The following is a 46658-nucleotide window of genomic DNA, read 5'->3' as shown; positions in this document are numbered from 1 at the left end:
AGCCTATTCATTTTTTCCAAAGAAACCTGCTATTAAAGTTGAGCAAATTAAGTCTGATCAATTAGCCTTATTTTAGAATCGAACTGAGGTTATTAATTGCACCATTGTTTAAAATAATATTGCCAATTCGTGCAAAATCTCTGGCATTGCTGTTCAAGCAACAGTATGCTTTCTCATGTCCGTTTTTTCTGTCTAAACTCCATAATGCGGTGTTTGTAGCACCAAGTGGTTTCCAGATTTTTTCGTGTACATATTCAGAAAGAGACTTTCCTGTTGCATTTTCAATGATAATAGCTAAAAGTTGTGTGTTTCCACTTAGGTATTTAAATTCAACTCCAGGTGTTTCAATTAACTTCAGATTTAGGACTAAATCATTAATATTATCGCCATAATATGCTTGAGTAGTCATTGAAAAAGGATTGATATAGCTCTCGTTCCAATTTAAACCGGAACTCATAGTTAATAGATCCTTTATGTAAAGTTTATTGTGAGAATCATCGTTGAATTCAGGAATAAATTCAGAGACTGATTGATTAATATTATTAATGTAACCATCTTGAATTGCAGCTCCAATTAAAAGGGAAACAATACTCTTTGAAGCAGAAAAAGAATTGGATAAAGAATTTTTATCGTATCCATCCCAGTATTCTTCGTAAACTACAGAATCATTTTGAATAATTAAGTAAGCAACGGTTTTGTAGTGTTCCAGTGTATCTCTTTCTTGTTTTAAGAGTTCGGTATTCATATAGTCATGAGCCGTATTCCATGGGATAGAATTGTCACCGGGAATTTCTCTGTTATAAAATATTTTATAGTCTTCAATTCCCGGAAATAGATATATAAGAGCTTTTTTAATATAGTCAGGAGTAGACAGGTAAATAAATACAGCTACCATTAATATCATTAAAACTCTTATATTCTTCATGAGTATCATTTATTAAATAATCACATGCTGAAAACAAATGATTTTATTGTTTATCAGGTTGCCATTCTTTAAAGTTTATCAAATCAGGGAATGCTTCTGGTTTAAAAATAGATTTACCACTTAAGGTTCTCAGGCATTCTTGTATTCCTTCAGAAACGCTTGGGTGTGGATAAAATATTTTTAATACCTCCTGTAGGCTATTGCCTTGATTGATCAGGTGAGCAACAGAAACAATATAAGCAGATGCTTGTGGACCAGCAGCTCTCATTCCTAAAATTTTTGGCTGATCATCATCACTCACAATAATCTTTACAAATCCATTGGTATTTCTCATCGCAATGGCTCTGTTCACTAATTGATTGGAGTAATAAGCAACTTTATGAGGAATGTTTTTTGCTCTGAGTTGTTTCTCATTCATTCCAACAGAAGCCAGTTCTGGTTTAAAAAACATTAAAGTTGACATGTTAGAATAGTCAAGAAGATAAGTAGGAGTTGCAGCTATTTTTTCAGCAGTTAATCTTCCCTGGAACTCAGCAACACTATATAATTGTGTGTGCCCGGTAATGTCTCCTGCTGCATATATATGGCAATGGTTATCTCCATCTTTTAAAACACATTCGTCAGAAATACTTATGGTTCCTCTTTCTGTAGTTTCAATACCTATATTTTCTAAACCTAAATTGTCGGTATTTGGAACTCGACCAATGGCAACTAAAGCCACATCAACCTCAATAACTTTGCTATGTCCTGCATCATAATCGAGAATAACTTCAAGATGGTTAGGGTGTTTTTTTATGGTTCTTAAATGTGCAGTATGGTGAACCATCACTCCATTATCTTCCAGATTTTTAGCAACAAAGTCACTTACATCGTCATCTTCGTACGGAAGAACTCTATTGGCACGATCCAGAAGGTGAACTTCGGTTTGTTTAAAATTGCTGAATATTGTGGCAAATTCACAACCTATAATTCCGGATCCAATAATAAGCATTCGTTCAGGAAATTTTTCCAGGTTAAGAATGTCATCGGAATTGATAATTCTTTCATGATCAATTTCTAATCCTGGTGCTTGTCGAGGTTTGGCTCCTGTTGCAATAATGAAGTGTTTACCCTTGATTTGTTTTTTCTCGTTGTCGTTTTCAACAGAAACAGTATAGGGATCAAGAAATTTAGCCCATCCTCTTTCCAGAGTAAGAGAGCCTTTTTTTGATTTTTCAGATGAGAATGTTTCTATCTGGCTTAACATCTGATATTGTTTCTCTTTTGCTGCATGAACAACTGTTTTTATAACTTTTGAAAAATCAACACTCAGACTACCTGATCTGTATCCTCGGTCTGTTCTTGCTGCAACTGCATAATCCATGGATAATTCATACATGGTTTTAGAGGTCAATGCTCCATTCATTATTCCTGCACCACCCAGGTGTGCTCCTTCAACTATACAGATATTAAGTCCGTAATCTAAAGCTCTCATTGCAGATGAATAACCTGCAGGTCCGGAGCCTATTACGATTAAATCATATTCTTTCATGCGTTCATTTTTTGTTTTTAGGGTCGCAAGGAATTTACAAAACTCATATATTTTCGAATTTGAGCATCTGTTTTATACTCCTTTCGTGTGACTCAATTCTTAAATCTGTTAAGAATTGATTACATAAATTGGCAAAAAAAAACTGCCATACCAGGCAGTTTTAAATGTTATTCTTCTATTGATGCCTTTTCTTTTTTTATTCTTTCTTCAAATTCCTTGAGACCTTTTTCCGCTTTCTCTATCTTTTCCTTTTTTACTTTATATTCTTCGTCGGAAAGGTTCTTCTTTTCTTTAGCTAGCTTTTCCTTGGCTGTTTCGATTTTTTCTTTTGCCTCTTTTGTTTTTTGCTCTCCTTTAGTCAGTGTTTCGATGAGTTCTTTTTTCTTTTCTTCTTTATGCATTTTTGCTTGTTGAGCTCTTTCTTGTCCAAACTCTTTACCCTGAAGTGCTTTGTCTTTTCCGTAAGCATGTCCTTCTTTAGCTTGCTCTTTTGTTTTTTCAGCGAGCTCTTCAATTTTATCTTCTGCTTTTTTTGCTTTTTCCTTTACTTCCTGACTAACTTGCTCGGCAACTTCTTCTGTTTTTTCCTTTCCCTCTTTCCCTTTTTCTTTTCCTTTCTCAAAAGCTTCTTTGGTTTTTTCTTTACCTTTTTGAATAGATTTCTCTATTTTTTCTTTCATCTTACCTTCTCCTTGCTGGGCATAAGTGGTTGCTACGATAAATAATAATGGAAGAAGAAGCGTTGTAGTTTTTTCTAATATCCTGATCATAACCTTATTCTAAATCGTTTAATAAATTGTCTAATTTTTCGGCTGCTGCTTTAAGACTATCAACCTTTTCTTCAATAACTTCAGCTTCTTTTTCAATCTTTTCTATAGCCTGGTTCGAGATTTCTGAGGTTTCGGCAGTTTCTTTTTGTTGGTCTTTTTTGTTTCCGCAACTAAAGGAAAACATGCCTAAGAATAAAATAGGTAAGATTAGTTTTTTCATTTTGTAAGTGTGTTAAGTTGAAATATAATTAGTCTAAATTTATTAAAATTAAAGAAATAAGTGGTGTTTTAAAGGGGGAAATTGGGTTGAGTTAAAAAATCATGGGTTATTTATACATCATCAAATAGAAAAAGAGATCGTGTAAATGAATTCTTTTTCTATTTGATAAGATACATCTTTTAGTTTGTTTTATGAGAATAGTGTGCGATATATTGTTTAAACAACTACAGCACTCACATATTCTTTATCCTCTTTCTGAATGTGTGTGATTAACCAATCTTTCAGGAAGTTTGTGATCTCAAATGACAGAACCATTTTGCCACTATTAAAACGTTCCTCTAAGTCTGTAACTTTATCAATAAAAGCCTGGTGTTTGGCCTTGTGCTCAATTAAGCCATCGTAGTTTGAATTGTGTAGCATATTTTCCTCTGTGGAAAAATGAGTTTGGGTGTAAGATTTCATGTTTTGAATTAACTCAGAAATTAATTCTTTGTTGGATTTCTGTGTAATTTCTTCATAAAATTTATTAATCATCTCAGCTAAAGTTTTATGCTGTTGATCAATGATCTCAATGTGCAAGTCGTAAGACTCTTTCCAATCAATTAATGCCATAATGTTAGTATTTGTTTTGTTTGTTCTGGTATTGTCGTGAAAAAACAAAAAACATCAATAGGAAGTTCATTAAAAATGAATAATTTATATTATTTATAATAAGTCTAAAAATATACATGAGCTTTTATTTGTTAGTAAAAGCGTGTTTTATGGTATTAAAATCTAAGTAATATAGTATTTTTAGTGATAATGTGTTCGTAGAGGTGGCCTCGAATGTGTCTTTGATGTTGTTGTTTATTCCGTATATAGCATAATCCTGGTCGTTAAATATTTCATTTTTCCACGATAGTGAAAGTTCAGAGCCCGGAGCAAAATACCATCTTAAAATAGTGTCGATATTAAATATATTATAGTTTGTATCCTGATTTTCGTTATATGTGTTATCAGAAGATAGGTTGCCGTTGTTTTGTAAGGTGTAAAATGCATTGTATTTAACACCCGACCAGTAGTGTCTGCTTCTAAATGCCAAACTTAATTTATTGTTGAAAGTGTAGTCCATTTCAATCGTGTTTTCAACAACTTCCACATCTCTATTTCCAAATTGAATATTTGAGTCGTCATCAGATTTATTTACATAGCCTTTGTCGTTGTACTCATTATCGATTCTAAAATTATATTGCAAACGAATGTGTTGTCCAAGTCGTGCATTGGTAGTAAATCCTATCCACTCACCAGAATTATTGTTTAGAGGGTAATTAAAGCCTCCAAAGTAAATGTTATAGTTGATGTTTTTTCTGGTGTCGGAACTGTAATAATAATTATAATATAAGTGGTAAGGTTTCAAGTAGAATCTGTTGTCAACTCTGGTTTCATCGTAGTCGTTTTGCTTTGATTTAATACCTATGGTTGAGCTAAAACTACTGTTGTTTTTGAAACGAATGAAAGCCCATGTTTCAACTTCTGTACCTAGTTTATCAGATGGATCCACAATTCTTTCGTATTCTCCGTTAAAGCCAATATACATTTCTCGCATAATCCAAAATGGATCAATTAATGCATATTCAGTCCAGATATTCGATTTCAAAATGTTATTCTTTTGAAGATAACCCATGTCGTTGGGATTGAAATTTTTCGATCTGAATGATTGTTCTATGCCATAAGTCAAACTACCTTTATCCTTCTTTAGCTCCAATTGAGCATAACCTCCATTTTCTTTATTTTGGTAATTTGTTTTTCTATAGCTGATTCCACCTTTTCCACCAATAGAAAACTTTTTATTTTTATCGCGGATTAAAAACTCAGATGCTGTAACGTTTGCTCTGAAAGGATTATTTTCCATTGTGATATTGGTGTTAATAACACTAATATAAGAGTTGTTATTAAGTGTTTTATCAACAACGAACGTGTTGTAGTTTGTAAAAGGCTGAACTTCAATTTTTCTTTTTACTTTAGTGATGGTGTCTAATATTTCTGCTTTTGCCGGTAGCGACATGGCATTTAAAAAGCCAACTCCCAGTCCTTTATCATTTCTACCTGAAATTTTTGTGGCATTGGCTAAGCGGGTACTGCTTGGATTGTAGTCAATGATTTCATTTTCTTTTAGTTGATCTTCTGCTTCATCCGAAAATTTAGGAGTTCCTCCAATTCTACGCGAATAGAATATATCACCACGTTGAAATAGCTCTGTACCTTCATTAAAAAATTGCCTTTTTTCGTTGTAATAGAGTTCGTAGGGAGAAAGGTTTAGTTGTTTATCATCGGATTGAATTTGTCCAAAATCCGGAATGAGCATCATGTCCAGGGTGAAGCTTTCGTTTATACCGTATTTAACATCCATACCTCCTTTATATAATACATCTGTTGAGCCATTTTTAGATGTTTCGAAATAAGTGGCAGCGTATGGTGTGAAAGATAGTCTTACTGGCGGTTTTATATCTTTAATTCCGTTTAATGTTCCTTGTTGGTGGATAAAACCAGATACTTTTCTATCGATGAAATTCCATGAATTGTTAGAATTATATCTTCTGATATTTCGGAACATATTCATACCCCATGTGTGTATGTCTTTTTCCGGAAACCTTAAATTAGAATAGGGAATTCTCATTTCAATGACCCAGCCCCTGTCAGTAATTCTTGTTTTGCTTTGCCATACAGCATCCCAATTGCCATCTTCCTGATCATTACCCGATTTAATGGCTTTCATGTCTGTTTGCACTCCCGCTGGTGTAATAAAGAATCCATAAGCTAACTGACCTTCATTATAGGGATCGAAATAAACTCCAAAATAGTCAGACATTCCGATGTCGTCACGTTTTGATAAGTAATTGAATATGCTGTCTGTTGAATTGTCGTAAAGCATGGCACCCACATAAATGGCATTCTGATCGTAAAAGAAATAAACTTCTGACGGTTGAAACGATGGTTCTCCATTGTTTGGCTGAAGTTGAAAGAAATCTTTTGCAGGTGAGGCAACTTGATATTCTGGTTCATTCAAATAGCCATCGATAGCTAGTGGCTTTGATAATTTTATAGCATCTACTGATTTTTTGTTTTGGGCATAACCAAAAACAGGACCAAATAGAAACAGGAACGTAATTAGGTTGATTTTCATGTAAGGTTTAACTTTTGAGTTCAAAAAGTTTGGGTCTGAAAATTAGTGATTATTGCTGATATAAAACGGTATGATATGTTAAAAATAAATTTGGGGTTTATTATTCAAAAAATTATGGTCAGGTTTGGTAATGATCAATAGATCAATCTGGTTAGAATGAACGGATTGTATTAATCAATGATTTCCTCAATTTTCACTTCCTTTTTGGTGTGATCATCATCATAGTCAAAAACTAAAGATCCGTTTTTGTTAAGTGTAATTGAATTTAAATCATACCATATAATAGCTTTTCCAACTTCCACTCCATTTAAAAAGTTAAGTTTATATCCCTCTGCAGAGGTGTTGATAATTTGCATGTTAGCATTGTTCTGAATACTCATGGCATCAAGAGAAATTTTCTTTCCTTTATAGGTTTCAATCTTTACAATACCTCCTTTATTAACAACAAACTGCATTCGTAAAAGACTTTCATACATATTAGGATTGTTTTTCGGAAAGCTTGGGTTGTTTTTACTAATAAGGTTCCGCACATTTAATCCACTAAAACTAGCTCCGTTTTGTGAGAGTATTTTTATGGCAGCAAACAATGATGCCATGTGTTTATTGTAGGCTTGTGCTTTGTAATCCTTAATATATGATTCAAGTTGTACTTCTGGATTGTAGGTGCTGGAGCTTAGTGTGATTGGAACATCTTTAGTTAAGCCTTCAATTTCGCCTACAATTCCTCTTACTACCACATCATTTTGTGAGTCTACAGTAATTTTTGAATCAAAACGTACTTTATCTGTAGGGAATGAAACCAAATCAACCTTTGTTCCATCAGGTTTGTATTTCCCGTAAAAGGCAAGTTTTTGTCCTTCTGGAGCTTCAAAATCAATGTTTTCATGTAGTATGGTTTGTGCACTGTTTGAAATTCCTAAAATCAAATGAGCCGAATGGTTGCTTTTTCCAACTGTTCTATTGTTAATATCAATTGTTCCTGTGTAATTAATTAAAGCGTATGTATTGCCTTTTTTACCAACGTTAAAAGCCTGGGTAAATCCATAATCGGAACAGTTTACAGGTAAAAACCATTCTATATCTCCTGTGTTTTTAAATGAAGCAAACCACAAATCACGCGTATTATTAGACGCTGTAAAATTCTTATCTCCAATTTGCACCGAATTGTTATACCAGCCTGAAACGATGTATTTCCCATTTTCTGAAATCATTCTGTCGCTGATATAGATATTTCCTACGTTATTCTTTTCCAGACTCTGCGCAATCATTTGCCACATGTTATTCGACTCATTGTTGTTATTGATCTTTATGGCAATAGGAGTGTAATCTTTATATTCAGGCATTACAGAACCAATAGGGGCGTTAATGTAGGTTGGATCGCAGATAGTATAGTTTTTATCTCCAACTAAAAAATTGTATCCTTCTACTGGTTCAGAGAATGATACTGCGGCAGCCATATGACTAAAATAAGTTAATGCAACAACATCCAGTCCAAGCAGGTCATTTACTAACCTTGTAAACAAAACGGTTCTGTCTTCACAATCTGAATATGGATAATAAAATATTTCATCAGGAAAAAACATCTTCTCTTTTCCAAACTGATCTCTGTCGGTTTTGTATTCGAACGAGTGGTGCAGGTAGTTCAATAAATAGGTTACAGCTTCTGTTTCACTCATTCCATTTATTCTGGGTTTAATATAATCGTAAAGTGCATCTTTAACTTTACCTGATATGGCAGCATTTAAATATACCGTATTGCTTGTTTGCGGATAGCTAGCCAGAAATGCCATTGTAGTTTTGTCTAATTCAAGTACTAACGGAGACTTTTCGTTAGGTAGTGTAGTTTTTTTGGTAACAATGTTGTTCGGGTTGTTAAAATTTAAGGCATAAGGAAGGTAAAGATCTATGGTTTTAGTAGCTCCTCCAAAATTATCTTCATAAGTATATAAACTTTTATTCCCTAGTTTGTTGTCAATTAAGTAATAGTTATATCCACTAATGTGGTAATATGGTTTTTCGTATACTTCCTGCATAAAAGGAAGCATAAGACAAACTGTGTTTCCGTTGTATCCGATTTTGGCCTGATAACCAGCCTGATTTAATATAGCCCATTTCCACATTTCCTGATTATTGGATGATGTGAAAAGTTTTTTAGCCGATTTGTCTATAAGTTGATATATTCCCCAGTCATTAAGGTTTGTTTCAGATGCGTAACTAACCAGTGATTCAAGGTAAGATTGATAATAGGTATTTGTGAAATTTGTCCAATAGTTGGCAAAACTTTCTGGTTTAACAGATGCTAACTGAAGTGATTCGGTGCGTGAATCAAATTTAAGAGCAGCATTGCTTCCAAAAAAGTCGATATTTAATTCCTGAATATAGTTTTCAGCATCTTCAGGTAGTTGTATAATCGGCGCAATAGAATATGCCGGAGCTTCAGCTAAAGCTATTTTAGGAACAATAGGTTCCGGTATTGGAGCTGGTTTTTTATTTGGTGAAGCTGTTGTTATAGGTTGAAAAACGGGTTGATCAATTGGTTTGGGTACTTCCACAGGTTTTACCTGACTTTCGCTTTGATCAACTTCTTCAAAGTTACCTTTCAGATAATTTTTAAATGCCTCATTCATACTTTTTAGATGTTCGTCGTATTCTTGTTGCATTTTTTCTAATCTGCCCTGATAGTCGGCATTCATTTTATTCAATCGGGCCTCATATTTTCTATTGAGTTTTTCAAAAGGATCTTTGGTTTTATTTTGAGAAATTGCATTTTGATTAAAGATAAAAGTAAATGCAGCGAAAATGAAGATTAGGTATTTTGTTGTCATAACTTAATTTTTAATTGAGGCCTAAAGGTCATTAATTCTAAAAGTTGATAAAGCGACTTATGCATCATAAAGATATTTCGGAATTTTCATTATGCAAAAGGTTTGTCAGGAATAAATAAAAAAAAACGCGACCAAACATTTTTGATCGCGTTTCTTTATATAATTGGTTTTACTTGAAAAACAATGTTGTTAATCGTGAGGCTCGTTAGGATTATAAGTTTCAACGTGTCGTTCTGTTTTTGCTTTGTTGAACTCGTTGATGGTAATAATAATACCAGTTTCTTCAACATCACCAAATCGGTCATTCACAGCTGTTCCAAATGATCTCATTGAAGGAGAAAGATTCATGTATGCATTAACCAATGGTGGAATAGATTCTCCTAGTTCTCTCACCAAACGATTTAATATTTTATAATCCTCAACAAATGTAGGACCTTTGAATATTTCATTTACTCTTTCCTGAGTCAGACTTATCTTCACCTTAAATTCGTCAAGAGGGTAAAGCAGTTTATCAGGGTCTCCAAAGTACTTGTTCATAAAGCTAAGGATAAGATCTCTTGCTTCCTGATTGAAATGCGTATACATGGTAACTTTACCAAAGAAATACTTCATTTCAGGATGATTCACGATCAACGATCCTAATCCATCCCAAAGATTATCCAGGGCAAATAAACTTTTTGCTCCTTGTTTGCTACTCTGATATTGTGGTTGAACAAATGATCTGCCCAATTCTATCGTATGAGGAAGATATTCATCCAAAAACTTCTTTGAGAAATGAAAAAGTCTGGAAGTGGCTAATTTTACATTACCATCTTTATCTCTTGGGATTGTATTTCCCATGATATAACGGTATCCTCCCAATATTTCTTTTTCAACAGGATCCCAAACAATTAATTGTCTGTATGGTACTTCTGCTAAATCGTAATCATCAATATCTGCTTCTTTTCCGGTTCCACCTCCTGCTTGACGAAATGATTCTTCTCTCAAGCGTCCTACTTCATTCATTAAGTTTGGAGCTTCGTTTCCTTTAAAGTCGTAAATTTTGTTGCCCCCTTTATTCGTGTTGCGAACAAATCTTTCTTTTGTTAACTCTGCTTCCAGTTTAGACTTTTCAACCGGTGCAATAATAGGTTTTATAGAATCCATGTAAATAACTATAGATAAATTGCGCTACAAAATTAAATTAATTTTGGTAAGCTGTAGACTGTTTCTTTTATTTTTTCGGCCCATTCTTTTGCTGAGCCATTTTTTTGAACGGTTTCCCAAGGTATTGGATCTCCGAATGTGAGCTTTACATTCCTGTTTTTAAACTTAAACATTTCATCAACAAGATAAAGCATTTCTAGGTTGGCTTTAATACCAAACAGTTTTCTGAACCTGGAAAGGTTATAGAAAAATTTAGAATTATTGCCACTGATATAAACCGGAACAATATCGCGTTTATGCTTAATTGCTTTTTTTATAAATGCAGGTTTCCAATCCAAATCTTTAATAACGTTTCCTTGTTTTCTGGAAACTAACCCAGCTGGAAAAAACAGCATTTGTGACTCGGACTGAAATGCATTTTCAATTTGAATGGCTGCATTTTTAGCTTGTCCACCATGTTTATTGATAGGAACAAAAATATCGTTAAAACGACCAATTTGCAATAAAATATCATTCACAGGAAATTTTATGTCAGGAAAAACTTTTCCAACTTCAGTCATAAAAATAATTCCATCCAACCCTCCAAGTGGGTGATTGGCAACAAAAAGGTAGCGTCCGTCTTTTGGTATTTTATCCAGCCCCTCAGTTGAACTTGTTACCCCAAAAAGTTTTTTGCATTCTTCCCCGAAATCAACGTTGTAACTATCCGGATGTTTATTCAATATATGATTTAAACTATCCTGATGAATTACTTTTTTAAGGTAGGAAAAAATGAACTTTGGTAATATTTTGTAAAGCCCGGCATTCTTTTCCTTAAAAACTTTTTCAACATCAATTGTAATAGTCTTTTTGTTTTGTTCCTCCATGCGTGTTTTTAATGAATTGTCAAGTTTAGAAAAAAAATACTAAACAGCCTGATTAAATTGACAATAATTTTTGATTTTACTTTTGTACTGCCATCAAAGTATAGCGCCTGATTTTGGAATAAAAACAGAAAAAACTTATTAACAATGTGTAAGAAAGTGGAGTGAAGTGGTTGATTGTGGTTTAAAAAAGTTTTATTTTTACCGAAAATAATCCGCAATCGTAATGGCCACATTTATAGGTGATTTTGTTTGTAAAGCAGATGCTAAAGGACGGATTGTATTGCCTTCTCTTTTTAAAAAGGTGATGAACGCCATGGAAGAGAACCGTTTTGTGGTGAGGAAGGATTTGTTTGATGATTGTTTGATCTTATCTCCATATCCTGATTGGGAAGAGGAAATGAATAAAATAAGGGCCCGGATAAATATGTATAACCGGGCAGAAAATAAATTTTACAGACAATATTTTCGAGGTGCGGCTGAGGTAACTTTTGATGGAAATGGCAGAATGTTGTTGCCTAAAAGGTTGTTAGAGAAGATTAGTTTGCCAAAAGAACTTGTTTTGGTTGGCGTTGATAATAAAATTGAATTGTGGAGTAAGGCTGTTTATGAGGGTGAAGAAATGACAGAAGGAGAATTGGCATTGATGGCTGAAAAGATTTTGGGGAATACTGACTTTAAAGAAAGGGAGGTTGAATAATGGGAGAAGTATATCATGTACCAGTTTTACTGAAAGAATGTATAGATGGTTTAAACCTGAAAGAAAATGGCATTTATGTAGATGTTACTTTTGGAGGTGGAGGCCATACTAAAGAAATATTAAAACACCTTAAGGGTGGCAAAATGATCGTTTTTGATCAGGACGAGGATGCTTATGAAAATCGACCTGATGATGAACGACTTATTTTTGTTCGTCATAACTTTCGTTACTTAAAGCATTTTCTGCGCTATCTGAATATTGATCATGTTGATGGAATATTAGCTGACTTGGGCGTTTCTTCTCATCATTTTGATACTCCGGAACGAGGATTCTCATTTCGTTTTGAAGGAGAGTTGGATATGCGCATGAATAAGCAGTCTGCATTACGTGCAGATGATATCTTGAATGAATATGAAGAAAATGATCTGTTCAGGATATTTAAGAACTATGGAGAAATAAAAAATGCCGGCAAATTAGTGCGAGGAATTTTGTCTTATCGTCAGTCATCTTCATTTAAAATGATTTCTGATTTATTGGAATTAGTTGAGCCTTGTGTTCCATCTCGTGAAAAAAATAAATTTTTGGCTAAGGTATTTCAAGCACTTAGAATTGAAGTGAACCGTGAAATGGAGGCCCTAAAGGAAATGCTAATGCAGACAAAAGATGTATTGGCTCCGGAAGGTCGATTGGTTGTCATTTCGTATCATTCTTTGGAAGACCGTTTGGTAAAGAATTTTATGAAAACTGGCGATTGTGATCAAACGCAGGTAGAGCAGGATTTTTACGGAAAAACGATTGTTCCGTTCAAGTCTGTAACACGTAAGCCAATTCTTCCAACGGCAAAGGAGTTGGAAGAAAATACCCGATCAAGAAGTGCTAAGCTACGAATTGCAGAAAAAGAATAGTTATGGCCGGAAAAAAGAAAGAAAAAGAATTTGTAGGTTCTGGCGATGAATCTTTTCGAAAGATTTCCGCACGAGACTTTCTCTCCGGAAGGATATTTACCAGAGAGGTTGTAGTAAAACAGTTGCCTTTTTTTCTCTTCTTAATTGTACTGGCATTTATTTATATATCAAATCATTTTAAGGTTGAAAAGTTACTGAAAGAAGCTGCTGTTTTAAATAAAGAAATACAGGAACTGAGAATTGAAGCAATTACTACTTCATCGGATCTGATGTATATAAGCAAGCAGTCGGTGATTTTACAAAAAGTAAATGATGCGGGAGTGAGTCTTGAGGAATTAACAGAACCTCCCCGAAGAATAATAGTTAGAAAAGAAAAATAAGCAATATAAAAGGAAGTATTAAAGAAGAATGACAATAAAGAGAGACATAACATGGAGGGTTGGTGTTATTTATCTGGCACTGGTAGTGCTGGCTATTGTTGTTTTTGGAAAGGTGGTATACCTGCAGGTTGTAGAAGGCGAAAAATGGCGTTCTATGGAGCAGGTAATGACTAGTAAAGAGCGCGAAATAGAGGCGAATAGAGGAAATATACTTGCTTGTGATGGAAGGAAATTAGCTTGTTCGGTGCCGAGTTATCGTTTGTATATGGATATGATGGCACATGGACTTACTGATGAAATATTTAATGAAAATATTGATAGCCTAAGTTTGTGTCTGTCATCTTTTTTTAAAGATAAATCAACAAGTGCTTATAAGCGCGATTTGGTTAGTGCCAGACAGAAGCATAAAAGATATTATAGGATTAACAGAAGAAGAATTTCTTTTACAGAACTTAAAAAGGTGAAGGAGTTTCCAATTTTTAGATTAGGAAAAAATACAGGTGGATTCCTGCCTGAAATGTTAGATCAGCGCAAACTTCCATTTGGTATACTGGCATCTCGTACCATTGGGAAATTATACGAGGAGAAAGAAAAAGGTGGTATGGTTGGCTTGGAAAGAGCCTATGACGATGTTCTTAAAGGAAAGAATGGCGTAAGTACTTTTACCCGGATTTCGGGTCACTGGGTGCCGGAGGAAGTAATGCCGCCTCAAAATGGAAATGATATACTTACTTCTATTGATATCGAAATTCAGGATGTTGCAGAGAATTCTTTAAAGCAACAATTGGTAAAGCATAATGCCGATCATGGTTCTGCTATTTTAATGGAAGTTCAAACCGGAGAAATTAAGGCTATTGTAAACTTGTATAGACAAAGTCCCGGGAATTATGTCGAGGACTATTTTAACTATGCCATTGGTGAAGCTACTGAGCCGGGATCAACATTTAAGTTGGTTAGTATGATGGTGGCTTTGGAAGATGGATTGCTGAATCTGGATGATTCAATAGATACAGGAAAAGGCTATTGTAAGTTTTATGATAGAGTGATGAGGGATAGTCATCATGGAGGATTTGGAAAAATTACCTATCGTCAGGTTTTTGAGAAATCGTCCAATGTGGGTGTTTCAAAAATGATTGTAGATCGCTATAAATCTAATCCAAAGAAATACATTGACAGAATTTATTCCATGGGATTAAATCAGAAAAACGGATTAGAGATTAAAGGGGAAGGAGAACCATTTATTAAATATCCGGGATCTGATACCTGGTCAGGAGTTTCTTTGCCTTGGATTTCTATTGGCTATGAATCACAGTTAACTCCTTTGCAGATTCTTACATTTTATAATGCAGTGGCTAATAATGGTAAAATGGTTAAACCTCATTTTGTTAAAGGAGTTTACAGGCATGGAGAGCTTACTGAGTCATTTGAGCCAACAGTTATAAATCCTTCTATTTGCTCATTGTCGACTATTGAAAAAGTCCATGAGTTATTAGTTGGAGTGGTAGAACATGGAACGGCACAGAATCTTAAAAACGACAATTATAAAATTGCGGGTAAAACAGGTACTGCTCAAATAGCAAAAGGTTCCAGTGGTTATAAAGGTGGAAGTGGTGTTGAGTATCAGGCTTCTTTTGCGGGTTATTTTCCTGCCGACAGACCTAAATATTCATGCATTGTTGTGGTAAACGGACCATCAAATAATGTGTATTATGGAAATGTAGTAGCAGGTACTGTTTTTAAAGATATTGCAGATCGGGTATATGCAACGAGCCTTGAAATGATGGATGAACGAGTTGAAAAAGTCCCTGATTCAGGTGTTTTACCCTATTCAAAAGGAGGAACAAAGGAGGATTTACAAACTGTATTTGATCGTTTAAATGTAACTGTAGAAGGTGAAGATGTGAATTCAGATTGGATTTCAACTACAGCTCAGGAATATAAAGTAGAGTTTGCAAGAAAAACCTTTTCGAAAGGTTTAGTGCCAAATGTAAAAGGAATGGGAGCAAAAGATGCAGTTTCATTGCTCGAAAATATGGGTTTAAAAGTGATTGTTTCAGGAAGAGGTAGAGTGGTTGAGCAGTCTGTAACTGCAGGCAGCAGGTTGAAATCAGGAACAAGAATATTTATAAAGTTAGGTTAGCATGGTAAATATAGGTCATATACAAGAGTGGACAAAAGTTAAAGAGCTTAAGGGTAATTCCGAGGTTGCTTTTAACGAGATTGTTTTTGATTCCAGGCAAGCAGTTGAAGGAACTTTGTTTGTGGCAGTCAAAGGTGTTCATGTTGATGGACATAACTATATATCAAAAGCAATTGTTAGCGGATGTAATGCAATTGTTTGTGAGCATTTACCAGAGGAAGAATATGAAAATATTCCATTTATAGTAGTTGAGGATTCAGCTAAAGCCTTAGGCGAAATTGCTTCAGGGTTTTATGGAAATCCATCTGAAGAGTTGGAATTAGTCGGAGTGACAGGAACGAATGGAAAAACCACCATTGCAACCTTGTTGTATGAGCTTTTTAGAGGAATGGGATTTGAATCTGGTTTGTTTAGTACTGTTGCAAATTTTATTGGTGCTGAAAAATTGCCATCCACTCATACAACTCCGGATCCGGTTGCTTTAAATAAAATCATGCGTCAGATGGTTGATGCTGGTTGTCGTTATTGTTTTATGGAGGTGAGTTCGCATGCTATAGATCAGCAGCGTATTGCTGGTTTAAAGTATAAAGGTGGAATTTTTACCAATCTGACTCATGATCATTTAGATTATCATAAAACTTTTGATGCCTATATAAAAGCTAAGAAAAAGTTCTTTGATCACTTATCAAAAAATGCCTTTGCATTAGTAAATACTGATGATAAAAATGGATTGGTGATGGTGCAGAACTGTAAGGCCGATATCAAAACATATTCAGTAAGAAGTATGGCTGATTTTAAAGCTAAAATTATTGAAAGTATGTTTGAAGGAATGCAATTGATGATTAATAACAGTGAGGTATGGACTCCTTTCATTGGTCGGTTCAATGCTCAGAATCTTTTAGCTGTTTATGGAGCTGCTATTTCGTTGGGGCAACCACATGATGAAGTACTGCTTTCTCTAAGTCGATTGCATTCTGTAGATGGGAGATTTCAGACAATACGTTCAGCTAATGGAATTACTGCAGTTGTTGATTATGCGCATACGCCAGATGCATTAAAGAATGTAATAGAAACGATTAATCAGATCCGCCAATTTGGACAAGAGTTGATAACTGTAGTTGGAGCTGGTGGAGACAGAGATAAAACAAAAAGGCCAGAAATGGCTAAAGTTTCAGTATTAGGAAGTACTCGTGTTATTTTAACATCAGACAATCCTCGCTCTGAAAATCCTCAAGCAATTATTGATGATATGATGGAGGGTGTTGAGTTTAAGAACAGGATAAAAGTGGTTTCGATAGCGGATAGAAAAGAAGCTATAAAAACTGCGGTTATGCTTTGTAAAAGGGGTGATATTATCCTGGTAGCAGGAAAAGGACATGAAGACTATCAGGAAATAAATGGTGTAAAACATCACTTTGATGACAGAGAGGTTATTAAAGAGATTTTTGAAATGCTACAATAAAATAAGTTTTAAGGTTAAATAATTATCTAATATTTTAATATCTGTATATAAATGTTGTACTATCTTTTTGAATATCTTGAGAAGTTTGATTTTCCGGGAGCAGGGATGTTTCAATATATTTCTTTTCGTTCGGGAATGGCCGTGATCTTTTCCTTATTGATAGGGACGATTTTTGGAAAGCAAGTGATAAAGAAGCTTCAAAAGAAGCAAATCGGAGAGGTTGTTCGTGATTTGGATTTGGAAGGACAGTATCAGAAAAAAGGAACTCCTACCATGGGAGGTCTTATTATTATTGCATCTATTCTTATTCCAACATTATTGTTCGGAAAGCTAGATAATGTATATGTTATTTTAATGATTGTGTCCACATTATGGTTGGGAACAATTGGCTTCTTAGATGATTACATCAAGGTTTTTAAGAAAAACAAAGAGGGATTGGCAGGACGATTTAAGATTGTTGGGCAAATTGGTTTAGGACTAATTGTTGGATTAACCCTTTATTTTAATGATTCGGTAGTGGTTAGAGAAAAAGTTCCAAATGAAACTGTAGTTGTTCAGATGGAAGATGGAAGTACTGAAGTAAGACCTGTAACGATTGACGTGAAAAGTACCAAAACTACTATCCCGTTTATGAAAAACAACCGTTTTGATTATGCATGGTTTGTAAGTTTTATGGGTGAGAGTGCAGCGTCCTGGGGATGGGTTGTATTTATTTTGGCCGTTATATTTATAATCACTGCAGTATCAAATGGAGCTAATATGACAGATGGATTGGATGGTCTTGCAACAGGAACGTCTGCCATAATAGGTACAACACTTGGAATTCTTGCATATGTTTCCAGTAACACGGTTTGGGCAGATTATTTAAATATAATGTATATCCCTCAATCAGAGGAATTGGTAATTTTTATGGCCGCTTTTATTGGAGCAACCATTGGATTTTTATGGTATAACTCTTTTCCAGCTCAGGTGTTTATGGGCGATACAGGAAGTTTAACCCTTGGAGGAATTATTGCGGTTTTTGCAATTATCATCAAAACAGAATTGTTGATTCCTATTTTGTGTGGCATCTTCCTGGTAGAAAATATCTCAGTAATGATGCAGGTTTCCTGGTTTAAGTATACCAAAAAGAAATATGGAGAAGGAAGACGTATCTTCAAGATGGCTCCATTGCATCATCATTATCAAAAGAAGGGATATACAGAGTCAAAAATTGTAACAAGATTCTGGATTGTTGGAATATTGTTGGCTGTTTTAGCGATAGTAACATTGAAAATCAGATAATATCACAATTGATAAATGAATAAAAGAGTTGTCATATTAGGAGCAGGAGAAAGTGGTGTTGGCGCAGCTTTGCTTTCAAAAAAACTTGGCTTTGATACGTTTGTATCCGATCTATCTGAAATCAAAGATAATTTCAGGAGAGAGTTGGATGATGCGGGTATATCTTACGAAGAAAAGAAACATAGTGAAGAGCTTATCTTTAATGCAGATATCGTTGTTAAGAGTCCTGGAATTCCTGATAAAGTGGCAATGTTAGTGGCGTTAAGAGAGAAGGGGATTGAGATTGTTTCTGAAATTGAGTTTGCTGCTCGATATAGTAAAGCTAAATATGTTTGTATTACAGGAAGTAATGGAAAAACAACCACCACATTGTTAACCTATCATATATTAAAAAATGCAGGTATAAATGTTGGTTTAGCCGGAAATATTGGTCAGAGTTTGGCCCGTCAGGTGGCAGAGGCAGACGATAAAGAATGGTATGTTCTGGAATTGAGCAGTTTTCAGTTGGATGGGATGTATCAATTTAGAGCAGATATCGCCATTTTAATGAATATCACACCTGATCATTTAGACAGGTACGAATATAAGATGGAGAATTATATCCAAAGTAAATTCAGAGTTATTCAAAACCAAACGGAAGAGGATGCTTTTATTTACTGTCTGGATGATGAAAATATTACAAAGGAACTGGAAAGAAGAGAAATAAAGGCTCGTCAGTATCCTTTTTCAAATGTAACTGAAGTTAGAGCGGGAGCCTTTTGTCATAATGATGAAATCCAAATTAAAGTAAAGGAGGATGTTATGAGTGTATTTACAGAGCAATTAGCAATACAAGGTCAGCATAATCGATACAATACGATGGCTGCAGGAATTGTTGCACGTCTGTTTCAAATCAGAAAGCCTGCGATAAGAGAGAGTCTTATTAGTTTTAAAGGTGTGGAGCATCGTTTAGAAAGGGTTCTTTCTGTAAGAGGAATGGAATTTATCAATGACTCAAAGGCTACTAATGTTAATTCAACCTGGTATGCACTGGAAAGCATGAAAACGGATGTTATTTGGATTGCCGGAGGTGTTGATAAAGGAAATGATTATAGTGAGTTGATGCAACTTGCCGGACAAAAAGTGAAAGCTTTAATTTGTTTGGGTGTTGATAATAAGAAGTTGCTTGATAATTTTCAGGGTGTTATTCCTACTATAGTGGAGTGTGGTTCTATGCATGAAGCTGTTAAATCAGCCTACTACTTAGGCGAAAAAGGAGATACAATTTTATTGTCACCGGCTTGTGCAAGCTTTGATTTATTCGATAGCTACGAACATCGGGGTCGCGAATTTAAGGAGTGCGTAAGGAATTTATAATATGGGATTAAAGAGTACGCTTCAAAAATATTTTAAAGGAGATCCTATCCTATGGGCAGTGATTGCAGTATTGGCTGCAATCTCCTTGTTGGCTGTTTATAGCTCAACAGGTTCTTTGGCGTATAAATACCAGGGAGGTAATACCTATTATTATATGTTTAAGCACTTTGTGTTTTTAATGGTTGGTATTGCTTTAATTTGGGGAATTCATCAGATGGATTATAAGGTGTTTGCAAAGTATGCTACCTTGCTGTTGTGGGTTTCAATTGTGCTGTTATTTGTTACCTTGGTTACAGGGATGAGTCTGAACCAGGCTTCTCGTTGGTTAACAGTCCCCGGTATTGGATTGTCTTTTCAGCCCTCAGAGTTAGCAAAATTGGCCTTAATCATCTATATAGCCCGAACTCTAGCGCGGCATCAGGATGCTGATTATGGAGCCAGAGATGCTTTTCGACCTATAATTGTATATGTAGGTTTAGTATGTGGTTTGATATTTACAGAAGATTTTTCAACCGCCTTCCTAATTGGTTTTATAGCCTTTTTAATGATGTTTGTTGGTCGTGTTCCGATGAGGTTTTTAGGAGGTACAGTTGCTGTTGTAGTTATGGTTGTTACCATAATGATATTAGCTTCTCCTTATTTACCTTTTTTGCATCGTGCAGAAACCTGGAAAACAAGGATTGAGAATTTCATGGGAGGAGAGGGTGTTGATGATGATTCCGACGGAAATTATCAGGCTCGCATGTCGCAAATGGCTGTGGCAACCGGTGGTATTTTAGGAAAAGGACCAGGAAATAGTAAACAGAGAAATTTTTTGCCTCACCCATATAGTGATTTTATCTTTGCCATAATAGTTGAAGAATGGGGTGTAATTGGTGCACTTTTAATTGTGATGTGTTATGTGGTTTTTCTCTTCAGGGCTGGTGTAATAGTCAGAGGAAGTACAAGAACATTTCCGGCATTTTTAGCTATAGGTTTATCATACTTGCTGGTATTTCAAGGTTTCTTTAATATGGGAGTTGCAGTTGGTATATTCCCGGTTACAGGACAGCCATTACCTTTGGTAAGTATGGGAGGAACATCAATATTATTTACCTGTGTTGCAATGGGTGCGATATTGTGTGTGAGCCGTAATAATATGGAAGAGGCACAACGATTAAAAGAGGAAGCTCACAAGGAAGCATATTCCTAAGCTTGTTTTCTCTTATCTTTTAATCTTTAATCTATAATCGAATGAAAGTAATTATAAGCGGAGGAGGAACAGGAGGTCATATTTTTCCTGCAGTGTCAATAGCAAATGCTTTAATGGAACGTGATAGTAGTACTGAAATACTATTTGTAGGAGCTGAGGGAAAGATGGAGATGGAAAAAGTTCCTGCTGCAGGATATAAAATTGTAGGTCTTCCTGTTGCTGGTTTTCAAAGACGGTTGACATATAAAAATATTACATTCTTTTTTAAGCTCGCAGCAAGTATGCTTAAGGCTCGTAAAGTAGTTAAAGATTTTAATCCGGATGTAGTTGTTGGCGTTGGAGGGTATGCAAGTGGACCTGTACTAAGAGTTGCATCCAATAAAAATATTCCTTGTGTTATTCAGGAGCAAAATTCATTTCCGGGAGTAACGAATCGAATTCTCTCAAAAAAAGTAAGCAAAATATGTGTTGCTTATCCTGAGATGGAACGTTTTTTTCCTGCTGAAAAAATTGTGCTAACAGGCAATCCAGTCAGACAAAACCTATTGAAAAAAGTTGATAGAACAGAAGCTGCAAAATATTTTGGATTGAATCCTGAAAAGAAAGTGGTTTTTGTAACAGGAGGTAGTCTTGGGGCACGTACCATAAATGAAGGCATATTAGAAGGGTATCAAACATTGTTGGATCAGGGTATTCAACTGATTTGGCAAACCGGAAAGTATTATTACGATCAAATTAAATCTCAGGTTCAGGAGAACGATCATATAAAAATATTGGCTTTTGTGGATAAAATGGAAGCCGCCTTTTCTTTAGCAGATGTTGTAGTCTCACGAGCAGGAGCATCATCTATTTCAGAAATGGCCTTATTAAAAAAAGCAGCCATTTTTGTTCCTTCTCCCAATGTGTCTGAAGATCATCAGACAAAAAATGCAATGGCATTGGTAAAAGAAGGAGCTGCGGTGATGGTTAAGGATGCAGAGGTTAAAGAAAAGCTTGTGAATGAGGTGGTTGATTTGGTTAAGAATGAGGAGACCGCAGAAAACTTAATGCAAAATGTAATCAAATTTGCAAAACCAAATGCAGCCAATGAAATTGTTGACGAATTATTGAAACTGTTATAATGGAGTTAAATAAAATTCAAAGTGTATATTTTGTAGGGATTGGAGGTATTGGAATGAGTGCCCTGGCTCGTTACTTTAAAGCTAATGGTTTTAATGTAGAGGGATATGATCGTACTCCAACATTATTAACTTCAGAACTTGAAAGTGAAGGAATTGGAATTCATTTTGAAGATGACATCAGTTTAATAAAAGAAGAATATAAAAATCCGAGCAATACTTTGGTTGTGTTTACCCCGGCGATACCCAAAGATCATCAAGAGCTTAATTATTTCATAAATAATGGTTTTGATGTAAAAAAGAGATCGCAGGTGCTTGGTATATTAACAAGAGAGCATAAAGGGGTTTGTGTTGCCGGAACCCATGGAAAAACCACTATTTCAACAATGATTTCCCATTTGTTGAAACAGTCTGAGGTGGATTGTAGTGCTTTTTTAGGTGGAGTATCACAAAATTATAAAACGAACTTGTTGTTGTCTGAAACCTCTGATTATGTGGTTTTGGAAGCTGATGAATTCGATCGGTCTTTTTTGCAGTTAACACCCTATTTAGCATTGATTTCTTCAGCGGATGCAGATCATCTGGACATATATGGAGATGATACTTCTGTTAAATCTTCGTTTAAGGAGTTTTCAACATTGGTTAAGGATGAAGGAATTTTACTAAGTAAGTTAGAAGTTGATTTGGATTTTGAATCAAGAACTGATGTAAGGCATTATACCTATTCAATGAATAATACCAAGGCTGATTTTTTTGCTGAAAACATTCGCTTGGATCAAGGGTTGTATGTGTTTGATCTGGTAACACCCAATGAAAAATATCAGAATCTTAAATTAGGTATTCCTGCTTTGGTTAATGTTGAAAATGCTGTCGGAGCCTGTTCAGCGGCAATTCTTTCAGGGGTAAAGTATGATGAAATTCAAAAATCGTTACCAGAATTTAAAGGGATTAGAAGACGATTTGATATTCGCTTAAAAACAGATCAGCTTATTTTAATTGATGATTACGCGCATCATCCTGAAGAAATAAAAGCAACAATCAAGTCCGTGAGGGCATTATATCCAGAACAAAGAATTACAGGTGTATTTCAGCCACATTTGTTTTCCAGGACTAATGATTTTCACAAGGAATTTGCTAAATCTTTGAGCATGTTGGATGAGTTGATTATGTTGGATATTTATCCAGCCAGAGAATTACCAATGGAGGGTGTTTCTTCAAAAATGATATTGGATTTGGTTGAATTAGATCAGAAAAGCATTTCAACTAAGGACAATTTATTAAATGAAATTAAAGACTTGAATCCTGAGGTATTGTTAATGATGGGTGCTGGAGATATCGATAAAGAAATTGATAAAATAACATTGAGTTATCAGCAAAAATTCAAAATGTAGAAAGTACTTTACAAATACTGGAATGGATTTTTAACAAATAGTTAATAATTATTTGGTAAATGTTTATAAATAGGGGATGGGCGATTGTGGATAGTTTGTTAATAGTTTTATATTTAATGGATTCAAAGTGAGCTTTTTCGAGATGAAGGTAAAGAAAATTAAAAATACCATTCTTTGGGTATTATTACTGGCATTTTTCCCGGTGGTTTTTTCATTTGTTTCGCAGGGCAAAAGTAAAGTGGTTTGTTCTCAGGTGCATGTTGAGGTTAAAGATAGTGTTAATTATCAGTTTGTTACTTCGGAGCAGATTAAAAGTGTGTTATTGAATAAGTATCCGCGTTTATTGGGAGGGGCTATTGAAGATGTTGATTGTGAAGAAATCGAAGTCTTTTTAAAAAAGCATGAAGCAATAAACGAATGTGAGGCATATTATACCATTGGTGGAAATTTAAATGTTTTCATAGGTCAGAAGAAACCTCTGTTAAGGGTTTTTTCTGGTTATGATTCCTATTATTTGGATGAGAATGGAAATAAAATGTCTTTGTTTGATCAGTATGCATCGCATACGCTGGTTTTAAGCGGACACGTTAATAAGCTGGATAGTTTAAATGAAATTGTGGAGTTTGCTCATTTTATTAATGATAATCCTTTTTGGAATGCGCAAATAGAACAAATATATGTAGAACAAAATGGTGAGATTTCTTTGGCTCCCCGGGTAGGTGATCAAATTGTTTATTTAGGATCACTTGAAAATTATTCCACAAAGATGAGGAATTTGTATGCTTTATATACAGAAGGACTTCATCCGAGGGAATGGAATAATTACAAAGAGATTAATTTAAAATACGAAGGTCAAATAATCTGTACAAAATAATAATATAATGAATAACCAATCCAATTTAATTGCTGCTATAGATATAGGAACCACCAAAATTGTAGCTGTTGTTGGACACAAAGATGACAATGGAAAATTGCATGTTGTAGGTATTGAAAAAGTACCATCAACAGGTGTCAAGCGAGGGGTAGTTCTTAATATTGAATCAACCGTAAGTGCGATAAAAGATGTGGTTTTTAATCTTGAATCAAAATACGGTATTAAGTTATACGATGTATATGTTGGTATTGCTGGTCAACATATTAAGAGTCTACAGAATAGAGGATATCGTTATATTGAGACCAATCTGGAAATAACCCAGTTTGATGTAGATCATTTATATAAGGATAACTATAAAATTCCTCTTGAAGCTGGCGAAAATATATTGCATGTATTTCCTCAGGATTATGTTGTTGACAATGAAACAGGAGTAAAAAATCCTGTAGGTATGTCAGGACGTAGATTGGAGGGAAATTACCATGTAGTTTTAGGTCGTATAGCCTCGGTAAACAATATTGAGAAATGCATTAACAGAGTTGGTCTGAAACTTAATCAATTGTTTTTAGAACCGATGGCTTCGGCACGTGCTGTTTTAACAGAGGAAGAAAAGGAGGCAGGTGTTGTTCTTGTTGATATAGGTGGAGGAACAACTGATGTGGCTATCTTTTATGATGGTGTTATTCAGCATACTGCTGTTATTCCTTTTGGAGGAAATGTAGTTACTTCTGATGTGAAAGAAGGATGTGCAGTACTACAAAAGCAGGCAGAGTCATTAAAAACACAATTTGGTTCAGCATTGGGTGATTTAGAAAGGGAGGACATGGTGGTTACAATCCCTGGAATTGAAGGTTGGGAGCCAAAAGAAATTTCTTTTAAGTCTCTATCGTATATCATTCAGGCTCGTATGGAAGAAATCATCGATTATGTGATTTACCAAATTGAAGCTTCAAAATTATATGATAAGTTAGGTGCAGGTATTGTTATTACAGGTGGAGGTGCTTTGTTGAAAAATCTTTCACAGTTAGTAAAATATAGAACCGGTCTCGAAGTTCGTTTAGGTTTACCAAATAAATATATCAATACTCAGGAAGTTGAAGAAGCAGGAAAACCAATGTATTCAACAAGTATAGGACTGTTATTAACTGCGATCGAAAATCCGGTAAAATCAGTTGTGGAACAAGAATTGTTTCCTGGTGAGTTTGAAGAAGAGGTTGAAAAACCACAAAAATCTTCATCCGTTAAAAAAGAAAAGGAGAAGAAGAAGAAGGATAAAACAGAGTATACTGGAGATCTTTTTGGAAATATAAAGAAAACTTTTGCTGGAATTTTTGACGAAAAGGATGTTGAAATGTAATTTCGCAATAAGATAAACCTAAGAAAAGAAAGTTGACATGAATGATGATTTGATGAGTTTTGAAATGCCTCAAAGCCAAAACTGCATTATTAAAGTAATTGGAGTAGGTGGAGGTGGTAGTAATGCTGTAAATCACATGTTCAATCAGGGCATAAAAGATGTAAATTTCCTGGTTTGTAATACCGATGCTCAGGCGTTGGAAAGTAGTCCTGTACCTGTTAAAATCCAACTAGGGGAGTCTTTAACTGAAGGTAGAGGTGCCGGTAATAAACCGGAAAAGGGAAAGCAATCTGCAATTGAAAATCTTTCAGATATAGAGAGAGTACTTCAGGATAATACCCGTATGGTTTTTATAACAGCTGGTATGGGTGGAGGTACAGGAACAGGTGCTGCACCTATCATAGCTAAAGCAGCCCGTGATCTTGGTATCTTAACTGTTGGTATTGTTACTATTCCTTTCAGATTCGAAGGAAAGTTAAGAATTAATCAGGCCTTGGACGGAATTGCCGAAATGGAGAAAAATGTGGATTCTCTTTTGGTGATCAATAATGAGAAGCTCAGAGAAATGTATGGTGATTTAAAATTATCAAATGCCTTCTCAAAAGCTGATGATGTGCTTTCTACTGCCGCAAAGGGAATTGCTGAGATAATAACTGTTCATGGCTATATAAACGTTGACTTCGCTGATGTTGAAACAGTGATGAAAGATAGTGGAGTAGCCATAATGGGTAGTTCTTGTGCTTCTGGAGAAAATCGGGCATTGTTAGCTATTCAGCAAGCATTAGAGTCTCCATTATTAAATAGTAATGACATACGAGGTGCTAAAAATATCTTACTTAATATTACGTCCGGTGTGGATGAAATTACCATGGATGAAGTTGGTGAGGTAACTGATTTTGTTCAGGATACCGTTGGAGCAAGCGCTTCTATTATATGGGGTACCGGATCAGATTCAAATCTTGAGGATCAAGTTAATGTTACCATTATTGCTACAGGTTTTAATACGCGTAATATTGCTGAATTTTCACAAAGAAACGAACCAAAAGTTCAGCGGTTTTCTTTAGATGGAGAATCTGAGGATGTAGTGGATGACTTTAGTAGTAAAGATGATGACCCTATAGTGCTTGATTTAGATGAAGGAAGTGGTAATGTAGGGGAGAGTAATAGCAGAGTTATTGATTTTGATGAAATCGAACGAGCTAAAGAAGAAAGAATTAATATGTTCTATAAATCCACTCCTAAGAAGAAAGAGGTGGAAGAACCTGAGTTTATTTCAGAAGGGCAGTATCAAAGAGGGAAAATCGTTACAGGGGTAGGTGAGCGATTCAGTATTTCACCTGAAGATATGGAGGATGATCGATATATTGAGAGACTGGAAAATATCCCTGCTTACAAAAGAAAGAAAGTGAGATTAAATCCAATTCAGGAACCAGAAGAGGATTATAAAGTTTCAAGATTTACGATCTCAGAAGGCAAAGATGGTAAGACTAAAATAGTGCGTGATAATCCATATTTGCACGATAATGTAGACTAGATCTGCTATCATTAAGTTGACGTTTATAATACAGACAAAAATAATGAGTTTATTAAATCAGATTACAGAGGAAATTAAGGCTGCAATGAAAGCCAAGGATAGAGTTGCATTGGAAGCTCTTAGAGGTATAAAAAAAGAGTTAATTGAAGCAAGTACAGCTAAAGGTGCAGATGATGAATTATCAGAAGAAGCTGGGATGAAAATACTTCAAAAAATGGTTAAGCAACGTAAGGATGCAGCTGCCATTTTTATTGAACAAGGTCGTGAAGATTTAGCTGAAAAAGAAAATAGTGAAGTTGAGGTGATTTCTCGATTCTTACCTGAGCAAATTACTGGTGAAAAATTGGAAGCATTAGTTGCTGCAATTGTAGAGAAGTCTGGAGCTCAGTCTATCAAAGAAATGGGAAAAGTTATGGGAATGGCATCTAAAGAATTAGGTGGAAAAGCTGATGGAAAAGAAATCGCAGATGCGGTAAAAAAAATATTAAGCGCATAACAATTTAGTTTTAATTCGGGTTAGTAGGGAGGCTTATTGTAAGTCTCCTTTTTTTATGCCTTTTAAGCTGGAATTACCGATGAACGTATGTTTGTGAAGTATTCTGTAATTTAAACAAAATATCATCTTTGTAAGATATAAATTCTAGGACTATGATGCGTTACACCCGCATTAATGGGAATTAGTATTTTAAAACTTGTAAAGACTAAAATTCCATCCATATAAAGATAAAACTACTTTTTGTAAATGAATGTACCTTCTGTGGATTTGCACTCGAATATAAAAGAGTTTGAAGACATTCTGTAGGTAAAAACAGAAACGGTGATATACTGTAAACTCTAAATAAAGGATTTAAACACACCTGTACGTTTAAATTTAAAAGTTCGGTACTGCTACTTGATAATGTGTTCTGCAAATTTTAATTCCCTCCGGGAGCTTAGTGGAGTCAATTGTTGGTGATTTTGGAAGGTTTTAATCCGAGGATATTGATGATGTCAGTCTGTTAGTTTCATATAATTGCATAGAAAATGGTAATCACAGAATATTGGGAATACGGATAAGGAAATGTGTGATAGTTATAGGAAATCTGACTTGAGAATATCTTAGATGAAAGATTTAAGGTTCGATTTCTACTCACATTGGAATAAGGTTTAAATAAAAAAAGCAGCCTCATATGAGACTGCTTTGGTTAAATATTATATTGAAATATATCTTAGAAATATTTTGCTCTGCTATCTGTAATTTCAGCTTCTTCGCGAATAGCATTATTTAATGAGCGAACTTTGTACTCGTTACTTTGAGTTAGTGTTCTTTCTGCAGCTTCTAAATCAGCTTTTTCAGCAACAGTTTCAGAAGTCACTTTAACAACATAAACACCTCTGTTTCCTTTAACAGGAATTGAGATTTTATTTACTTCAGCATTTGTTGCAAGTCCAATTAAAGCTGGCTCAAAACCTGCTCCTGTAACTTGATATGCAGCAAAATTAATGTTAGTTGCGGACTGAACTGTACTTTCCATTTTTTGAGCTAAAGAAGATAAACTTTGGCTGGTTTTTGTATTATCAGCAAATTTCTTCATGATAATTTCAGCTTTTTTATCTTTAGCAATTAATGATTTAATTCTTGTAGCTACTTCATTAACTGGTTGATATCCCTCTTCTTTTGCATCAGTAATAACAGCAATTACAAATTGATTTCCAAATTCGTAAATTGTAGGAGACATATCATTAACCTCTCCTTCAAATGCCCATTGTACTAATCTGCGAGAGTTTTCTAAACCTCTTACATTTCTGTCGTTAGCTTTTAATGTTGCAAAACGAGGAGTTTGGTTTTCAGTTTTAATAGCTTCAATAAATTTCTCAGCAGTGTTGTTATTTGCTGCAAATTTGTTAGCCTCAGAGTATATTTGCTGATAAGTTTTTGAACTATACTTAATATCTCTGGCAAGTGTAGCAACATTGTATTTTGTAACTGTTTTACCTACGTTTTGGATATTAATGATATGAACACCAAACTGAGTTTCAACTTTTAATACATCTCCTTTTTTTGCATTAAAACATGCATCGTTAAATGGCTTAACCATCATACCCTCTTTAAACCAGTTTAAATCTCCACCGTTAATGGCAGAACCTGTGTCTTTAGAGTTTTTGCGAGCTAACTCAGCAAAATCAGAACCTTTGTTAATAAGGTTAATTAAACTGTCTGCAATAGCATTTGCTGTAGCTGGATTTTGCTCCTGAATTAATATGTGACGTGCACGTACTGAGTCAGGCATTTCTTTAATGCTTACAATTCTGCTTAATTTATAAGTTTCATCTTCTAAATAAGGACCATAAACATCTCCAACTTTTCCGTTTACAACAAAGTCTTTAATTGCAATTCTTAAATCTTCAGCATTAAGATTTTTGTCTTCATATGGAAGATCAGAGTTCATTGTTACAAATTGACCTGCATCAGTAGCTGGATTTGAAAATTCTTCTTTTGTGTCAGTAATCCATTTTTCAGCAAGTTGTTTATCTTCTTCAGAAGGATTAACAGCAAAAGAAATATATTCAATGGTGCGCTCAGCATCTTGTTTGTAATCTTCTAAATGATCGTTGTAGTATGCTTTAATTTCGCTATTCGAAACTTCAATAGTACTATCAGGAATCGATGAATAGTTAACAGCAACAAAGTCGAAATCAACAGTTCTAAGGTTAGCATTAGCTTCACTCTCAATCATATTTTGAGTGGTGTAAAATCCTTTTCTGTAAAGATTTGCGTACTTCGTATTTAGCTTTTCGTTAACGATTGCTTTTTTGATGTACTCCCAATATAGGTTTGCATTTCTGTCATTTTTTCTATTTCTCAAGAAATTAATAACAGCTGCCTGATTAAATACACCAGTTTGTGGATCTGAGAACATTTGACGAATTGCTGGGTGGGCATTTTTACCTGTAGCCATTTCTAATACCTCTTCAGTACTCACTTCAATTCCTGCATTTTCAAATTTTTCACCCATCAGGATTTCCTGAACCATTTGTTCCCAAACCTGATTTCTGATTTGGTATTGAGTGTTCTCGTCTAAGCTACTGCTTCCTGTTTGTAGCTTTCTAAAATCTTCGGCTTGACTTATTTCGTTTTGGTATTCAGCATATGTAATAGTAGTTCCATTAATTTCTCCTACTTCTATGCTATTGGCTTGATTACCTCCTCCATTTCTCTTCAAAAAGTCACCTAAGATAAAGGCAAATAAGGCAAGCCCAATAACAACGGCTACTAGAATACCGCCTTTATTTCTAATTCTCTCTAATGTTGCCATTCTTTTATTTGTTTATTTTAATTTTCAAAAAATCAGGTTACGAATATACAAAAAAATGGATAACACGGTTATGGGATATGCGCTGAATCCTAAAATTGATTAAAATTATTTTAAGAAAATATAATTAGCAATAACTCTAACGGTTTGTTTGTTCTGTATATTCGGGTTTAAGTATTGATATTACAGATGATATTTACTTTAGGAATGACCCAGATCTATTAAATTGACCAATTCAATTCTATTATCTGAAGCTAATTTAATTTTTAACTTAAAGTTATCTATAAATAATTCTTCATCGTTTTTAGGTATTGATTCGTTATGTTGTAGAATGAATCCGGCAAGCGTTTCGTAATTTTCAGATTCCCTAATGTCCAAATTGTATTTTTCATTGATATAATCAATTTCTACTCTCCCTGAAAATATATATTCATTATCAGCTATTTTCTTTTCAATTAAGTCAGAAACATCATGTTCGTCATCAATCTCTCCAAAAATTTCCTCCAAAATATCCTCCATTGTTACAATGCCAGCTGTACCTCCAAATTCATCAACAACCAGAGCAATACTTCGGTGTTCTTTAATGAAAACCTCCAATAACTTATTTGCAGTCATCGTTTCCGGAACAATAGACAATGAATTGATCGCATTTTTAAGTTGTTTTGGTTTTTTGAATAACTCAGATACATGAATATACCCAATGATATTGTCAATTGATTTTTTATAGATTAGAATTTTGGAATACCCGGTTTCAATAAAACGTTTGGTAAGAATTTCCAGATTTTCATTTACTTCAATTGCACTAATTTCTGTTCGGGGAATAATGCACTCCCTTACTTTTACTTTAGAAAAATCTAAAGCATTTTTGAGCAATTTTACTTCTTTAGCATTGTCGTCGTTATCCTCAAGTTTTTCATGATGTAGTGAGATGAGATTATCTAAATCAATTCTGCCAAGTACTATTTTCTTTGTATTCTTTTTTTCAGGTGTTTTTAAAATTTTCGACATTAAAAACTCAGAAAGAAAGACGGTAAGATTAGATATTGGGTAGAAAATGGTGTAGAATAGTAATAATGGTAATGCAGTAATGTTTAGCACTAAGATAGGATTTATCCGGAATAAAATTTTAGGTAAAAATTCGGCTGTTACCAAAATTAATATAGTGGATAATGTTGTTTGTATAAACAATATTGATGACGAGGAGCTAACGTAATTTTCTATAATGGGAGTAAGAATTCGTCCCATTTCTAAACCGTAAACAACCAGTGCAATGTTGTTTCCAATTAATAAGGTTGATATAAATAAGCTTCCGTTATTAATAAATGTATCTATAATTTTTCCTAATCGGGGATACTTTTTTTTATTTAATTCAATAAGTAACTTATTCGAAGAAATAAAAGCCATTTCGCACCCGGAAAAGAATGCAGAAAATAATAAGGCAATTATAATTATGGTTGAGCTGTCCATTAAATATGTGTTACAAAAATAGTAAGGTCAAAATAGTAAAATGAATGCAATTATGAAATATTATTTTTCATCAGTTTCCACTTCTAATATAGCAGTAACATTTTGAATTTCGTATTCATCCAGGTCTTGAGTGGCCTCCAGACCATAACCTGTAATTATGTTGTCCTCGGTTGTTATTTTAATAAACTTTTCCGTGTAAATACGCTTTTCTGTTTCGTTCCAGAATAATTGTTCTGTATTAAAGATAACACCATCTTTGTTAATGGCTTCAACATTATTTCTTAGGTCCCATAATTTTTCCTTTTCGTAGTTTATGGCATACTTACATTTAATCTCTGATCTTATTACGTTAATAGAATCATATGTAATAATATGTCCTCCTAAAGGAAATTCTTTATAAGGATCTTCTCTTTTGTCGTAATTGAGAAGTTTGGGAGTAATAAGGTGGTATTTAACCTCTCCTGAATCTGTAATGAATGATTCATAATCATATAGTTCAAGTGAAGGTATGTTTTGTATTTCCTCAATAGCTTTGATTTCTTCAGGTTTATTTGAAGAACATGAGTAAATAAAAAGTAAAACTGCAAGTAGCATAATGCCACTTGCAGTTTTAAAAATATTTTGTTTGTTGCTATTTAAATATTCAGATTCCATCTGTTATTTTTTAGCTCTAACTTTTGTTGATACATTAATCCATCCTTCTAACTTATAAGAAGCTCCTTCTTGTAAGTTGTGGAAGAAAATTTCTTCTGTTCCAGGGAAATGTTTTGAATAGATTCCAATTAATTCATTGGCTTTGGTAGCAACACTTGGATCAACACTTTTAGCTTTAACAAATTGATCAACTGCAGCCCAATAAGCTGTTGCGTGCTCAAATTCATCTTTACCAAAGTTTTTAGCAGATGTAGCATATAAGTTACCAATTAAAATATATGGATCTCCCCAATCAGGTCTTAGTTCAATTGCTTTGTTTGCATTTGATCTTGCTTCAGCTAATTTTCCCTGATTAAATTTAATTAAACCTAACTGATAGTGGAAAGTTCCTTTTTGATCAGCTTCTTCCTCTAACGAAATAGCTTCGTTATAGTATTCAACAGATTTATCAAGATCTTGAGACTTTAAGTACATACGAGCTAAACCATATGCTGAAGATGAAGATGGTTCAATAGCATGTAAACTTTCTGATACATCATATAGTAATTGAGCATCTTCGCAGTTTGCACGAGCTAATAGTTTGTTTACTAATTTTAACCAATCAACATTTTCTTTGTTTTCTGCAAGTTGAGGAGCAAAAATCTTCTCAATAGTTTCACAATCAGCTGCACCACTAGTAGCAAATAGTTTTTCAACATTATCTTTTAATGTTTGATACATTTCTTTGTACTTAGGCTTAGACTGATACTTAGTTATTAGTGCAGAAACAATATCATTTACTTTAATGTAATTGTTTACAACCTCTGCAGCATCAGTTTGACCTGATTTATACATAGCAACAGTGTTGGTCATGTATGTTGCAAGAACTGCACCTTCGCTGTTATTACCTCTTTCACTAACTGATTTTTTGAACCACTCCTGAGCTTGTACTCGAGCATCAGCATCTGTTTTTTTGTGATCAAGTAATTCTACAGCTTTACGACCTAAGATATATCCTTCTCCGTATTTTCTATCGTTTCCAAAATACTTTATTCTTTGATCGTAAACTCCCATTAATTGTTGAAAAAGTTCTTCTTTTTTAGTAGCATCTTTTTCTTTTTTAATGCGGTAGTTCATAATTTTTACACCATCAGTGTAAATTTTAGTACTTGCTAAAGGACATTCGTTAAAACAAATTTCCCATGCAGGAATTGCATCTGCATAACTTTTTTGTTTTACGTACTCAACAAATAACGATAAGTTCTTCAGACATTTTAAACTGTCTTCTCCGTGCCCATATTTTGAGCCGTCTTCAACTCCTTTTTGAGCACTTACTTGTACTGCTAAAAGAGTTATCATTCCCGTGATAAAAATCTTTGTAAAAATTCTTGGCATGGTGTTTATAAGTTTTAAATAATTGTTAATCAAATTGTTGTTATTGTCTGCTGCGAATAATATTCTATATTGTAATACTTGATGTGTCATTAAAAGCACGATGATTTTCTGCTAGTACACCAAAATTTATGCCAATACTGTATAGGGCATATTCGGTGATAACTTTTGGTTGGTTGGTGGGTGTAGATTTACATTTTTTATTTATTAGCTGGTGTTTAGCTAATATATTTTCATCACACATTGTATTCAAGTATTGTATTTAAACCTGTTAGTACTAAATTTTGATTTACAAAGATGGGATTTTTTAAATTTTTGGCAAAAAAATATGCATCTCCACCTGTTAAAATTGTTTTTGTGCTGATATTAAGGGAGATAAAGTGTTCAATATAACGCTCTATTTCAAAAATTACCCCATTTTGCACTCCGGATTCTATTGCATTCGCAGTATTTAATCCCAAAAATGGAGAATTCTCATTTGTTTTTAGAAGAGGTAATTGACCTGTGTTTTGATGTAAAGCTTTAAATCGGGTTTGAATGCCGGGAGAAATATTACCACCTAAAAAGCAGTTGTTTTCGTCTAAAAAATCAATAGTAATAGCAGTTCCTGCATCAATCACTAATTTAGGGCAGCCCGGGTAAAGACTTGAAGCTCCAACTAAAGCCGCCACTCTGTCTTTACCAAGTGTTTTGGGGGTTTCGTAATTGTTTTTAATAGGAATTTTAGTACTACTATCTAGAATGATGGTCTCAATACAATTAGGAAGTCCTATTGGTTTTAATACAGATTCTTTATCTGCATAATCCTGTTTTACTGAGGAAATAATGACTTTACTAATTTTTTGACGAAACATAGTATCAGCTAATATTTTTTCGTCAAAAAAATTGTAGGAATCAAAATGAATCAGCTTACCCTTATCAAAAACACCAATTTTTATAAATGTATTTCCCTGATCAATGACTAAATTCACGTATAATAGTTTTTGGCGCAAATATATAATTATTTGAAAGCTAAATGATAAGAATGTGAATCAAATTTTATTATGAGAAGAATTTTTGTAGTTGAAGATGATAAATTTATAACTGCTATTTTTACGATGTTTCTGCGTGATTTGGGGCATGAATTGGTTGGGGGAACTTCATCGGGGAATGAAGCCGTTAAGATGTGCAAGGAGTTAAAACCTGATGTGGTTCTGATGGATATACATTTAGATGGAGAGCTTGATGGTATTCAAACCGCAGAACTTTTAAAAAGAGAAGTAAATATCCCTGTTATATATGTGTCAAGTGACACTTCTTCTCAGGTAATAGAAAGAGCTATTGTAACCAATTCCTATGGTTTTTTGGTAAAACCGATTAATAAAAAGGAATTAGGTATAAGTATTGATCTGGCTTATTATAAACATAAAGTTGATGTAGAACAAAATGAAAGAGAAAAAGGATATCGTGAATTTATTTCTGCATCACCGTTTCCAATAGTAGTTGTTACTAATGGAAAAATCATGTATTTAAATTGTTTAGGATTAGATGTTTTTAAAACACATTATATTGAAGATGTAATAGGTTTACCAATCAATAATTTTATTCAAGAAGATTATTTAGAGGAATTTACAGAGAAGGTAAATGCTTCTATTAAAGATGATAGTAAAATCGAACCATTTTTTGCGCAACTAAAAACTGTACATGGAGATACATACCGTGCCGAAATAACAGGGTCAAAAGTTCGATTTAATAATAAAGTTTCTGTCCAGGTAATTATAAAGGATGCAAGTATTACAGATGCTTGTGAACGACGAAAACAGTTGTATGAAAAAGTTTTGTTAGGAAAAAATAAAATAGTTTTTGTACTGGATAATGAAGGAAAAGTATTAAAAACAAATGCTTTTACTCAGGATGAGTTAGGTGTTAAAGATATTGAAGGAAAAAAAATATATACTTTATTTGATGATGATTGTAAATGGATACGTGTGTTTAAAGAAACTATTACTCCTGATGTGTTAGAAGAAGAAATGGAATTACAATTTAATAATGGAAAAACATATATTTTAAATTGTAATACTCTAACCTCTCCAAAAGGAGAAGTGTTAGAGTGGATGATTACAGAAAACTAATTTTATAAAAAATCAGTTTTCTGTAAATATGTTGATATGCATATCATCAACCAGTTGTTTTATTCCATTAACACTTTTAATAGAAGATACTGCTAAACGCAATTTGTTATTTTTTTCTTGCATTTTAGCAGTTTTAGCCTTTGATTGTAAATAACCAAGAATTCCTGTAAATACAGGTGATTGATAATATGGAGATTCCTGATTCGACACGAAATAGATGAGAAGTTTGTTGTTTTTGAATATAATTTTCTCTATTCCGAGTTCTATTGCTTTCCATCTTATTTGTACGATTTGAATTAATTCCAGTGTTGAATCCGGAATGTGTCCAAATCTGTCAATTAACTCTGCTTTAAATTCTTCAAGTTCATTTTCATCTTTTAAACCATCCAGTTTTCTATACAATTGCATTCGTTCTGCAACATTTTCTACATAAGTATCTGGAATTACTAAAAGAGCGTCGGTTTCAATGGTGCAATCGCTTACAAATTGAATGTTCTTGTCTGCTTTTTGGTTGATTTCTTCCTGATAAAGATCTTTAAATTCAGTTTCCTTAAGTTCAAGTATAGCTTCGTTTAAAATTCTATGGTAAGTTTCAAAACCTATATCTGCAATAAATCCACTTTGTTCTCCACCTAATAAATTACCGGCACCTCGAATATCTAAATCTTGCATTGAAATATTAAAACCGCTGCCTAAATCAGAGAATTCTTCAATAATTTTAAGTCTTCTTCTGGCTTCCTGGGTAACAGAAGTTAATGGAGGAGCTAGTAAATAACAAAAGGCCTTTTTGTTTGATCGTCCAACTCTTCCTCGTAATTGGTGAAGTTCACTTAATCCAAAGTGGTTTGCGTTGTTTATTATAATTGTATTCGCATTAGGAATATCTAATCCGGACTCAATAATTGTTGTTGCAATTAAAACATCGTAATCACCATTGATAAATCCAAGCATAATATTTTCCAATTGTGGACCATCCATTTGTCCATGAGCCACTATTGTTTTTACGTTTGGAAGTATGCGATTTATCATCGCCTCGATTTCAAAAATATTCTGAACCCTGTTGTGTATAAAAAATACTTGTCCGTTTCTATCTATTTCATACGAAATGGCTTCTTTGATGATCTCATCATTGATGGTATGAAGCTCCGTTAGTATAGGATGACGGTTTGGAGGAGGTGTATTTAATATTGATAAATCACGCGCTCCCATTAATGAAAACTGAAGGGTACGTGGAATTGGAGTTGCAGTAAGTGTGAGTGTATCTACATTTACTTTTATTTTTTTTAGTTTTTCTTTTATACTAACTCCAAATCTTTGTTCCTCGTCAACAATCAGTAATCCCATGTCCTTAAATTCAACATCTTTTCCGATAAGGCGGTGTGTACCAATGATGATATTGAGTTCTCCGGTTTTTAATCTGTTCAGCGCATGCTTAATTTCTTTGGGTTTTCGCAGTCGACTTATATAATCAATTTCACAAGGGAAATCTTTTAAACGATCCTTAAAAGTATTGTAATGTTGCATTGCCAGAATGGTGGTAGGAACCAAAATAGCAACTTGTTTATTGTCTGTAATCGCTTTAAAAGCAGCTCTTATAGCAATTTCTGTTTTGCCAAACCCAACATCACCACATACAAGCATGTCCATTGGAATGTCTTTCTCCATGGCTTCTTTTACAAGGCGAGTCGACTTTTCCTGATCCGGAGTGTCTTCGTAAATAAAAGATGCTTCTAACTCTGTTTGTAAATAACTATCTGGTGAAAAAGCAAATCCGGGCTCTTGTTTTCTTTGTGCATATAAAGAGATTAATTCTCTGGCAATATCTTTTACCTTTTTCTTTGTCTTGTCTTTTATCTTCTGCCATGCAGCCGTTCCCAATTTATTAATACGAGGAGGCTCACCATCTTTACTTTTATATTTACTGATTCGATGTAAAGAATGAATGCTGACTAAAAGAACATCGTTATCTCTGAAGACTAAGCGAATGGCCTCTTGAGGTTTTCCATTAACATCGGTTGTCACCAGGCCACCAAATCTCCCAATACCATGATCAATATGAACAACATAATCTCCCGGATTTAATCTGCTAAGTTCTTTAAGTGAGATCGCCTGCTTTGCAATTCGGGCTTTGTCAGTTCTTAAACTAAATTTATGATATCGTTCAAATATCTGGTGATCTGTATAAAAACAGAATTGGGAGTCATGATCAATAAACCCTTCGTGAAGTGTTTTTTCTAGAGGGGTAAATGAAACTTTACTGTCAAGATCTTTAAAGATATCTCTAAGTCTTTCATGTTGTTTTGGATTGTCAGAAAGAATAAAACGATGATATCCATTTTCTTCATTCGTAATTAAATCCTGCTCAAGTAAATCAAAATTTTTATTAAAAGCAGGTTGTGGTGATATGTTAAACGGAATTTCGGTGTATTCTTTATAGAAACTCTTTTTACTAAACTCAACTGTTTTTAATGACTCAAGAGATGATATAATTTCAGACTTATCAATGAAATTATTTAATGAAGGAATGACTTCACTTTCACTCTTTTCATTATGTCTGTGTTTAATTTTTACGTGTGCTTCTTTTATTTTATCACTTATAAATTCAATGTCATAAGTCCAAATTGTAGTTTCTGGATTCAAGAAATTGATTAATGATATTTTTTCGGAATTTTGTTGGTTATTTAGGTTTGGAATAATAGCAATGTTATCCAGTTTATTTATCGATAATTGATTTTCAAGATCGAAAGTTCTGATCGAATCAACTTCGTCGCCAAAAAAGTCAATACGATATGGATCTTCATTGGCAAATGAATAGATATCAACAATACTTCCTCGAACGGAGAATTGACCTGGCTCATATACAAAATCAACACGTTTGAATTCGTATTCATTCAACATCTCAGTTACGAATGAAATATCAAGTTTCTCACCTGTTTTGATATTAAGTGTACAATCGTTCAGATTTTCATTGGTAGGCACTTTTTCAAAAATGGCCAAAGGATAACTTACTACAATTCCTTGTTTCTTTTGTGATCCAAGAAAATTTAATGCTTCAGTCCTCAGAATAATATTTGAAGCATCTATATTACCATACTCCGGAGAGCGTTTATAAGTTGATGGTAAAAAATAAACATGATCATCTCCTAGTAATTGAACTAAGTCATTGTAGAAATATGCTGCTTCCTCCTTATCATTTAAAACAACTAAATGTTGATTGTTGTCAAGAGCCCCTGCAACCAGAATGCTTTTGAAGGAACCTGTTGTTCCGGATAAAAACAATCGTTGTTTGTTTTCTTTAATTAGCTTTTTTAATTGATTTATTTGGTCGGAAGAACTGTACTTCTTGAGTATAATTGATTGAGTCACGTTATAATCTTTTTTGCAAAAGTAATAATACTAGAGTGTTTTTGTAGAAATTATAACCTTGAAAGTAAATTATTTTAAAAAGACTGAGTATAAGAATGATGAAAAAAGTATTGTGTGGTTTACTTGTTGCGTTTTATTTGTGTAGCATTTTGTGGTAGGAAGAAATAAAATTTACTTCCATGGTTCACTTTACTATCAATGTTCAATTGCTTCTGGTGAAGATTGAGGAATTCCTGACATATCATTAATCCAATACCTGAACCTTCTTCATTGTCGGTGCCAGGTGTAGTGTATTGTTCATCAGCTTTTAAAATTTTTCTTTTGGTCTTTGACGAAATCCCAATTCCTGTATCAATTACAGCAATTTCTATTTCTTTTTGGGTGTGTTTACGTGCTATTATAGTAACGTCGCCGCCTGATTTTGTAAATTTTAAAGCATTTAAAACAAGGTTTCTTACAATAGTGCCTATCATTTCCTTGTCGCAGTATACAAATGCATAATCATCAATGATATAGGTGATTTTGATGTTTTTGGATGAAGCAATTTCTTTAAACAGATCTTTGTTTTCAAAAATGATATCTTTAATCACATAGGTTTGAGGTTGAAAGTAATTATTACGTAATTGAGATCTTCCCCAAATTAAAATATTGTTTAGTAAATTATAAGTTCTTCTTATATGAAAATAGATTCGTAAAATTTCATCTCTTTTTACCTTAAAATCTTTTTCTTCATTTTGAAGTAGTAAACTAAAGTATCCAATCAGTGTATTAAATGGGCTTCTTAAATCGTGAGATATAATACTGAAGAATTGGTTTTTTGTTGTATTTAGTTTTTCATATTTTTCTTTCTGAGTGCTAATCTGGTCTCTCTCAAGACTTATCTTTTTTTGAGTTTGAAAAAGTTTCTTCGAAAATCGATCAATAATAGTATTAGCAAAAATCCAAAATCCAGCTGAGGTTATTAAAAAAGTGGAGGATTGAATAAACAAAAGCTTGTTAAATGATAATAAGTGATGTTTAAATAGTGAGATTGAGATAAAAAGAAGTGTAGATATAATGATGTATATATTGGATAATTTAATGTTACTCATAGATAACGATAAGCTTGCAGTAGATATTATTAACCCGGAGTAGTATGAATCAAATGCTTTTTCAGCAGGAGTTAGATGATAATACATTAATGATATACTAAGGTTAACTATAAATAACGCAGAGGCATTAATAGTTCTAAGATATACTTGTAATTTCTCAACAAAAGATAATGCCAAAGCTGTTCCAAGTACAGGGAGCCCAATAAATAAACGAATATATAATAAGGTGTTAAAAGATGTGCTTGTTGCATAGAAATCAAGTATAGCAAACGCAGGATAAAATATTAATACAATAATTATTAAGCTACGTATGTATTGCCTATTTGAGTAAAATAACCAAAGAACAAAGTCCTCGTTTCCCTTTTTTATTTCTCCAGCCGGATTCATTATCTTTTTTAATTCTATAATTATTATGAAGTAGATTAAGTTATCTAAATCAAAATCAGTTTATAGTTCTGATATCGGAACTCAGAGGGAAAGAAAATGGTAATAGATATTCGGAAATATTTATTGAAGAAAGTAGCTTCTTGCAATAAATTTTGGCGAAAGTAGATAAAAGTTATTAATATTTAGCGAAATACGCTTAAAAAATCCTTTGTATTATTATACTCAAATGTATGTTATCGTTATAAAAAGCGGCGTTTATTTCATTTTTAGTTAATCACATTTTCTTAATCAGATATTATTAAGTACTAGAAAAACAATGAGATAAGCTTTGTGTGATAGAGGTGTTAGTATTGATGCTTTTTATGTTAATTAGTTATTGAATGGATTTATTTTGCTTTTATGAAAATCTATTATTTGAACGATTATATTTTATATTTAAATGTGCTTTAAACCAAATGTAATAAAGAGTTGTGACGTTTGTTATTGAAATATCTTATAAAAATGGTTATCAATGATAATGTAATTCGTACCCGTGATTTATGATATAAATCACGCAAAGAACTGATGTTTTACATAAAATCGACTTTCATTTTTAGTAACTTTGAGTATAATATTTATACAATCAAAATTATGCAAATTCAAGTTTATAAATTTGGTGGGGCTTCTGTTAAAAATGCCTCCGGTGTTCGCAATGTCTGTAGTGTTATCAAACGTAATACTAACCCTATGGTTGTTGTAATTTCTGCTATGGGAAAAACAACAAATGCGATGGAGGAACTTGTTGAAGCATATATGAAGCAAGATAAAAGTCTATTAAAAAATACATTTGACTCAATTGTTGAATATCACCAACAGATCATCCATGAATTATTTGAACCCAATCATTCTTTTTACGAACTATTTGATCAGATTCAGTCATCGTTGTGGGAAAGAGTTCAATTGCACCCTTCGTTAAATTACGATTTTGAATACGATCAGATTGTTTCATTCGGCGAAATATTGTCTACTCAAATAATCAGTAACTATGCCAATTATATCGGTTTAAAAAATAAATGGGTAGATGGTAGAAAGTTGATCAAAACAGATGAGAATTACAGAGACGCAGGTGTTAACTGGGGGTTAAGTTCTCAGTTTGTAAAAAAGGAAATTAGCTTTAAAGAAGAATCTGTATATATAACACAAGGTTTTATTGGTTCAACAATTAATAATATTACTACAACTTTAGGTAGGGAAGGGTCTGATTATTCAGGTGCCGTTTTTGCTCATATTTTAGATGCCGAAAGTTTGACTATATGGAAAGATGTGCCGGGAGTTTTAAATGCTGATCCTAGATGGTATCCTCATGCTAAAAAGCTTAAAGAAATTTCTTATCCGGAAGCTATTGAATTAGCTTATTACGGGGCTCAGGTAATTCATCCTAAAACCCTTAAGCCATTGCAAAATAAAGAGATTCCACTCTATGTTAAATCTTTTATGGATATTAGTTTGCCTGGCACGGTTATAGAATCAGTTGAACATTCAGGAAATAAGCTGCCTGTTTTTATTTTAAAGCCCAATCAACTTTTTATCACAATTTCACCAAAGGATTTTTCATTTATTGTAGAAGATAACCTGAGTGAAATATTTGCCATTTTTGGTAGAAATAAAATTAAAATAAATTTAATGCAGAACTCAGCACTAAACTTTTCTGCTTGTATCGATACAAAAAGAAATCCTTCTGTATTAATAGAAGATTTGAAGAAGGACTTTATTGTAAAATATAATGAAAATGTAGAGTTGGTTACTATTCGTAATTATAATGAAGATGCTATTGAAGAAGTAATTAATGGTAAAGAAGTTGTAGATTCTCAATTAAGTCGTAATACAGCTCGTTATGTAGTTAAGGAAAGTGAATGGAATTTCTCATAGTCTAATGACTATGAGAAAATTATTAATATTATACTGAATATAATTCCGGCAGTAGCAACTAAAATGCCTCTTTTAAATATTTTAGTTTTAGGCTTAAACATCCAAAAGGAAGAGATTGCTAAAAACAATAAGGCTATACCCAAAAATGTTGTTAACCATGAAATAAAACCACCTGATGGTGTTTTATGAAGATTTACTAATTTTTAGATGATTGCCGGATATTCAGATCTTTCGTAAGATACAATTCCTGTTTTTTTATTGTATTCTCCATCTTTAAAGAATAAAGATTCTTCAGTTTCTTTTTCAATATTTATATATCTAAACTTAAGAGCCCGGGCTAATTCTTCAGCTTTTAGATCTGGTTGCAAAGTTTGTTCAATATGTTTTTTAATCCTGAAGATATCGGAATTGCGATATGTTAATACAATCCCACTCAGAGCATAGATAATCATAATGCCGACTAAGAAGAAGCCTACATAACGATGTAAAATTCGTACGGTTTTCATATTATTATTTGTTTGTTTTAATATTTGACGGTAATGGAGATGAAAACCTTCGTAAAAGTTTAATCGTTTTTGATAAAGAATCCGGCTTTATATCCTCTTATGTTGTTTGAAGAATCATATAAAGTATATGCTACAAGAATTGAATGCACTTGCTTAATGTGCTTTCCTAATGTTTTATCATACAACCATGATTCCGAAAATTGAAGTTTACCAATATTGCTTCTGGGATAATCTTCTTCAAATTCTTTAATATCTTCTATGCTGTATTCTGAATTTGTATAGTAGTTATAAGCTTTTTTTTGGCCGGAATAAATACTTTCAAAAAGATCATCCACTATTTTTTTATGATCGAGATGTTTTAGTTTTTGTTCCTGCCAATCATCTGTTGAGTCAGGATTAGAAATTAGCACATCATAAATAATGGTATCTGCCCACAGTTCTAAATTATTTGAGCTTGGTGCTGTATAAACAATTTGCTTTTCTGTATTATGATTGCATGCAATAGCTGTAAAAATAATTAATAGTATTGTAGGCAGTATTGTTTTCATTTTATGATCATCTATTAAAGGTTAAACGTTCACCCATTTTATTTTCATTAAATATGCCATTGTTGAAAGCAAGGTGTCCGTTCACAAAAGTATGACTTACTTTGTGAGAAAAACTTTGTCCTTCAAATGGACTCCATCCACATTTAGAAACTATATTATCAGATGAAACTGTCCATTCAGATTCAGGATCAATAATAACAAGATCTGCTTTATAACCTTCTCTTATAAATCCTCTGTTTTTAACTTGAAAAAGTTGAGCAGGAGCATGACACATTTTGTTAACAACTTGCTCGTAGGTAAAAATACCATCTTTAGCCATTTCCAGCATGGCAACAAGTGAGTGTTGCACTAAAGGACCTCCGGAAGGTGCTTTAAAATATGTGCCCTCTTTTTCTTCTTTTGTATGAGGTGCGTGGTCGGTAGCTACAACAGTTAAAACATCATTAGCAACAGCTTTTCTTAGAGCATCTCTGTCACTCATTGTTTTTATAGCTGGATTCCATTTAATTCTGGCCCCGTATTTTTTATAATCTTCATTGGTAAACCAAAGATGATGAACACATACTTCTCCAGTAATTTTTCGATCTTCAATAGCTATGTTCTGATCCAGTAGTTCAAGCTCCTTAGCTGTAGTCAAGTGCAAAATATGTAGTCTTGCTCCATGTTTACGGGCAAGTGCAGCTGCTTTTGATGATGATTTGTAACAAGCTTCTTCTGAACGGATTAAGTGATGCATCTCAAATGGAACATCCTCACCGTATTTATCTTTGTATGTCTTTAAGTTTGCTTGAATCGTATCTTCATCTTCACAGTGAGCCGTTATTATTGTAGGTGCTTTTGAAAATATTCCGGCAAGAGTATCTTCATTATCAACAAGCATATTTCCCGTTGAACTACCCATAAATACTTTTATCCCACAAACTTTTTCCGGATCAGTTTTCAATAATTCATCAAGGTTATCGTTTGTAGCTCCTATATAAAATGAATAATTGGCAATTGATCTGTTTGATGCTATGTTGTATTTTTCCTCTAAAACTTCATGTGTTGTAGCTTGAGGTTTTGTGTTGGGCATTTCCATAAAGGAAGTTGTTCCTCCTGCAACAGCTGCTTTGGCTTCTGTATATATTTCTGCTTTATGGGTTAATCCAGGTTCTCTAAAGTGAACCTGATCATCAATAACTCCAGGAAGAAGTATTTTTCCAGTCCCGTCAATTATTTCGTCCGCTTTTGGTAAATCATCACTAGTTGTATAGATTGAACTAATGATGTCGTCAGTTATTAATATGCTGCCAATAATTGATTCACCTTCGTTAATTATCTTAATGTTTTTTATTAATGTAGAACTCATACCTCTTGCTTTTAATAATCTGAAATTACATTGTTTCTCTTTCGTACTTCTTAAACCAGCTGGCTATTTTCATTTTTATAACACCCCATACAGCTTCATTAAATATTCCGCCACTCATTTTTGATGTGCCTTTTTGTCTGTCAGTAAAAACAATTGGAACTTCAATAATGTTGAAACCGTACTTCCATGTCGTAAATTTCATTTCAATCTGAAAACCATAACCCTTTAATTTAATCTTGTCTAAAGGAATAGTTTCTAGTGTTTGACGTTTATAACATTTAAAACCGGCAGTAGTGTCCATAATTTTCATTCCTGTAATTAATCGAACGTATACCGATGCAAAATATGACATCAATACTCTGCCCATAGGCCAATTTACAACATTTACTCCAGATTTATATCTTGAACCAATAGCTAAATCAGCTCCATTCTTGCATGTATTATAAAGTTCAATTAATTTCTCTGGTGGGTGAGAGAAGTCTGCATCCATTTCAAAAATATAATTATACCCTTTTTCTATCGCCCATTTAAAACCTGTAATATATGCAGTACCAAGTCCAAGTTTCCCTTTTCGTTCAATCATGTGAAGTCTGTTTTCGTATTTATTTTGAAGATCTCGCACAATGTCTGCGGTACCGTCAGGAGAATTGTCTTCAATAATTAAGATTTCAAAATCGTTAGGTAATGAAAATACAACATCTACAATTGCTTCGATGTTTTCCTTTTCATTGTAAGTGGGAATTATAACAATACTATCAGTCACAATTAAAATTCTATATTAAATATATGTGTTGAGCACAAATGTAATAACATCAATAATATATTAAACCTTTTGATTATAAAAAACACGATGTATTATAGGATACATTGATTGGGGCGTAGTATTGTAGAATAGATTTAGGATATAATGATTTGTTTGTTGTGTATTGTTTGTTTAAGATAGAATCTTAAAATTTTTAGGTAATGGTTTTATTAAGTGAAGTTATTCTTGTATAAAAATTAAGGTTAGAAGGACTGTTGTAAGGATAAGAATCATATAGATATTAAGGAATGGAAAAATAATTTAAGAAAAAAATATAGCGTAAAGTGTTGAGAAAATGAATGTTGGAAAATAGTGATGAGAAATTTAAAGAAAAAAACAGTTAAGGTGTTTGGATTTTAAAAATAAAGTCTGTTATTTTGCATCCGCTTTTAAGGAAAAGCACAAGATTAATAACTGACATTTTTGAAATTATCACAAAGGTTAAATCGAATTAAAACAATTTGATTTAGGATTAAAAATAAGTTTAGAAAAAGAAATAAAAATTTTTCAAAATTTATTTGGAAAAGAGAAAATAAAGTTATTATCTTTGCATCCGCTTTTAGAGCGACACTCAATAAAAGGTTGAGGAGTTAAAAAGATTGAAATAAACATTTACTGAAAAGAAGTTTTGGTAAAGTTTACAAAATATAAGAATTCGAGTCATTTACGCCTT

General features: G+C 33.5%; 36 protein-coding genes. 16 read left to right on the top strand and 20 right to left on the bottom strand.

All coding sequences use genetic code 11. The features are described 5' to 3' along the window. Positions 1–67: 67 nt before the first annotated feature. From OM075_RS18225 to glsA, 9 genes are all read right to left on the bottom strand, one after another. Complete coding sequence (locus OM075_RS18225; protein WP_301191974.1) at positions 68–925, bottom strand: serine hydrolase domain-containing protein; 858 nt, start codon at positions 923–925, stop codon at positions 68–70. A gap of 43 nt (positions 926–968) precedes the next feature. Then, entirely contained in the window at positions 969–2456 is a 1488-nt protein-coding gene (locus OM075_RS18220) for a dihydrolipoyl dehydrogenase family protein (protein WP_301191973.1), read from the bottom strand. 167 nt (positions 2457–2623) lie between these two features. After that, the gene (locus OM075_RS18215; protein WP_301191972.1) at positions 2624–3226 is read right to left on the bottom strand and encodes a hypothetical protein; all 603 of its coding nucleotides are present in this window, start codon (positions 3224–3226) and stop codon (positions 2624–2626) included. Between the two features lie 4 nt (positions 3227–3230). Then, a complete protein-coding gene (locus tag OM075_RS18210) occupies positions 3231–3446 on the bottom strand; it encodes a hypothetical protein (protein WP_301191971.1) in 216 nt (71 codons plus the stop codon). A gap of 216 nt (positions 3447–3662) precedes the next feature. Continuing rightward, the gene (locus OM075_RS18205; RefSeq protein ID WP_301191970.1) at positions 3663–4058 is read right to left on the bottom strand and encodes a bacteriohemerythrin; all 396 of its coding nucleotides are present in this window, start codon (positions 4056–4058) and stop codon (positions 3663–3665) included. A 124-nt stretch (positions 4059–4182) separates the two neighbouring features. Then, entirely contained in the window at positions 4183–6609 is a 2427-nt protein-coding gene (locus tag OM075_RS18200; protein ID WP_301191969.1) for a DUF5916 domain-containing protein, read from the bottom strand. A 170-nt stretch (positions 6610–6779) separates the two neighbouring features. Continuing rightward, positions 6780–9434, bottom strand: coding sequence for a hypothetical protein (locus OM075_RS18195; RefSeq protein ID WP_301191968.1), 2655 nt, complete (start codon positions 9432–9434; stop codon positions 6780–6782). Between the two features lie 189 nt (positions 9435–9623). Continuing rightward, on the bottom strand, positions 9624–10580 hold the full coding sequence (gene glsB / locus OM075_RS18190; protein WP_301191967.1) for a glycine N(alpha)-acyltransferase GlsB: 957 nt from the start codon (positions 10578–10580) through the stop codon (positions 9624–9626). A gap of 32 nt (positions 10581–10612) precedes the next feature. After that, entirely contained in the window at positions 10613–11446 is an 834-nt protein-coding gene (glsA, locus tag OM075_RS18185) for a lyso-glycine lipid O-acyltransferase GlsA (protein WP_301191966.1), read from the bottom strand. Positions 11447–11669: 223 nt separating this feature from the next. Between glsA and OM075_RS18180 the strand changes: the two genes are divergently transcribed. From OM075_RS18180 to OM075_RS18115, 14 genes are all read left to right on the top strand, one after another. Continuing rightward, positions 11670–12143, top strand: coding sequence for a division/cell wall cluster transcriptional repressor MraZ (locus OM075_RS18180; protein WP_301191965.1), 474 nt, complete (start codon positions 11670–11672; stop codon positions 12141–12143). Beyond that, positions 12143–13048 (top strand): 16S rRNA (cytosine(1402)-N(4))-methyltransferase RsmH, encoded by a 906-nt coding sequence (rsmH, locus tag OM075_RS18175; RefSeq protein WP_301191964.1) that lies wholly within the window; start codon positions 12143–12145, stop codon positions 13046–13048. The genes OM075_RS18180 and rsmH overlap by 1 nt, the downstream gene beginning before the upstream one ends. Before the next feature lie 2 nt (positions 13049–13050). Beyond that, positions 13051–13428 (top strand): FtsL-like putative cell division protein, encoded by a 378-nt coding sequence (locus tag OM075_RS18170; RefSeq protein ID WP_301191963.1) that lies wholly within the window; start codon positions 13051–13053, stop codon positions 13426–13428. 28 nt (positions 13429–13456) lie between these two features. Continuing rightward, a complete protein-coding gene (locus OM075_RS18165; RefSeq protein ID WP_301191962.1) occupies positions 13457–15568 on the top strand; it encodes a penicillin-binding protein in 2112 nt (703 codons plus the stop codon). Position 15569: 1 nt separating this feature from the next. Continuing rightward, positions 15570–17030 carry a UDP-N-acetylmuramoyl-L-alanyl-D-glutamate--2,6-diaminopimelate ligase gene (locus OM075_RS18160; protein ID WP_301191961.1) on the top strand — a complete coding sequence of 487 codons (1461 nt, stop codon included), beginning with the start codon at positions 15570–15572 and terminating at the stop codon, positions 17028–17030. A 51-nt stretch (positions 17031–17081) separates the two neighbouring features. Then, positions 17082–18314: a phospho-N-acetylmuramoyl-pentapeptide-transferase gene (mraY, locus tag OM075_RS18155; protein WP_301191960.1), complete on the top strand. Its 1233-nt coding sequence runs from the start codon at positions 17082–17084 to the stop codon at positions 18312–18314. A 15-nt stretch (positions 18315–18329) separates the two neighbouring features. Then, the gene (murD, locus tag OM075_RS18150) at positions 18330–19670 is read left to right on the top strand and encodes a UDP-N-acetylmuramoyl-L-alanine--D-glutamate ligase (RefSeq protein WP_301191959.1); all 1341 of its coding nucleotides are present in this window, start codon (positions 18330–18332) and stop codon (positions 19668–19670) included. Position 19671: 1 nt separating this feature from the next. Then, a complete protein-coding gene (locus tag OM075_RS18145) occupies positions 19672–20862 on the top strand; it encodes an FtsW/RodA/SpoVE family cell cycle protein (RefSeq protein WP_301191958.1) in 1191 nt (396 codons plus the stop codon). Between the two features lie 41 nt (positions 20863–20903). Then, positions 20904–21983, top strand: coding sequence for an undecaprenyldiphospho-muramoylpentapeptide beta-N-acetylglucosaminyltransferase (murG, locus tag OM075_RS18140; protein WP_301191957.1), 1080 nt, complete (start codon positions 20904–20906; stop codon positions 21981–21983). Then, complete coding sequence (murC, locus tag OM075_RS18135) at positions 21983–23371, top strand: UDP-N-acetylmuramate--L-alanine ligase (RefSeq protein ID WP_301191956.1); 1389 nt, start codon at positions 21983–21985, stop codon at positions 23369–23371. The genes murG and murC overlap by 1 nt, the downstream gene beginning before the upstream one ends. 142 nt (positions 23372–23513) lie before the next feature. After that, complete coding sequence (locus OM075_RS18130) at positions 23514–24245, top strand: cell division protein FtsQ/DivIB (RefSeq protein WP_301191955.1); 732 nt, start codon at positions 23514–23516, stop codon at positions 24243–24245. A 7-nt stretch (positions 24246–24252) separates the two neighbouring features. Continuing rightward, positions 24253–25599, top strand: coding sequence for a cell division protein FtsA (ftsA, locus tag OM075_RS18125; RefSeq protein ID WP_301191954.1), 1347 nt, complete (start codon positions 24253–24255; stop codon positions 25597–25599). A 37-nt stretch (positions 25600–25636) separates the two neighbouring features. Continuing rightward, on the top strand, positions 25637–27133 hold the full coding sequence (ftsZ, locus tag OM075_RS18120) for a cell division protein FtsZ (protein ID WP_301191953.1): 1497 nt from the start codon (positions 25637–25639) through the stop codon (positions 27131–27133). Positions 27134–27176: 43 nt separating this feature from the next. After that, complete coding sequence (locus OM075_RS18115) at positions 27177–27629, top strand: GatB/YqeY domain-containing protein (RefSeq protein ID WP_301191952.1); 453 nt, start codon at positions 27177–27179, stop codon at positions 27627–27629. Positions 27630–28341: 712 nt separating this feature from the next. Here OM075_RS18115 and OM075_RS18110 read toward each other — a convergent pair. The 5 genes from OM075_RS18110 to OM075_RS18090 form a co-directional block, all read right to left on the bottom strand. Beyond that, a complete protein-coding gene (locus OM075_RS18110; protein ID WP_301191951.1) occupies positions 28342–30429 on the bottom strand; it encodes a peptidylprolyl isomerase in 2088 nt (695 codons plus the stop codon). Between the two features lie 198 nt (positions 30430–30627). Further along, the gene (locus OM075_RS18105) at positions 30628–31893 is read right to left on the bottom strand and encodes a hemolysin family protein (protein ID WP_301191950.1); all 1266 of its coding nucleotides are present in this window, start codon (positions 31891–31893) and stop codon (positions 30628–30630) included. A gap of 60 nt (positions 31894–31953) precedes the next feature. Further along, entirely contained in the window at positions 31954–32547 is a 594-nt protein-coding gene (gene lptC / locus OM075_RS18100; protein ID WP_301191949.1) for an LPS export ABC transporter periplasmic protein LptC, read from the bottom strand. Positions 32548–32550: 3 nt separating this feature from the next. Continuing rightward, entirely contained in the window at positions 32551–33921 is a 1371-nt protein-coding gene (locus OM075_RS18095) for a tetratricopeptide repeat protein (protein ID WP_301191948.1), read from the bottom strand. Between the two features lie 233 nt (positions 33922–34154). Next, positions 34155–34889: a type III pantothenate kinase gene (locus OM075_RS18090; RefSeq protein WP_301191947.1), complete on the bottom strand. Its 735-nt coding sequence runs from the start codon at positions 34887–34889 to the stop codon at positions 34155–34157. Positions 34890–34961: 72 nt separating this feature from the next. Between OM075_RS18090 and OM075_RS18085 the strand changes: the two genes are divergently transcribed. Next, entirely contained in the window at positions 34962–36029 is a 1068-nt protein-coding gene (locus OM075_RS18085) for a response regulator (protein ID WP_301191946.1), read from the top strand. 12 nt (positions 36030–36041) lie between these two features. On the opposite strand, the gene mfd is transcribed toward OM075_RS18085, so the two are convergent. Together mfd and OM075_RS18075 are read right to left on the bottom strand one after the other, a co-directional pair. Continuing rightward, positions 36042–39395: a transcription-repair coupling factor gene (gene mfd, locus OM075_RS18080; protein ID WP_301191945.1), complete on the bottom strand. Its 3354-nt coding sequence runs from the start codon at positions 39393–39395 to the stop codon at positions 36042–36044. A gap of 119 nt (positions 39396–39514) precedes the next feature. Next, the gene (locus tag OM075_RS18075) at positions 39515–40873 is read right to left on the bottom strand and encodes a sensor histidine kinase (protein ID WP_301191944.1); all 1359 of its coding nucleotides are present in this window, start codon (positions 40871–40873) and stop codon (positions 39515–39517) included. A gap of 630 nt (positions 40874–41503) precedes the next feature. Here OM075_RS18075 and OM075_RS18070 point away from each other — a divergent pair. Continuing rightward, positions 41504–42781 carry an aspartate kinase gene (locus OM075_RS18070; protein WP_301191943.1) on the top strand — a complete coding sequence of 426 codons (1278 nt, stop codon included), beginning with the start codon at positions 41504–41506 and terminating at the stop codon, positions 42779–42781. A gap of 203 nt (positions 42782–42984) precedes the next feature. Here OM075_RS18070 and OM075_RS18065 read toward each other — a convergent pair whose 3' ends face one another. From OM075_RS18065 to OM075_RS18050, 4 genes are read right to left on the bottom strand one after another with little or no spacing between them, the layout of a single operon-like run. Continuing rightward, positions 42985–43287, bottom strand: coding sequence for an enolase-like domain-containing protein (locus OM075_RS18065; protein ID WP_301191942.1), 303 nt, complete (start codon positions 43285–43287; stop codon positions 42985–42987). A 59-nt stretch (positions 43288–43346) separates the two neighbouring features. Then, positions 43347–43835, bottom strand: a complete 489-nt coding sequence (locus tag OM075_RS18060; protein WP_301191941.1) for a hypothetical protein — start codon at positions 43833–43835, stop codon at positions 43347–43349. A gap of 7 nt (positions 43836–43842) precedes the next feature. After that, complete coding sequence (locus tag OM075_RS18055; protein WP_301191940.1) at positions 43843–45183, bottom strand: dihydroorotase; 1341 nt, start codon at positions 45181–45183, stop codon at positions 43843–43845. Positions 45184–45208: 25 nt separating this feature from the next. Next, positions 45209–45946 carry a polyprenol monophosphomannose synthase gene (locus OM075_RS18050; RefSeq protein ID WP_301191939.1) on the bottom strand — a complete coding sequence of 246 codons (738 nt, stop codon included), beginning with the start codon at positions 45944–45946 and terminating at the stop codon, positions 45209–45211. Between the last annotated feature and the right edge of the window lie 712 nt (positions 45947–46658).

Source organism: Plebeiibacterium sediminum (assembly GCF_026013605.1).
Taxonomy (GTDB): domain Bacteria; phylum Bacteroidota; class Bacteroidia; order Bacteroidales; family Marinilabiliaceae; genus Saccharicrinis; species Saccharicrinis sediminus.
Note: the sequence above shows the minus strand (reverse complement) of the source record. Positions and strands in the feature narration are given on the sequence as shown.

Coding starts and splice junctions, on each gene's coding strand:
- OM075_RS18225 (WP_301191974.1), bottom strand. CDS start 925: ATGAAGAATATAAGAGTTTTAATGATATTAATGGTAGCTGTATTTATT.
- OM075_RS18220 (WP_301191973.1), bottom strand. CDS start 2,456: ATGAAAGAATATGATTTAATCGTAATAGGCTCCGGACCTGCAGGTTAT.
- OM075_RS18215 (WP_301191972.1), bottom strand. CDS start 3,226: ATGATCAGGATATTAGAAAAAACTACAACGCTTCTTCTTCCATTATTA.
- OM075_RS18210 (WP_301191971.1), bottom strand. CDS start 3,446: ATGAAAAAACTAATCTTACCTATTTTATTCTTAGGCATGTTTTCCTTT.
- OM075_RS18205 (WP_301191970.1), bottom strand. CDS start 4,058: ATGGCATTAATTGATTGGAAAGAGTCTTACGACTTGCACATTGAGATC.
- OM075_RS18200 (WP_301191969.1), bottom strand. CDS start 6,609: ATGAAAATCAACCTAATTACGTTCCTGTTTCTATTTGGTCCTGTTTTT.
- OM075_RS18195 (WP_301191968.1), bottom strand. CDS start 9,434: ATGACAACAAAATACCTAATCTTCATTTTCGCTGCATTTACTTTTATC.
- glsB (WP_301191967.1), bottom strand. CDS start 10,580: ATGGATTCTATAAAACCTATTATTGCACCGGTTGAAAAGTCTAAACTG.
- glsA (WP_301191966.1), bottom strand. CDS start 11,446: ATGGAGGAACAAAACAAAAAGACTATTACAATTGATGTTGAAAAAGTT.
- OM075_RS18180 (WP_301191965.1), top strand. CDS start 11,670: ATGGCCACATTTATAGGTGATTTTGTTTGTAAAGCAGATGCTAAAGGA.
- rsmH (WP_301191964.1), top strand. CDS start 12,143: ATGGGAGAAGTATATCATGTACCAGTTTTACTGAAAGAATGTATAGAT.
- OM075_RS18170 (WP_301191963.1), top strand. CDS start 13,051: ATGGCCGGAAAAAAGAAAGAAAAAGAATTTGTAGGTTCTGGCGATGAA.
- OM075_RS18165 (WP_301191962.1), top strand. CDS start 13,457: ATGACAATAAAGAGAGACATAACATGGAGGGTTGGTGTTATTTATCTG.
- OM075_RS18160 (WP_301191961.1), top strand. CDS start 15,570: ATGGTAAATATAGGTCATATACAAGAGTGGACAAAAGTTAAAGAGCTT.
- mraY (WP_301191960.1), top strand. CDS start 17,082: ATGTTGTACTATCTTTTTGAATATCTTGAGAAGTTTGATTTTCCGGGA.
- murD (WP_301191959.1), top strand. CDS start 18,330: ATGAATAAAAGAGTTGTCATATTAGGAGCAGGAGAAAGTGGTGTTGGC.
- OM075_RS18145 (WP_301191958.1), top strand. CDS start 19,672: ATGGGATTAAAGAGTACGCTTCAAAAATATTTTAAAGGAGATCCTATC.
- murG (WP_301191957.1), top strand. CDS start 20,904: ATGAAAGTAATTATAAGCGGAGGAGGAACAGGAGGTCATATTTTTCCT.
- murC (WP_301191956.1), top strand. CDS start 21,983: ATGGAGTTAAATAAAATTCAAAGTGTATATTTTGTAGGGATTGGAGGT.
- OM075_RS18130 (WP_301191955.1), top strand. CDS start 23,514: ATGAAGGTAAAGAAAATTAAAAATACCATTCTTTGGGTATTATTACTG.
- ftsA (WP_301191954.1), top strand. CDS start 24,253: ATGAATAACCAATCCAATTTAATTGCTGCTATAGATATAGGAACCACC.
- ftsZ (WP_301191953.1), top strand. CDS start 25,637: ATGAATGATGATTTGATGAGTTTTGAAATGCCTCAAAGCCAAAACTGC.
- OM075_RS18115 (WP_301191952.1), top strand. CDS start 27,177: ATGAGTTTATTAAATCAGATTACAGAGGAAATTAAGGCTGCAATGAAA.
- OM075_RS18110 (WP_301191951.1), bottom strand. CDS start 30,429: ATGGCAACATTAGAGAGAATTAGAAATAAAGGCGGTATTCTAGTAGCC.
- OM075_RS18105 (WP_301191950.1), bottom strand. CDS start 31,893: ATGGACAGCTCAACCATAATTATAATTGCCTTATTATTTTCTGCATTC.
- lptC (WP_301191949.1), bottom strand. CDS start 32,547: ATGGAATCTGAATATTTAAATAGCAACAAACAAAATATTTTTAAAACT.
- OM075_RS18095 (WP_301191948.1), bottom strand. CDS start 33,921: ATGCCAAGAATTTTTACAAAGATTTTTATCACGGGAATGATAACTCTT.
- OM075_RS18085 (WP_301191946.1), top strand. CDS start 34,962: ATGAGAAGAATTTTTGTAGTTGAAGATGATAAATTTATAACTGCTATT.
- OM075_RS18075 (WP_301191944.1), bottom strand. CDS start 40,873: ATGAATCCGGCTGGAGAAATAAAAAAGGGAAACGAGGACTTTGTTCTT.
- OM075_RS18070 (WP_301191943.1), top strand. CDS start 41,504: ATGCAAATTCAAGTTTATAAATTTGGTGGGGCTTCTGTTAAAAATGCC.
- OM075_RS18065 (WP_301191942.1), bottom strand. CDS start 43,287: ATGAAAACCGTACGAATTTTACATCGTTATGTAGGCTTCTTCTTAGTC.
- OM075_RS18060 (WP_301191941.1), bottom strand. CDS start 43,835: ATGAAAACAATACTGCCTACAATACTATTAATTATTTTTACAGCTATT.
- OM075_RS18055 (WP_301191940.1), bottom strand. CDS start 45,183: ATGAGTTCTACATTAATAAAAAACATTAAGATAATTAACGAAGGTGAA.